General features: G+C 70.2%; 40 protein-coding genes and 2 pseudogenes (1 of these 42 running past the window's edge). 22 read left to right on the top strand and 20 right to left on the bottom strand.

The annotated features are described in order from the left end of the window. The first annotated feature begins 209 nt into the window (after positions 1-209). A complete protein-coding gene (locus ACWD4G_RS40500; RefSeq protein WP_451302804.1) occupies positions 210-1,400 on the top strand; it encodes a D-alanyl-D-alanine carboxypeptidase family protein in 1,191 nt (396 codons plus the stop codon). Positions 1,401-1,627: 227 nt separating this feature from the next. Here ACWD4G_RS40500 and ACWD4G_RS40505 read toward each other — a convergent pair. The 13 genes and pseudogenes from ACWD4G_RS40505 to ACWD4G_RS40565 form a co-directional block, all read right to left on the bottom strand. Beyond that, positions 1,628-2,542, bottom strand: a pseudogene (locus ACWD4G_RS40505) (glycosyltransferase family 87 protein); the annotation flags it as partial. After that, a complete protein-coding gene (gene mptB, locus ACWD4G_RS40510) occupies positions 2,539-3,936 on the bottom strand; it encodes a polyprenol phosphomannose-dependent alpha 1,6 mannosyltransferase MptB (protein WP_451302888.1) in 1,398 nt (465 codons plus the stop codon). The pseudogene ACWD4G_RS40505 and the gene mptB, both read right to left, overlap by 4 nt. A gap of 204 nt (positions 3,937-4,140) precedes the next feature. Next, positions 4,141-5,079, bottom strand: coding sequence for a glutaminase (locus ACWD4G_RS40515; protein ID WP_451302806.1), 939 nt, complete (start codon positions 5,077-5,079; stop codon positions 4,141-4,143). A 39-nt stretch (positions 5,080-5,118) separates the two neighbouring features. Then, a complete protein-coding gene (aspA, locus tag ACWD4G_RS40520; RefSeq protein WP_451302808.1) occupies positions 5,119-6,534 on the bottom strand; it encodes an aspartate ammonia-lyase in 1,416 nt (471 codons plus the stop codon). Positions 6,535-6,857: 323 nt separating this feature from the next. Further along, entirely contained in the window at positions 6,858-7,898 is a 1,041-nt protein-coding gene (locus ACWD4G_RS40525) for an asparaginase (RefSeq protein WP_451302810.1), read from the bottom strand. A gap of 11 nt (positions 7,899-7,909) precedes the next feature. Beyond that, positions 7,910-9,352, bottom strand: a complete 1,443-nt coding sequence (locus tag ACWD4G_RS40530) for an amino acid permease (protein ID WP_451302812.1) — start codon at positions 9,350-9,352, stop codon at positions 7,910-7,912. Beyond that, positions 9,349-10,080: a FadR/GntR family transcriptional regulator gene (locus ACWD4G_RS40535; RefSeq protein WP_451302814.1), complete on the bottom strand. Its 732-nt coding sequence runs from the start codon at positions 10,078-10,080 to the stop codon at positions 9,349-9,351. Before ACWD4G_RS40535 ends, ACWD4G_RS40530 begins: the two co-directional genes overlap by 4 nt. A gap of 153 nt (positions 10,081-10,233) precedes the next feature. Next, entirely contained in the window at positions 10,234-11,067 is an 834-nt protein-coding gene (locus ACWD4G_RS40540) for an undecaprenyl-diphosphate phosphatase (protein ID WP_451302815.1), read from the bottom strand. A gap of 109 nt (positions 11,068-11,176) precedes the next feature. Next, positions 11,177-11,551, bottom strand: coding sequence for a fluoride efflux transporter CrcB (gene crcB, locus ACWD4G_RS40545; protein WP_451302817.1), 375 nt, complete (start codon positions 11,549-11,551; stop codon positions 11,177-11,179). Further along, a complete protein-coding gene (crcB, locus tag ACWD4G_RS40550; RefSeq protein ID WP_451302819.1) occupies positions 11,548-12,072 on the bottom strand; it encodes a fluoride efflux transporter CrcB in 525 nt (174 codons plus the stop codon). The genes crcB (ACWD4G_RS40545) and crcB (ACWD4G_RS40550) overlap by 4 nt, the downstream gene beginning before the upstream one ends. A gap of 45 nt (positions 12,073-12,117) precedes the next feature. Next, the gene (locus tag ACWD4G_RS40555; protein ID WP_451302890.1) at positions 12,118-13,104 is read right to left on the bottom strand and encodes an SMP-30/gluconolactonase/LRE family protein; all 987 of its coding nucleotides are present in this window, start codon (positions 13,102-13,104) and stop codon (positions 12,118-12,120) included. A gap of 222 nt (positions 13,105-13,326) precedes the next feature. Next, positions 13,327-14,895, bottom strand: coding sequence for a glycoside hydrolase family 53 protein (locus ACWD4G_RS40560; protein WP_451302821.1), 1,569 nt, complete (start codon positions 14,893-14,895; stop codon positions 13,327-13,329). 221 nt (positions 14,896-15,116) lie between these two features. Beyond that, on the bottom strand, positions 15,117-17,138 hold the full coding sequence (locus ACWD4G_RS40565; protein WP_451302823.1) for a beta-galactosidase: 2,022 nt from the start codon (positions 17,136-17,138) through the stop codon (positions 15,117-15,119). Positions 17,139-17,353: 215 nt separating this feature from the next. Between ACWD4G_RS40565 and ACWD4G_RS40570 the strand changes: the two genes are divergently transcribed. The 7 genes from ACWD4G_RS40570 to ACWD4G_RS40600 all read left to right on the top strand — a co-directional run bounded on the left by ACWD4G_RS40570 (position 17,354) and on the right by ACWD4G_RS40600 (position 23,796). Continuing rightward, positions 17,354-18,676, top strand: a complete 1,323-nt coding sequence (locus tag ACWD4G_RS40570) for an extracellular solute-binding protein (RefSeq protein WP_451302825.1) — start codon at positions 17,354-17,356, stop codon at positions 18,674-18,676. Next, positions 18,673-19,596 (top strand): carbohydrate ABC transporter permease, encoded by a 924-nt coding sequence (locus ACWD4G_RS40575; protein WP_451302826.1) that lies wholly within the window; start codon positions 18,673-18,675, stop codon positions 19,594-19,596. The genes ACWD4G_RS40570 and ACWD4G_RS40575 overlap by 4 nt, the downstream gene beginning before the upstream one ends. Further along, positions 19,593-20,498: a carbohydrate ABC transporter permease gene (locus tag ACWD4G_RS40580; RefSeq protein WP_451302828.1), complete on the top strand. Its 906-nt coding sequence runs from the start codon at positions 19,593-19,595 to the stop codon at positions 20,496-20,498. Before ACWD4G_RS40575 ends, ACWD4G_RS40580 begins: the two co-directional genes overlap by 4 nt. Continuing rightward, entirely contained in the window at positions 20,495-21,526 is a 1,032-nt protein-coding gene (locus tag ACWD4G_RS40585) for a LacI family DNA-binding transcriptional regulator (protein ID WP_451302830.1), read from the top strand. The genes ACWD4G_RS40580 and ACWD4G_RS40585 overlap by 4 nt, the downstream gene beginning before the upstream one ends. Before the next feature lie 153 nt (positions 21,527-21,679). Continuing rightward, a complete protein-coding gene (locus tag ACWD4G_RS40590) occupies positions 21,680-22,108 on the top strand; it encodes a DUF6153 family protein (RefSeq protein ID WP_451302832.1) in 429 nt (142 codons plus the stop codon). Between the two features lie 98 nt (positions 22,109-22,206). Then, entirely contained in the window at positions 22,207-22,785 is a 579-nt protein-coding gene (locus tag ACWD4G_RS40595) for a DUF305 domain-containing protein (RefSeq protein ID WP_451302834.1), read from the top strand. A 201-nt stretch (positions 22,786-22,986) separates the two neighbouring features. Then, positions 22,987-23,796 (top strand): VOC family protein, encoded by an 810-nt coding sequence (locus ACWD4G_RS40600; RefSeq protein WP_451302836.1) that lies wholly within the window; start codon positions 22,987-22,989, stop codon positions 23,794-23,796. On the opposite strand, the gene ACWD4G_RS40605 is transcribed toward ACWD4G_RS40600, so the two are convergent. The 3 genes and pseudogenes from ACWD4G_RS40605 to ACWD4G_RS40615 all read right to left on the bottom strand — a co-directional run. Beyond that, positions 23,779-24,309 (bottom strand): hypothetical protein, encoded by a 531-nt coding sequence (locus ACWD4G_RS40605; protein WP_451302838.1) that lies wholly within the window; start codon positions 24,307-24,309, stop codon positions 23,779-23,781. The genes ACWD4G_RS40600 and ACWD4G_RS40605 overlap by 18 nt on opposite strands. Before the next feature lie 131 nt (positions 24,310-24,440). Next, positions 24,441-26,567 carry a glycogen debranching protein GlgX gene (glgX, locus tag ACWD4G_RS40610; RefSeq protein ID WP_451302840.1) on the bottom strand — a complete coding sequence of 709 codons (2,127 nt, stop codon included), beginning with the start codon at positions 26,565-26,567 and terminating at the stop codon, positions 24,441-24,443. A gap of 140 nt (positions 26,568-26,707) precedes the next feature. After that, positions 26,708-27,190, bottom strand: a pseudogene (locus tag ACWD4G_RS40615) (pep a2); the annotation flags it as partial. Between the two features lie 290 nt (positions 27,191-27,480). On the opposite strand from ACWD4G_RS40615, the gene ACWD4G_RS40620 reads away from it, so the two are divergent. The 6 genes from ACWD4G_RS40620 to ACWD4G_RS40645 all read left to right on the top strand — a co-directional run bounded on the left by ACWD4G_RS40620 (position 27,481) and on the right by ACWD4G_RS40645 (position 35,825). Continuing rightward, the gene (locus ACWD4G_RS40620) at positions 27,481-27,855 is read left to right on the top strand and encodes a DUF5133 domain-containing protein (RefSeq protein ID WP_451302842.1); all 375 of its coding nucleotides are present in this window, start codon (positions 27,481-27,483) and stop codon (positions 27,853-27,855) included. A 78-nt stretch (positions 27,856-27,933) separates the two neighbouring features. After that, entirely contained in the window at positions 27,934-29,943 is a 2,010-nt protein-coding gene (locus ACWD4G_RS40625; RefSeq protein ID WP_451302844.1) for a maltotransferase domain-containing protein, read from the top strand. After that, complete coding sequence (gene treS, locus ACWD4G_RS40630) at positions 29,940-31,676, top strand: maltose alpha-D-glucosyltransferase (RefSeq protein ID WP_451302846.1); 1,737 nt, start codon at positions 29,940-29,942, stop codon at positions 31,674-31,676. Before ACWD4G_RS40625 ends, treS begins: the two co-directional genes overlap by 4 nt. Positions 31,677-31,705: 29 nt before the next feature. Then, complete coding sequence (locus tag ACWD4G_RS40635) at positions 31,706-33,091, top strand: maltokinase N-terminal cap-like domain-containing protein (protein WP_451302848.1); 1,386 nt, start codon at positions 31,706-31,708, stop codon at positions 33,089-33,091. Positions 33,092-33,095: 4 nt separating this feature from the next. After that, a complete protein-coding gene (gene glgB / locus ACWD4G_RS40640) occupies positions 33,096-35,336 on the top strand; it encodes a 1,4-alpha-glucan branching enzyme (RefSeq protein ID WP_451302850.1) in 2,241 nt (746 codons plus the stop codon). 87 nt (positions 35,337-35,423) lie between these two features. Further along, positions 35,424-35,825, top strand: a complete 402-nt coding sequence (locus tag ACWD4G_RS40645; protein WP_451302852.1) for a MarR family winged helix-turn-helix transcriptional regulator — start codon at positions 35,424-35,426, stop codon at positions 35,823-35,825. 83 nt (positions 35,826-35,908) lie between these two features. Here ACWD4G_RS40645 and ACWD4G_RS40650 read toward each other — a convergent pair whose 3' ends face one another. After that, a complete protein-coding gene (locus ACWD4G_RS40650) occupies positions 35,909-36,328 on the bottom strand; it encodes an SseB family protein (protein ID WP_451302854.1) in 420 nt (139 codons plus the stop codon). Between the two features lie 295 nt (positions 36,329-36,623). On the opposite strand from ACWD4G_RS40650, the gene ACWD4G_RS40655 reads away from it, so the two are divergent. From ACWD4G_RS40655 to ACWD4G_RS40665, 3 genes are read left to right on the top strand one after another with little or no spacing between them, the layout of a single operon-like run. After that, positions 36,624-38,054, top strand: coding sequence for a family 2B encapsulin nanocompartment shell protein (locus ACWD4G_RS40655; protein ID WP_451302856.1), 1,431 nt, complete (start codon positions 36,624-36,626; stop codon positions 38,052-38,054). A gap of 2 nt (positions 38,055-38,056) precedes the next feature. Next, positions 38,057-39,469: a family 2 encapsulin nanocompartment cargo protein terpene cyclase gene (locus ACWD4G_RS40660; protein ID WP_451302858.1), complete on the top strand. Its 1,413-nt coding sequence runs from the start codon at positions 38,057-38,059 to the stop codon at positions 39,467-39,469. Between the two features lie 43 nt (positions 39,470-39,512). Continuing rightward, positions 39,513-40,382, top strand: coding sequence for a geranyl diphosphate 2-C-methyltransferase (locus tag ACWD4G_RS40665; protein ID WP_451302860.1), 870 nt, complete (start codon positions 39,513-39,515; stop codon positions 40,380-40,382). A gap of 63 nt (positions 40,383-40,445) precedes the next feature. On the opposite strand, the gene ACWD4G_RS40670 is transcribed toward ACWD4G_RS40665, so the two are convergent. Then, on the bottom strand, positions 40,446-43,433 hold the full coding sequence (locus tag ACWD4G_RS40670) for a carbohydrate binding domain-containing protein (RefSeq protein ID WP_451302862.1): 2,988 nt from the start codon (positions 43,431-43,433) through the stop codon (positions 40,446-40,448). A gap of 195 nt (positions 43,434-43,628) precedes the next feature. Here ACWD4G_RS40670 and ACWD4G_RS40675 point away from each other — a divergent pair, with 195 nt between their 5' ends. Continuing rightward, positions 43,629-44,894 (top strand): alpha-L-fucosidase, encoded by a 1,266-nt coding sequence (locus tag ACWD4G_RS40675; RefSeq protein WP_451302864.1) that lies wholly within the window; start codon positions 43,629-43,631, stop codon positions 44,892-44,894. Positions 44,895-44,925: 31 nt separating this feature from the next. Here ACWD4G_RS40675 and ACWD4G_RS40680 read toward each other — a convergent pair whose 3' ends face one another. Further along, positions 44,926-47,829, bottom strand: a complete 2,904-nt coding sequence (locus ACWD4G_RS40680) for an nSTAND1 domain-containing NTPase (protein WP_451302866.1) — start codon at positions 47,827-47,829, stop codon at positions 44,926-44,928. Positions 47,830-48,036: 207 nt separating this feature from the next. Here ACWD4G_RS40680 and ACWD4G_RS40685 point away from each other — a divergent pair, with 207 nt between their 5' ends. From ACWD4G_RS40685 to ACWD4G_RS40695, 3 genes are all read left to right on the top strand, one after another. Further along, complete coding sequence (locus ACWD4G_RS40685) at positions 48,037-49,344, top strand: tryptophan dimethylallyltransferase family protein (RefSeq protein WP_451302868.1); 1,308 nt, start codon at positions 48,037-48,039, stop codon at positions 49,342-49,344. A 14-nt stretch (positions 49,345-49,358) separates the two neighbouring features. After that, positions 49,359-50,726: a tryptophanase gene (locus ACWD4G_RS40690; protein ID WP_451302870.1), complete on the top strand. Its 1,368-nt coding sequence runs from the start codon at positions 49,359-49,361 to the stop codon at positions 50,724-50,726. A 224-nt stretch (positions 50,727-50,950) separates the two neighbouring features. After that, positions 50,951-53,839 carry a helix-turn-helix transcriptional regulator gene (locus ACWD4G_RS40695; protein WP_451302872.1) on the top strand — a complete coding sequence of 963 codons (2,889 nt, stop codon included), beginning with the start codon at positions 50,951-50,953 and terminating at the stop codon, positions 53,837-53,839. 120 nt (positions 53,840-53,959) lie between these two features. Here ACWD4G_RS40695 and ACWD4G_RS40700 read toward each other — a convergent pair whose 3' ends face one another. Then, positions 53,960-56,602, bottom strand: a complete 2,643-nt coding sequence (locus ACWD4G_RS40700; protein WP_451302874.1) for a glycoside hydrolase family 2 TIM barrel-domain containing protein — start codon at positions 56,600-56,602, stop codon at positions 53,960-53,962. Between the two features lie 230 nt (positions 56,603-56,832). Here ACWD4G_RS40700 and ACWD4G_RS40705 point away from each other — a divergent pair, with 230 nt between their 5' ends. Next, positions 56,833-57,671, top strand: the beginning of a protein-coding gene (locus ACWD4G_RS40705; protein WP_451302876.1) for an endonuclease. The gene runs 1,363 nt beyond the window's last position; the window shows 839 of its 2,202 coding nt (coding positions 1-839); it begins with the start codon at positions 56,833-56,835; its stop codon lies beyond the right edge, outside the window.

Consider the following 57,671-nt stretch of genomic DNA (forward strand, 5'->3'; position numbering starts at 1 on the left):
AAATAGGGGGGGCTGCGCCCCGCTTTTTCATCGGCCCGCAGGGCCGACTGCAGGGCCGCAGGCCCCTGCTTTTCAGGGGCGCGGGGAACTGCGCGACCAGCCCCCACCCACCCGCAGACGAACTCATCCGTGCGGCATCCGGGTGCTCAACCCCTTCACCCGGCCCTGGCACCCCCGCGCGGAGCGCAACCCTTCCTACGTTGCTGGGTATGACCATCGGATTCTCGTCTCGCACCTCCCGTGTCGCCCGTGCCCTCGTCGGCTGTTCCGCCGTCTGTGTGCTCGGTGGGCTCGCCTTCGCTTCGAGCCCCGACGGCGTACGACCCTCGTTCGCGTCGGGGCCGCAGGACGCCAAGGCGTCCGAGGAACCGTCGCTGTACCGGAAAGGCACCCAGGTGCGGCCCCGGGACGGGGCGCCCAAGGTTCCGCAGGACGTCTCCGCGGTGTCGTGGCTGGTGGCCGACGCAGGGAGCGGTGATGTGCTCGCCGCCCATGACGCGCACCGGAAGCTGCCGCCCGCCAGCACGCTGAAGACGCTGTTCGCGCTGACCGTCATGCCGGGGCTGCCGGCGGGGCTCAGACACACCGTCAAGAAGGGCGAACTGGACGCCGTCGGGGCCGGGAGCAGTCTCGTCGGCGTGAAGGAGGGCCGCAGTTATCGGGTGGCCGATCTGTGGCGCGGGGTGTTCCTCAGCTCCGGCAACGACGCCGTGCGGGTGCTGGCCGGGCTCAACGGCGGCTGGCGCACCACCGCCCGGCAGATGCAGGCCAAGGCCCGGAAGTTGGGCGCCACGGACACCAAGGTGGTCTCGCCCGACGGGTACGACGCGCCGGGGCAGGTGTCGTCGGCGTACGACCTGGCGGTGTTCGGGCGGGCCGGGCTGCGCAACGCGGAGTTCGCCGCGTACTGCTCGACGGCCACGGCGAAGTTCCCGGCGGGCGGCTGGTCGTACGGCATTCAGAACACCAACCGGCTGCTCACCGGCGTGGGCGTGGACCGCTATCGGGGGCTGATCGGGGTCAAGAACGGCTACACCAGCAACGCGGGCAACACGCTCATCGCCGCCGCCGAACGGGGTGGCCGCACGCTCGTCGTCACGGTGATGCGGCCGGCCGCTGGGGGGCTCGCGGTGTACGAGGAGGCGCGGTCGCTGCTCGACTGGGGCTTCCGTGCCGCCGGGCGCGTGGAGCCCGTGGGCTCGCTGTTGCCCGCGCGCCCGGCGGCGGCGCCTCAGGCCCGCTCCGAGTCGTCGCCCCCCGTCCGGGAGAAGCGGGCGAGGGCGGAGGCCGGCGGGCCCGGTTGGGTGGAGGCCGGGGTGATCACCGGTGCCGCCGGGTTGGGGGCGGCGGCCGTGGCGCTGTCCCTGCGGCTCAGGAACGGCAGGCCCACCGCCGACTGACCGATCGGCAGCCCCAGCAGCAGCCCGAGCGTGATCCAGACATAGGCGTTGCTGCCGATGAAGCCGTCGATGCCGGACGCCCCGTCGAACCACAGCCATACGACACTGCTGCACAGCAGCGCGTACAGCGCCGCCGTGAGCGGCCACAGCCTTCGGTGTCCGAGCAGGATCGCGAAGGACGGCAGCAGCCAGACCAGATGGTGCACCCAGGTGATCGGGCTGATCAGACAGGAGGTCAGCCCGGTCACCGCGAACGCGGCGATCCAGTCGGAGGCGTTCACCGCCGTCCGCACCCGCCACGCCCATACGCACAGCACGACCAGAACCAGCGACGCCCAGATGGGACGGCTGGGTTCGTGGGGTGCCATGAAGCGGGCGACGACGCCCTGCAGCGACTGGTTGGAGACATAGTCGAGTCGGCCGATGCGGCCGGTGTCCCACAGGGCCTCGGTCCAGTAGAAGCGTGAGGCGCCCGGGGCGATCCAGGCCGCCGCCGCGGTGGCGGCCGCGGCGACGGCCGTCGCGAGCCCGGCGGCACGCCACCGCCGGGCGATCAGAAGGAGCCCGATGAAGATCGCGGGCGTCAGCTTGACCGCCGCCGCCAGCCCGATCCCGACCCCGGCCCACCGCCCCCGGCCGGTCGCCAGCAGCCAGGCGTCGGCGAGGACCAGGGCCAGCAGCACCAGGTTGACCTGGCCGAAGCTGAAGGTGTCCCGGAGCGGTTCGAACAGCGCGAGGACGCAGAGCAACAGCGAGGTGGCGAACCAGCCGTGGCGGCGGAGGTGCGGCCCGGCGAGCACGTACAGGACGGCCGCGAGCGCCGCCAGGTTGAGGACCAGGCACAGGGCGATCGCCGTGTGCAGTCCCACGAGGGCCATCGGCAGCATCGCGACGGCCGCGAACGGTGGATAGGTGAAGCCGTACACCGTGCCCGGCACCCGGTAGTCGTAGAGCCTGCCGTCGCCGTGGACCCAGGTGTCGATGGCACCGTGGTAGACGCGCAGGTCGAACCAGTCGCGCAGCAGCGGCACGGTCGCCGTGAAGACGGTGACGGCCACGGCGAGGACGACGACCAGGAGAATCCGGGCGCGGTCGGTCCGCGGCAGGGTCCTTGGGCGGGGAGATGGTGTGGTGCCGGTCATGCGGTGCGCTCCAGGATCGGAGCGTCGGCGGCCTGGGACGCCTGGTGGGCCTGCCAGAGGACGACCAGTGCGAGCACTCCCCCGCACACGGCCAGCGTGATCTGCTCGGTGTCCGCCGGGTCGCCGCTGGGCAGGACGGCGAGCGCGAGTATCCCGCTGGCCGCGGCCGCCTTGTGCTGTACGGAGACGGTGGACCGGGCGGCGGCGATGAGGAACAGCCCCCACAACACATACCAGGGGCGTATCGCGGGGCCGAGCACGGCCACGGCGGCGAGGCTCAGGCCCAGCGCGTAGACGGGGCCGGGCCGCAGCCTCAGCCAGATGAACAGCACGACGGCCAGGGTCGCCACGAGCCCGGCGGTGCGCCAGGCCGGGAGCGCGAGCGGGGCGAGGTCGCTGCCGAGGTCGTGCAGCAGATCGCCGGTCATCCGGCCGAGGACGCTGGTCGGGGACCAGTTCTGCGGGGACACCGGGGTCCGCAGGGCCGCTATCCAGCCGTATCCCGTTCCGGCCAGGGCCGTTGCCGTGGCCGTGGTCGCCCCGGCGACCGCCGTCGTCACCGTTGCCGTCCGCACCCATCGGCTTCGGCCGCGCATCACGACGACCGCCAGCAGGCCGAGGGCGGCAGGTGCCTTGACCAGCGCGGCGAGGGTGACGAGGACGACCCCGAGGGCGTACCAGCGGCCCCGGGCGAGTACGAGGCCGACTCCGAGCAGGCCGAGCATCATCGCGTCGTTGTGGGCACCGGCCACCAGGTGCAGCAGGACCAGCGGATTGAGCGCGCCGAGCCACAGCGCGACCGCCGGGTCGGCGCCGCTGTACCGGGCGAGCCGCGGCAACGCCACCGCCATCAGCGCCACACCGAGCAGCGCCACCATCCGCATACCGATCAGCCCGGCCGGTATCCGTCCCTCCGTCAGCGCGGAGAGCCCGGATGCCATCGCGAGGAACACCGGCCCGTACGGGGTCGCCGTGTTCCGCCACATCGGCGAGACCTCGTCCGCGAGCGGTCCGCCGAGCCGGGCGGGGCCGTGTGTGTAGACGTCGATGTGCGCGTCGACCATCGCGCCCTGGGCGAGGTAGCTGTACACGTCCCGGCTGAACAGCGGCGGCGCGAGCAGCAAGGGCGCCGCCCACACCACCAGGACCATCAACAGCGCCCTCGGTGTCGGAGGTTCCGGTCCTCGTACGACCTTGCCGAGCAGCGCCCACGCGGCGATCAGCAGGACGACGCCGAAGTAGACGCCGACCAGGCCGAGCGCGCCGCGTCCCGAGGTCGGGGAGAGCAGGTCCCTGACCGGGAGGGCACCGGCGGTTTCACCCCCTAGGGCGAGGAAGGCGGTGCCTGCCAGGCCGAGGGCCTGGCAGCGGCGTAGGTCGACGGGGAAAGCGATGGCCAACACTTGGGCAGCGTGGCAATGCGGGGTGGCGGCGAGCCGTCTGGATGGAGGCCGGGGTGTTACTTGGCGGTGATCCTATGGGGCTGTTGGGTGTGGGCTGGGTTGCGTCTGCCGAAGTCTGTGCGTTGCAGGGTGCGGGTTCGATGTGGTTGATCGCGCAGTTTCCCGCGCCCCTGGGTTGGCTGCCCTACTCCCTGTTCAGAAGACCGACAGACCCGTCAGTGTCGTAAAGCGGTCCAATGCCGCCACTCCCGCCACCGAATTGCCCCGCTCGTCCAGACCCGGACTCCACACGCACAGCGTGCATCTCCCCGGTACCACCGCGATGATTCCGCCGCCCACACCGCTCTTGCCCGGGAGGCCCACCCGGTAGGCGAAGTCGCCTGCCGCGTCGTACGTTCCGCAGGTCAGCATGACCGCGTTGACCTGTTTGGCCTGGCTGCGGGTGAGGAGGCGGGTGCCGTCGGCGCGGATGCCGTGGCGGGCGAGGACGGTGGTGGCCAGGGCGAGGTCGGCGCAGGAGGCCTCGATGGAGCACTGGCGGAAGTACTGGTCCAGCAGCAGCGGGACGGGGTTCTCGATGTTGCGGTAGGAGGTCATGAAGTGTGCGAGGGCCGCGTTGCGGTCGCCGTGGGCGGCTTCGGAGGCGGCGACCTCCTCGTCGAAGTCCAGGGCCGGGTTGCCGCTCTCGGTGCGCAGGAAGTCCCGTAGGGAGCCGGCCGCGTCTCCCGTACGGGTCTGGAGGCGGTCGGTGACGACCAGGGCGCCCGCGTTGATGAAGGGGTTGCGGGGGATGCCGTTCTCGTACTCCAGCTGGACCAGGGAGTTGAAGGGGTTGCCGGAGGGTTCGCGGCCGACGTGTTCCCAGAGTTCGTCGCCCTCGCGGGCCAGGTCGAGGGCGAGGGTGAAGACCTTGGTGAGGGACTGGGTGGAGAACGGTTGGCGCCAGTCCCCCACGCCGTAGACCGTGCCGTCGAGTTCGGCGACGGCCATGCCGAAGCGGCGGGGGTCGCGGGCGGCGAGGGCCGGGATGTAGTCGGCGGGGCGGCCCCGGCCGGGGGTGCGTTCGATCTCCTCGGCGATACGTTCCAGGACCGGCTGGAAGGGGAGCGACGACGTCGTTGTCATGATCGCCATTGTGCCTCCGACCGGCCGGTCCCGATACGTATCCGCAGGTCAGGCCGCCGGGGCTCCGTTACCGGCGAGCACCTCGGGCTTCAGCAGCTGCCGGAGGCGCTCGGCGGGCAACAGGCCCTTCTCCTGGACGAGTTCGGCGACGCCCCGGCCGGTGGCGAGGGCCTCCTTGGCGATGTCGGTGGCCGCCGTGTACCCGATGTGCGGGTTCAGGGCGGTGACCAGGCCGATGGAGTTCTCGACCGCCGCGCGGAGTTCGTCCTCGTTGGCGGTGATGCCGTCCACGCAGCGCTCGGCGAGGGTCAGGCAGGCGGCGCGGAGGTGGGTGAGCGATTCGGACAGGGAGTGCAGGATGATCGGCTCGAAGGCGTTGAGCTGGAGCTGTCCGGCCTCGGCGGCCATGGTGATGGTGACGTCGTTGCCGATGACCTCGAAGGCGACCTGGTTGACGACCTCGGGGATCACCGGGTTGACCTTGCCGGGCATGATCGACGAACCGGCCTGTACGGGCGGGAGGTTGATCTCGTTGAGACCCGCGCGCGGCCCCGACGACAGCAGCCGCAGATCGTTGCAGCTCTTCGACAGCTTCACCGCGATCCGCTTGAGCACACCCGACATCTGCACGAACGCGCCGCAGTCCTGGGTCGCCTCGACCAGGTTGGCGGCGGTGACCAGCGGGAGTTCGGTGATCTCGACGAGGTGGCGGCGGGCCGACTCGGTGTATCCGGCGGGGGCGTTGAGGCCGGTGCCGATGGCGGTGGCGCCGAGGTTGATCTCGTGGATCAGCTCGACGGCCTCGGCGAGACGGCTGCGGTCCTCGTCCAGCATCACCGCGAACGTCGAGAACTCCTGGCCCAGGGTCATGGGGACGGCGTCCTGGAGCTGGGTGCGGCCCATCTTCAGGACGTCACGGAACTCGACGGCCTTGCGGGCGAAGGAGTCCTGGAGGACCGCCATGGCCTTGAGCAGCTCGCGCACCGCGTAGACGGTCGCGATCTTGACGGCGGTGGGGTAGACGTCGTTCGTGGACTGGCCGAGGTTGACGTCCTCGTTCGGGTGCAGGAACTGGTACTGGCCCTTTTCGTGACCCAGCAGTTCCAGCGCACGGTTGGCGACGACCTCGTTGGCGTTCATGTTGGTGGAGGTGCCTGCGCCGCCCTGGATGACGTCCACGACGAACTGGTCGTGCAGCCTGCCCTCGCGGATCTCGCGGCAGGCCTCGATGATCGCGGCGGCCTTCTCGGGGGCGAGCAGGCCGAGTTCCTGGTTGGCGCGGGCGGCGGCCTCCTTGACGGCGGCCAGGGCCTCGACGAGGTGCGGGTAGGCGGAGATCGGGGTTCCCGTGATGGGGAAGTTCTCCGTGGCACGCAGGGTGTGGACGCCCCAGTAGGCGTCGGCGGGTACGTCGCGGTCTCCGAGCAGATCGTGTTCGCTACGGGTCGCTGCGGCGGCGGTCATGGCTGGGTGGGCCTTCTTTCGTGAGGTGCGGTGGGGTGAGCAGGGCGTGTGGCGTCGCGCACGGATCTTGTTTCGCCCCCGCCGCCCCTACCCGTCCCATCCCCGGGGCGCTGCCCCGGACCCCCGCTGGGGGCCGCGCCCCCAGACCCCCGCATCGGCCTGCGGCCTCGTCCTCAAACGCCGGACGGGCTGAAGGTGCGAGGCCCGCTTTCCAGTCGACCGAGTCGGGTGGTGGGTGGGCATGGGCCGGGGTCCAGGGGGCGGAGCCCCCTGGGATGGGACGGGTAGGGGCGGCGGGGGCGATGAAAGCCACATGAGGCGGGCTACTGACGCGGCAGCGGGTCCAGAGCGCGGACCGGGCGGACGTGGCCGACCGTGCGGCCGCCGCCCAGCAGGGCCTCGCCCGCGAACTCGGCGAGAGCCACAGCATCGACGCCCACCCGCGCCAGCGCCGCCGCGGTCACCGGGATACGCGCCCGGTTGGCGCCGTCGGCGATCTTCACGGCGACCGCCCGGCCGTCGGGGAGGGCGGCGACCTGGACGCCCTCGAAGCCGTCCTTGGTGAGCAGTCCGGGCACGGCCCGCATCAGCGCGGCCACATCGCGCCCGGCGCCGGACGCCATCTCGGGGTGGGCGCGCATCGCGTCGGCGACCGTGCGCTCGGGGGTGCCCTCGGTGGCGGTGGTGATGCGGGCGAGGGCGCGGGCGAGGCCGTGCAGGGAGACGGAGAAGAGCGGGGCGCCGCAACCGTCGACGGTGACCTGGGCGATGGCCTGCCCGGTGAGGTCCTCGACGATCTCGGCGATGGCCTGCTGCAAGGGGTGGGCCGGGTCGAGATAGTCGTCGAGGGACCAGCCGTTGAGCTTGCAGGTGTAGAGCATGGCGGCATGCTTGCCGGAGCAGTTCTGCGCGAGGCGGGAGGGCCCGCGCCCGTCACGTATCCACTGATCCCGCACGGCCGGGTCGTACGGCATGTCGGTGACGTTGCGCAGGTCGTCCTCGGTGGCGCCGGCGAGGTCGAGGATCTGCCGGGTTCCGGCGAGGTGGCGTTCCTCGCCGGAGTGGCTGGCCGCGGTCAGCGACAGCAGTTCGCCGTCGAGCGGCAGTCCGGCGCGCAGCATGGCCACGGCCTGGACCGGCTTGAGCGCCGACCGGGGGTAGAACGCCGCCTCGATGTCGCCGAGTTGGAGTTCCACCTCCCCGTCGGCGCCCAGCACCACGGCGGAGCCGTAGTGGATGCCCTCGATGACACCTCCGCGTACGAGGTGGGCAAGGGGGGCGTGGAGCGGCTCCCGGATCGCGGGGGCCGCGGCCACCGGAACCGCGGGGGTGCCCGGGGCGCCGGTGGTCGTGGGGTCGTACATCACCGCTTGCTTCACTTCTTCACAACTCCGGCCGGCTGCTGGGCGACCCGGCGTCGTACGCCGAACCAGCCCGCCACCAGCGCCAACACGATCAGGGGGAGGCACAGCACGGTCGTGCGTCCGGCGCCGCCGTCGGCGTACATCAGGACCAGCACCGAGGCCAGGAAGAACAGGGTCACCAGCTCGGTCCAGGGAGAGCCCGGCAGACGGTAACTCGGCCGGGTCAGCTCGCCCTTCTCGGTCTTCTGCCAGAAGAGCAGGTGACAGATCATGATCATGCCCCAGGTGGCGAGGATGCCGATGGCGGCGAAGTTGAGCACGATCTCGAACGCCTCGGCGGGAACCACGAAGTTCAGGCCGACGCCCAGGACACAGATACCGCTGGTGAGCAGAATGCCGCCGTACGGGACCTGGCTGCGGCTCATCACTCCGGTGAACTTCGGGGCGGACCCGGCCATCGCCATGGAGCGCAGGATGCGGCCGGTGGAGTACAGGCCCGAGTTGAGCGAGGACATCGCGGCGGTGAGCACGACCAGGTTCATGATGCCGCCGGCCGCGGGGATGCCGATGTTGGAGAGCACCGTCACGAAGGGACTCTCGCCGGCCTTGTACGAGGACCAGGGCAGCAGCATCGAGAGGAGGACGACCGAGCCGACGTAGAACAGGCCGACGCGCCACATGATCGAGTTTATGGCCTTGGGCATGATCTTCTCGGGGTTCTCGGTCTCACCGGCGGCGACGCCGACCAGTTCGACGGAGGCGTAGGCGAAGACGACGCCCTGGATGATCAGCAGCATCGGCAGGATGCCGTTGGGGAAGAGGCCGCCGTTGTCGGTGATCAGGGACGGGCCGGGGGTGTGGCCGTCGACGGGCTGCTGGGTGACCAGCAGGAAGATGCCGATGCACATGAAGACGACGAGCGCGCCGACCTTGATGATCGCGAACCAGAACTCCAGTTCGCCGAACATCTTCACCGAGATCAGGTTCACGGCGAGGACGACCGCGAGGGCGACGAGCGCGATCACCCACTGGGGGATGTCGGAGAACATGCCCCAGTAGTGGGTGTAGACGGCGACGGCCGTGATGTCGGCGATACCGGTGGTGGCCCAGTTCAGGAAGTACATCCAGCCGGCCGTGTACGCGCCCTTCTCGCCCAGGAACTCTCGGGCGTACGAGACGAAGGCACCGGAGGAGGGCCGGTAGAGGACCAGTTCGCCGAGGGCGCGGACGACGAGGAAGGCGAAGATTCCGCAGACCGCGTACGCGATGAACAGGGAGGGGCCGGCGTCGACGAGTCGGCCGCCGGCACCGAGGAAAAGGCCGGTGCCGATCGCGCCGCCGATGGCGATCATGTTGACGTGCCGGGACTTCAAGGACTTGCTGTAGCCGGCGTCTCCGGCGTCGACGTGTCCGGAGGTGGGGCGCGTCTCTTCTTTGAGGTGCTGCTCGCTCACGCCTCGGGTCCGCCTTCCGTGGGGCTGTCCGTGCGGGGGGAACGCACGATGTCGGTGAGGGTGGTCTCGACGCGGTCGAGGTGGTGGGACATGGCCTCCACCGCGTCGTGTTCGGAACCGTCGATCAGTGCCTCGACGATGGCCCGGTGCTCGCGGTTGGACTGCTCGCGGCGTCCGCCCAGTTCGTTGAGGAAGGCCGACTGACGCGCCAGTGCGTCGCGGATCTCCTCGATGACCCGGCGGAACACCGGGTTCTGGGCGGCCTCGGCCACGGCCAGATGGAAGAGCGTGTCCATCGCGACCCAGGCGGTGGTGTCGGTCTCCCGCTCCATCCGGTCAAGGAGGTGGGCCAGATGGTCCAGGTTCTCCGGGGTACGGCGCACCGCCGCGTACCCGGCGACCGGGATCTCCACATGGCGGCGCACTTCGAGCAGGTCGCTGGCGGTGAAGTCGCCGAAGGTGGGGTCCTCGACGGTGTTCGCGATCACGAAGGTGCCCTTGCCGGTGCGGGACTGGGTCAGGCCCATCACCTGGAGCGCGCGCAGTGCCTCGCGCAGTACCGGACGGCTCACTTCGAGCTGCCGGCACAGCTCCGCCTCGGAGGGGAGCTTGTCGCCGATGGCGTACTTGCCGCGCTCGATGGCGCCGCGGAGGTGGAGGAGCACCGCTTCCATGGCACTGACGCGCCGGGGTGCCGAACCACCTGTCTGGCTGTCTGACAGGTTCACGGGGGTGATCCTGCGGGTGACGGGACGGGGCTGTCAAGAGGGCCGGGACGGGATCTTCGAGCGGGCGACGGATTGGATCTTCGGGCCGGGAGGCGTGGATCAGTGCCAGGGGCGTCCCGGCCGGGTGGTCCTGTCAGTCGTGGTCAGCGGTGGTCAGCTGAGTCCGCCCGCGCCGAGCAGCCCGAACAGCAGCACGCCCACGACGATCCGGTACGCCACGAAGACATGGAACGAGTGCTTCGCCACGAACCTCAGCAACCAGGCGATGGAGGCGTATGCGACCGCGAACGACACGGTCGTACCGACGATCAGCGGGGCCGCCCCGGCCCCCGTGCCGAGTGCGTCCTTCAGTTCGAAGAGCCCGGCGCCGGTGAGGGCCGGGATGCCGAGGAAGAACGAGAGTCGGGTGGCGGTGACCCGGTCGAGGTCGAGCAGCAGCGCGGTGGACATGGTGGCGCCCGAGCGGGAGAAACCGGGGAAGAGCAAAGCGAGTATCTGCGAACCGCCGACGAGCATCGCGTCCCGGAACGAGCTGTCGCCCTCGCCCCGCTCGCGCCTCCCCCGCCGCTCCGCCACCCACATCACGGCACTGCCGACGAGCAGCGATCCGGCCACCACCCACAGCGAGGCGAGCGGCCCCTCGATCAGCGGCTGGGCGACCAGACCCACGATCACGATCGGCACGGTCGCGGCGATCACCCACCACCCGAACCGGTAGTCCCGGTCGCCCCGCTCCCGCGCGTCGAACAGCCCCCGGAACCAGGCGCCGCCGATCCGGGCGATGTCCCCGCGGAAATACAGCAGCACGGCGGCGATCGCCCCGACCTGGATGACCGCGGTGAACCCGACGACGGCCCTGTCCTCGACCTGTATCCCCATCAGCCCTTCGGTGATCTTCAGATGCCCGGTGGAGGACACCGGCAGATACTCGGTCACTCCTTCCACCGCTCCGAGGACGACGGCCTGACCGACGGTGATGGCGCTCATGGGGTCGAGTTCTGTCCAGTTCTGCTCGGCGACACGGGAAGAGGAGGCAGTCGTACCGCATCCGGGTAAGGGCCGAGTCCGGGCAGGCGGCTTCCAGGGGCCGCCGGTCTCACAGCCACAGGGCCTCGGCCGCCGCCGCGCCCATATAGGCCGCCCCGAGCCCGGCCATCACGCTGGCGATCACATAGACGGCGGCGTGGAAACGGGCGCCCTCCTGGGCGATCCGCAGGGCTTCGTAGGAGAACGTCGAGTACGTGGTGAGCGCCCCGCACAGTCCGGTGCCGAGGAGAAGCTGCAGGTGGGAGGAGGCGGCACCGGCGGTCACGGCACCGGTGAGGAGGCCGAGGACGAAGCAGCCCGCGGTGTTCACCGTGAAGGTGCCCCAGGGGAAGGGCGTGTCGTGCTGGGCCTGCACGGCACGGTCGGTGAGATAGCGCAGCGGGGCGCCGACCATTCCGCCGACGATGACGAGCACCCAGTTCACGACGACTTCTTACCTTTCTCAGGGGCGACGGCACGGGTCCCGGGAGCCACGGCCCGGGCGAGCGTCACGGCGAGCCAGACCGCCGTGAGGGCGGCGAGGAGGGTGGCGGCGAGATAGGCGAGGGCGATGCTCGGGTGCCCCGCCGCGATCTGACGCTCTATGTCGACGGCGTACGTCGAGAAGGTGGTGAAGCCGCCGAGGACTCCGGTGCCGAAGAAGGGCCGCATCAGGGGATGGACGTCCCAGATCTCCGTGATCGCCACTATCAGCAGCCCGATCACGAAGCAGCCGATGACGTTGACCCAGAACGTGGTCCAGGGGAAGACACCCGGCTGACCGGGCCAGATCCGGGACGCGCCGTAACGGGCCACCGCACCGATCGCCCCGCCGAGGGACACGACCGCGACGACGGACACCTGACCGTGCCACAGCGGCGGCCGGCCGGTACAGGGGGGCGGATCGGTGACGGGGGCGTCGGGTGACTGAAGGGCGTCGACGCCGTCGGTCGGTGGGACTGTCATCTCGCGTGCGCACTCCTTGCTCGGCCCGTCCCCGGCAGGGCCGGCTCAGTGGCCCTCGCCCGGCAGCTCGCACACCGCGACCCCGTTCTCCCACAGGCTTCCCAGGATCAGCCGGCCGTCGGCCACACAGGCACTGGTCACCATACGGAACCGGGATCGGCGATCCACGACCGAGTCCACGATCCGACCCTGATCATCGACCGCGACGACCCCCGCGAACCCGAGCGGCCGATACGGTGCCCGCACCGCCACCCGGCTCACGGCCCGCCGCACGGCGGGACCGGCCCGGTGCAGCGCCTCCAGCGGACCGATGCGCGGCCCGGCCAGCGCCACCCACATCAGCCCGTCCGCGTCACGCCACATGTTGTCCGGCGTGCCCGGCAGGTCCTCGACGAACGGCTCGCTCGTGCCCGCCGTCGCCCCGGTGAGCCAGTGGCGGGTGAGCCTGCGGTCCCCCGTCTCCGCGATCACCAGGAAGGACTCGTCGGCGGAGGACGCGAGCCCATTGGCGAACTGCAGCCCCTCCAGCACCACTTCGGGCCGCTCCTCCCCCGGCGCCAGCCGCAGCAGCCGCCCGGTCCCGGTGTGCTCGACGATGTCGCCGATCCAGTGTTCGAGGGGATAACGGCGGGTGGAGACGGTGAAGTAGACCGTCCCGTCGGACAGCGCCACCACGTTGCTGCAGAACCGCAGCCGCTCCCCGTCCACTTCATCGGCGAGCATCCGCACACCGCCGTCGCCGGTCGCCACCCGCAGCAGCCCCCGCCGGGCGTCGCACACCAACAGGTCGCCGTCCGGAAGGAGTTCGAGGCCGAGGGGCCGGCCACCGGTGTCGGCGACCGTCTCGACCCGGGCCCGATCGGGCTCGGCGAGGCCGTCCAGCCGCAGAATCCGTCCGTGCTCCACGCCGGTGAGGACCCGCCCGCGCTCGTCGACGATGACGTCCTCGGGGCCACGTCCGCCGATACCGATGAAGGCGTGCGGTACGAGTCCGGTGCCCCGTCCGTTCGTCCCCGCCACCGCGCGTGTCATCCCCGCCGCCTCCCGCTCGTCCGACCCGATGCGTTCGGTGGCCATCCTCGCAGGTGGGAGCGACCGTCTTCGCGAGTGGGAGGATCTCGGTCCGGTGGCTCGTGAAAGCGGGCGGCCCCGCGCCCGAAAGGGGCGCGGGGCCGTGTCGATGTGCGGCTTCCGCCGCGTGGGCGCGACCGGCCCCCATCGGCCGGCAGCTCCCCCATGACCTACGACTGACCGCTACCGGTGGCTGAACCAGGCCATCGCCGGCAGCGCCTTGTCGTCGTACCCGAACAGCGCCTGGTTCTCCCAGCCGTTACCGCTGGAGGCGTCCGTCGGGTCCCACCCGTTCCCCGTGACAGCGGTCCAGGTGGACTCCCAGTAGAAGACACCGAGGCCGCGGCCGTTCGGGACGGCTTCGACGATGCTGGCGATGTCCTTCATCCAGCGGGTCTGACCGGCGGTCGTGGCCGGGTAGCCGGAGACGAGTTCGCTGGACAGGTCGATGATGTTCTCGTGCGAGTCCTCGCTGTCGAGGCGGAACGGGTAGGCCGTCTCGGCGACGAAGACCGGCTTGGAGTAGCGGGAGGCCGCGTCGTCCAGGGTGGTCTGGAAGTCGGCGAGGGTGCCGTGCCAGTAGCCGTAGTACGACAGGCCGATGACGTCGAACTTCACACCGTTGGAGACCGCGCTGTCGAACCACCAGCGGGTGCCGGACAGATCGCCGCCCTTGGCGAGGTGCAGTGCGACCTGGGTGGAGGAGTTGACCGCCTTGACCGCGTCGTAGCCGGAGTTGAGCAGTCCGGCGAGCTGGCCCCAGTTGGAGGTGGAGCCCGTCGGCCACAGCATGCCGCCGTTGATCTCGTTGCCGACCTGGACCATGTCGGCGGTGGTGCCCTGGGCCTTCAGGGCGTTGAGCACGTCGTAGGTGTGGTTGTAGACGTCGGTCTTCAGCTGGCTGTAGCTGTGGCCGGTCCACGGCGACGGCACGGTCTGGGCGCCCGGGTCGGCCCAGGTGTCCGTGTAGTGGAAGTCGACCAGCAGCTTCATGCCCTGCGCCTTGATGCGCTGGGCGGCCGCCAGCACGCGCGCCTTGTTGTTGTAGCCGTCGGCGGGGTTCACCCAGACCTTGACGCGGGCGTAGTTCTGGCCGGCGTTCTTCAGGATGGCGAGGGCGTCGCCGGTCGAGCCGGAGCTCCAGCGGTAGACGCCGCCCTTGGCCTCGCTCTTGATGAGCGACGACACGTCGGAGCCCTTGATGGCGAGGCCGGTCGTGCCGGACGCGAAGGTCAGGTCGTCGACGTTGATCCAGTTCCCGGCATTGGCATCGGAGTTGATGCTGATGGTGCACTGGTTGTTCGTCACGGCGATGGAGGTGACGATACGAATCCAGCCGCTGGAGGAGACCGGGATGTCGGTGCGCTGCTCGGCGCTGCCGCAGTTCTTCAGCGCGATGTACGCGGAGTTCTGGCCGCCGCCGGAGCGCACCCAGGCGGTGAGCTTGTAGTTGCCGTTGGTCAGGCCGGAGAGGTACTGGTAGGTCTCCACCTTGTAGGCGGAGGACGACCAGTGGGTGAGACGGTAACTGCCGCCGTGGCCACCGGACTCGGTGAAGGAGGCGGAGTTCTGTCCGGCCGCCGAGTAGGTCGACCAGCCCGCCGGGGTGGCGGTGCCGGTGCCGTCGGACTCGAAGCCTCCGTTGGTGAGAGTGGAGGCGGCGTGGGCCGAGGTGGCCGGCAGGGAGGTGAGCGCCAGGCCCGCGAACAGCGGTATCAGCAGGGCCTTGAGGGCGCGTCTCGCGTGGAACATCGTCGTCCCTTCGACAAGGACGGGGACCGTAAAGGGGGTGTTGCGGCGGCGCCGTAACCCGAAGGCCGTGGGCACGGCGCCGCCCTGACCGACCGGAGGTCCCCAGGAATGTCCGGCCGGTGTCGGGGGGACCCGGGGCTGATGATCGCCTCCGGGCCGGGAGCGGCGGCCGTCACCTCTACGGCTCGGTGACGCTGCCGCCGCCCACTTCTGTGTGTCGGTCAGCCGTCGAGTCGTACGACCCTGACGGCCCCGGCGGGCACGGCGAGGTGGCCCGCCGCCCGCTCACCGGTCAGCAACTCGGTGCCGTCCGCGTCCAGCGGCACCTTCGTGTCGAGCGCGGTGTGGTTGATCGCGAAGAGGAAGTCGCCCGACTCCCCCGCCCGGCGCACCACTTCCACGTCACGCGGCAGATCGGCGCGCGGCGTGACCCCGGCGTCGTCGGCGGCCCAGCCGAGCAGCGCGTCCAGGCCCTGGGCGTCGAGGCGGGTCGAGACGTACCAGGCGGAGCCGTCGCCGAGCCGGTGCCGGGTGACGGCGGGCCGGTCGACGGCGAGCCCGTCAGCGTACGTCCACACGGTCTCGGCGCCGCGCGGCACGACGAACTCGGTCCACACGTCACCGGTGAGTTCGGAGCCGTCGGGCCCGGTGATCCGGACGCTCTCCCCGGCGAGCAGCGGCGAGAACTCCTCCACCGTCAGCCCGAGGACGTCCCGCAGGGCGCCCGGGTACGGGCCCTCGTGGACGGCGTCGTGCTCGTCGACGATCCCGGAGAAGTACGAGACGACGAGGGTGCCGCCGTTCTCGACGTACGCCTTGAGGTTGCGCCCGGCGGCCTCGGTCATCAGATACAGGGCCGGCACGACGACGAGGGGATAGGCCGACAAGTCGGCTTCCGGGTGGGCGAAGTCGACCGTGAGGTGGCGGTCGTAGAGGGCCTCGTAGAAGGCGTCGGCGCGTTCGCGGGCCTCGTGGTCCTCGCTGGGGCGCCAGGCAAGGCTCTGCGCCCACCAGGAGTGCCAGTCCCACAGGACGGCCACGTCGCCGACGGTCCGGGTGCCCTGGATCTGGGCCAGCGAGTCGAGGGTGGCGCCCAGTTCGACGACCTCGCGCCACACCCGGGAGTCGGTGCCGGCCTGCGGCAGCATCGCCGAGTGGAACTTCTCGGCGCCGCGCCGGGACTGGCGCCACTGGAAGAACATGGCGCCGTCGGAGCCCCGGGCCACATGGGCGAGGGAGTTGCGGGCCATCTGGCCGGGGGCCTTGGCGGGGTTGCGGGCCTGCCAGTTGACGCCGGAGGTGGAGTGCTCCAGGAGCAGCCAGGGGGCGCCGCCGCCCACCGAGCGGGTGATGTCGGCGGCCATCGCGAGGTTGACGTGGGTGCGGCGGCCGTCGGTCATCAGGTAGTGGTCGTTGGTGACGATGTCGACCTCGCGGCCCCAGGCCCAGTAGTCGAGGGAGTCGCACTGGCTGAGCGCGGTCATGAAGTTCGTGGTGACCGGGATGCCGGGCGTGAGGCGGTGCAGGATGTCCCGCTCCCTCACGAAGTTCTCGCGGATGGTGGCGTCGGCGAACCGCTTGTAGTCGAGGGCCTGGCCGGGGTTGCCGACCGTGGGGGTGACGCGCGGCGGGTTGATCTGGGCGAAGTCGGTGTAGTGCTGCCCCCAGAAGGCCGTCCCCCAGGCCTCGTTGACACCCGCGACCTCGCCGTACGTCCGCTCCAGCCAGCGGCGGAAGTGCGCGGCGCAGGAGTCGCAGTAGCAGGCGGAGACGGGAACGCCGTACTCATTGTGCACATGCCACATGGCGAGTGCGGGGTGGCCGGCGTAGCGCTCGGCGAGCTTGGTGGTGATGTTCGCGGCGGCGGCACGGTAGTCGGCGTTGCTGTGGCAGATGGCGCCGCGTGAGCCGAACTCGTAGCGGGTGCCGTCGGCGGCCACGGGCAGCGCCTCGGGGTGCTCGCGGTAGAACCAGACGGGGGGTACGACGGTGGGGGTGCCCAGGTCGACGCGGATGCCGTTCTCGTGGAGCAGGTCGAGGAGGCGGTCGAGCCAGTCGAAGTCGTACACGCCCTTCGAGGTCTCCAGCAGGGCCCAGGAGAAGATCCCGACGCTCACCATCGTGACGCCGGCCTCACGCATCAGCCGGACATCCTCGTGCCAGACGATTTCCGGCCACTGCTCGGGGTTGTAGTCACCACCGAAGGCAAGCCTGGTGAGGCCCGTGGGGGTGGTCTCCGGCATGGGTCTCTCCCGTTACATCGATCATTTGGGAACGTGCACACACAGCGGCGCGGTGCGAGGCCAACATAACCGCACAGCAACAACCATTGACAAGTGTCCGGGATGTTTCTCTACTGTGAACGCTCACAGATGCACCTTCTGTGAGCGTTCACAGATGCATGCAGCATGGCAGGTCCTCGCAGCCGATGAGGACCCAGGTCAGGGGAGAAAGATCCATGCCCAACATCACGAGGCACCGTCGCTTTGTGGCCACCGCCGTCGCCGTGACTCTCGGCGCCACCACTCTTGCCGCCTGTGGCGGGTCCGACGACGACAGCGAGGCCCAGTCGGGGCCGGCGAAGCTGACGTTCTGGTCGTGGGCCCCCGGCATGGACAAGGTCGTGGACCTGTGGAACGAGGGTCCCGGCAAGGAGCAGCAGATCACGGTCACGTTCAAGAAGCAGGCCTCCGGCGACACGCTCGTGACCAAGATCCTCACCGCGCACAAGGCGGGCAAGGCCCCGGACCTGGTGCAGGCCGAGTACCAGGCGCTGCCGACACTGGTCAGCAATGACGCGGTCGCCGACATCTCGGGCGAGGCCGGCGACGCGAAGAGCAAGTTCGCCGACGGCGTCTGGCAGCAGACGACGCTCGGTACGGACGCCGTCTACGCGATCCCGCAGGACATCGGGCCGATGATGTTCTACTACCGCGAGGACCTCTTCAAGAAGTACGACCTGACGGTCCCCACGACCTGGGACGAGTTCGCCGAGACCGCGCGCAAGCTGAAGAAGGCGGACGCGGACGTCGACCTGACGACGTTCTCCGCCAACGACTCCGGCCTGTTCGCCGGTCTCGCCCAGCAGGCCGGCGCCCAGTGGTGGACCACCGAGGGCCAGAAGTGGAAGGTCGGCATCAACGACACGGCCTCCCAGAAGGTCGCCGACTTCTGGGGCGGCCTGGTCAAGGAGGGCGCCATCGACAACCAGCCGATGTACACCCCGGCCTGGAACAAGGCGCTCAACACCGGCAAGCAGATCGCCTGGGTCAGCGCGGTCTGGGCGCCCGGCACCCTGACCACGGCGGCCCCCGACACCGCGGGCAAGTGGAAGATGGCGCCGCTGCCGCAGTGGTCGAAGAGCGAGAACGTCACCGGCAGCTGGGGCGGCTCCTCGACCGCCGTCACCACGGACTCCAAGAACAAGGGGGCCGCCGCGAAGTTCGCCACCTGGCTCAACACCGACCCCGAGGCGGTCGCGGCCCTGGCGAAGGAGAGCGGCATCTACCCGGCCGCCACCACCGCGCAGACCAGTGACGCGTTCGCCGAGCCGCCGGCCTTCTTCTCGAACCAGTCGGACTTCTACACCAAGGCCGCCGAGATAGCGAAGACCACCGCGCCCTCCGCGTGGGGCCCGAACGTGAACGTCGCCTACACCACGTTCAAGGACGCGTTCGGCGCCGCCGCCAAGAACAAGTCGGACTTCGGTGCCGCCCTGGACGAGATGCAGGACGACACGGTCGCCGACCTCAAGAAGCAGGGCTTCGAGGTCGCTGAGTGAGCACCGCACGCCGGAGGTCGTACGGGGTCAAGGGGGCCCCGTACGTCTTCCTCCTCCCCGCCACCCTCCTCTTCGCCCTGTTCTTCGCGCTGCCCATCGGCTACGCGATCTGGCTCAGCCTCCACAAGGTCGAGGTCAAGGGCCTCGGCCTCGGATCGGGTGCCCGGTCCGAAGTCTGGGCCGGCTTCGAGAACTACGCCGCGACCTTCACCGACTCCGAGCTGCTGGACGGCGCGCTGCGCGTGCTCGGCTACGGCGCGATCGTGGTGCCGGTGATGCTCGGTCTGGCGCTGGTCTTCGCGCTGATGCTGGACAGCGAGAAGGTCCGGCTGGCCCCCTTCACCCGGCTGGCGATCTTCCTGCCGTACGCGGTTCCCGGTGTCGTGGCGGCCCTGCTGTGGGGCTTCCTGTACCTGCCGGACGTGAGCCCCTTCTACTTCGTGCTCGACAAGCTGGGCCTGCCGCAGCCGGATCTGCTGGACGGCGGCGGCCTGTACGCGGCGCTGTCGAACATCGCCATCTGGGGCGGCACCGGCTTCAACATGATCGTCATCTACACCTCGCTGCGGTCGATCCCGGCGGAGGTCTACGAGGCGGCCAAGCTGGACGGCGCGACCCCGCTCCAGATCGCGTTGAAGATCAAGATCCCGATGGTGGCGCCCTCGCTGGTGCTGACCTTCTTCTTCTCGATCATCGCCACGCTCCAGGTGTTCAGCGAGCCCACCACCCTCAAGCCGCTCACCAACTCGGTCTCCACGACGTGGAGTCCGCTGATGAAGGTGTACCAGGACGCCTTCGGTGAGGGTGACATCTACTCGGCGGCCGCGGGCGCCGTGGTGATCGCCGTCGCCACACTGGTCCTCTCCTTCGGCTTCCTGAGGGCCGCGAACACCCGTAGCAAGCAGGAGGCAGCACGATGAGTTCTCTTGCCATCCGCAAGACCGCCCCGGCCGCCGGCACCACGCCCGGCACCGCCCAGGGCCCGCCGCTGCGCCGTCGGATCGCCCTCGTCCCGACGCTCACCCTGCTGCTGGGCGCGATCTACTGTCTGCTGCCGGTGGCCTGGGTGGTGATCGCGTCCACCAAGTCGGGCAGCGAGCTGTTCTCCACGTTCACCTTCCTGCCGGGCACCGGTCTCACGGACAACGTCACCGAGCTGAACGCCTACCGCGACGGCATCTACTGGAAGTGGATGGGCAACTCCGCCCTGTACGCGGGCCTGGGCGCCCTGCTGTCCACGGCGGTCTCCGCGGTCAGCGGCTACGCGCTGGCGATCTACCGCTTCCGGGGCCGCGAGACCGTCTTCAACGTCCTCATGGCGGGTGTGCTGATGCCGCCGGTGATCCTCGCGATCCCGCAGTATCTGCTGCTGGCCAAGGTCGACCTGGCGGACACCTACTGGTCCGTGCTGCTCCCGCTCGTCCTCTCCCCCTACGGCGTGTATCTCTCCCGGATCTACGCGGCCGCCGCCGTGCCCGGTGATGTGGTCGAGGCCGGACGGATGGACGGCGCGGGCGAGTTGAGGATCTTCACCCGGATCGCGCTGCCGATGATGGTGCCGGGTCTGGTGACCGTCTTCCTGTTCCAGTTCGTCGCCGTGTGGAACAACTTCCTGTTGCCGTACATCATGTTGGCCGACGACGAGAAGTTCCCGATCACCCTCGGCCTGTTCACCCTGCTCGAACAGGGCAACAGCCAGCCGGCGCTCTACACCCTGGTGATCACCGGAGCGATGCTGGCGGTGATCCCGCTGATCGCTCTCTTCCTCGCCATCCAGCGCTTCTGGAGCCTCGACCTGCTCTCCGGAGCCGTAAAGTCATGACCATGAGCAACACGGGGGGCCGGCGCAAGCCGCCCACGATCCACGACGTGGCCCGCGAGGCCGGGGTCTCCCGAGGCACCGTCTCGCGCGTGCTCAACGGCGGGCACTACGTCAGCCCCACGGCTGCGGAAGCCGTCAACGCCGCGATCCGCAAGACCGGTTACGTCGTGAACCGGCACGCGCGATCACTGATCACCGGGCGGTCGGACTCCATCGGCTTCCTGCTGACGGAGCCTCAGGAGAAGCTGTTCGAGGACCCCAACTTCAATGTCCTGCTGCGGTGCTGCACCCAGGCACTGGCCGCGCACGACATCCCGCTGCTGCTGATGCTCGCGGGTACGGAGGACGAACGGCGCCGGATAACGCGGTACATCACCGCCGGGCACGTGGACGGCGTCCTGCTGGTGTCCGGCCACTCGGCCGACCCGGTGGCCGAGGAACTGCGCGAGGCGGGGGTCCCCCTCGTGCAGTGCGGCAAGCCCATGGGGCTCGGTTCCAAGGTGAGCTATGTGGCCGCCGACGACCGCGACGGCGCCCGTGACATGGTGCGCCATCTGCTGGCGCTGGGCCGCCGCCGTATCGGTGTCGTCACCGGTCCGCTGGACTCCCCCGGCGGTGTCGACCGCCTCGCCGGGTACAAGGAGGTGCTCACCGACGCCGGTATCGGGGTCGACGAGCGACTCATCGTCTCCGGCGACTACAGCCGGGCCAGCGGGGAGGCGGGCACCGAGCGGCTGCTGGCGCAGGCCCCGGACATGGACGCGGTGTTCGTGGCGTCCGACCTGATGGCCCAGGGCGCCCTCGCCGCACTGCGCCGGGCGGGGCGCCGGGTCCCCGAGGACATCTCCCTCGGCGGCTTCGACGACTCCACCGCCGCCGTCGAGTCCACCCCGGCCCTCACCACCATCCGCCAGCCCTACGACCGCATCAGCAACGAGATGGTCCGCGTCCTGCTGGCCCAGATCGGCGGCGAGGACCCGGCGGCGGTGATCCTGCCGACCGAGCTGGTACGGCGGGAGTCGACGTGAACGGCGGCGGGCCCGGCGATTGAACACCCCACGGGACCAGCCGCTGAACACCCCACGGCACCGGCCGCGTACTATCCCGCGTAGTATCGCCGCAAAGAAGCTTCACAGCTTCCTTCCGTGCCTGTTCCGTGTCTGTGGAGGATCAGCCCGGCCGTGAGTGTGAGCCGTACCGTACGAGCAGGAGGTGCCCTCGGGCATCTGCTGCTCGTCGTCGTGCTCGCGCTCGGTGTCTTTGTGATGCACACGGTCGGGCACCCGGAGGAGCACTCCGGGGCCGCGAGCAGCACACACGCGGCGATGACCACGTCGCAGGACATCCCGGTCGAGGTGTCTGCGACCCTCGGCCACCGGGCCGACGTCATGGTCTCCTCCGACCGGCCCGCCCTGCCCATGGACATGACGTCGCTGTGCGTGGCCGTGCTGCTCGCCGTGTGGGTGCTCTCCGCGCTGGTCCGGGCCGCTCTCGCGCGTCGCACCGACCCGACCGCGGCCCTTCTCTCGCGGAAGCCGGTGGGCCTGCGCCCCGATCCGCCCCCGCTGAGACCACCCGATCTCGCTCGCCTCTCGGTTCTGCGGCTGTAGGCCGTACGCCCTCCCGTGGCCGCGCATCCCTGCGCACGCCACGGCGACGACGTACGCCCGAAAACATCCGAGAACCAGCAGTACGAGGTGAACGCACCATGTCTTCCTACGCACGTTTCCCGCGCCGTATGCCGGCCGTGACCGCCCTGGCCGTCGCGGCCCTCCTGCTCACCGCGTGCGGTGGCGGTGGCGACGACGCCGGCGCGCAGAGCGCCGACTTCAACGACGCGGACGTCGCGTTCGCGCAGATGATGATCCCGCACCACGAGCAGGCCCTGGAGATGGCGCGGCTCGCCGACGGGCGGGCCTCCGACTCCGAGGTCAAGGATCTCGCCGCCAAGGTCGAACAGGCCCAGGACCCGGAGATCGAGACGATGACGGGCTGGTTGAGGTCCTGGGACCGGCCGACGTCCGCCGACTCCATGCCGGGCATGGACCACGGGGACGACGGGATGATGTCCGACGCGGACATGACCGAGCTGAAGGCCATGAAGGGCACCGAGTTCGACAAGATGTTCGCCCAGATGATGATCGAGCACCACGAGGGCGCCATCGCCACGGCGAAGGACGAGCAGAAGGACGGCGAGAACGCCGACGCCAAGAAGATGGCCGACGACATCGTCGCCGCCCAGTCCGCCGAGGTGAAGCAGCTGGAGGCCGTCCTCGAACGGCTCTGACGCGCGGGCGGGCCGCCCGGTGTAATCCCACCGGGCGGCCCGCCATCACTCGAACGGTCGTCCCGGTCGTGTACGCGAGGCAGGGCGGCACCGGGGTGGGTGGGTCGCGTGGGGGTACTCGGCGGGCACCGGTCGCGGATTCGGTTGGACACTGGACTGCGGCCGGTGTGTGCCGACGGACGAGACCAGGACGCGACTGTCATGAACGACCACAGGGAATCCGAGAGCGCGACGAGCGCCGAGAATGTCGTCTCCACCCATTCCGTGTTCGGCGCCCCCTGCTGGGTGAGCCTGACCAGCCGGGACGTACCGGCCACGGAGAACTTCTACTCGGCGGTGCTCGGCTGGCGCTGGCGGTCGGCCAGGCTCGGCGACCACTTCCGGATCGCGCTGGCCGACGGGGTGCCGGTCGCGGGGGTCGCCGGGGTGGCGGCGATGTGGCAGATGGCGGTCGCCTGGACGCCGTACTTCGCCGTGACCGACGCGGACGCGGCGGCGGCCCGGGCCAGGGAGCGCGGCGGCACGGTCGCCGTCGGCCCGCTCTCCTTCCCTCCCGGCCGGGCGGCGCTGCTGGCGGACCGCCACGGGGCCTCCTTCGGGATCTGGGAGGGCGAGCTGTTCACCGACTGGGAGACCTGGCGCAAGGCGGCCCCCGCCTTCATCCGGCTGCACACCCGGGACGCCTTCGACGCCGCGATCTTCTACGGCGAGGTCCTGGAGTGGGCCTCGGACAAGCCCGGCTGCTGCCAGGTGCGCTACGAGGAGCACGAGGTCGTGCTGCGCAGCCAGGGCGAGGTGGTGGCCCGGATCAGCTCCGGGGCGCTGGAGGCGGCCCCGGACCCCACGATCCGCCCCCACTGGCAGATCCACTTCTCGGTCTCGGACGTCGCGGCCTGCGCCGAGACAGCCCAGCACCATGGCGGCACCCTGCTCTCCCAGACCCCGGAGGAGGCGGTTTTGCGCGACCCGGACGGCGCCCAGTTCACAATCACCTCACGCGGCGAGCACTGAGCCGTCCGACGGTCGCGGGGAGGAGTACAGGGCCTGCTTCTCCCCCAGCGGCCGGCCGGCGACCTGGCCGCGCCACAGCACCAGCCCATGGCGTCGCTCCCAGCGAGCGGCGCACAGCGCTTTGACGATCCGGTCCGGCACGAGCGCCAGCGGCCAGAAGGCGAACAGCGGTTCCCACAGCAGGGCGACGGTCAGCGACGGGAGCGCGACGGAACAGAACCACAGGACGCTGAAGGCGCGGCGGAGGGACTCCCGCGGCGTGGGCAGTGCCGGGTCCTGCTCCGTCAGCGGGAGGGCGGTCTCGAAGTCGCGTCTCTCGCTGCCCTCGTGGTCGATGGAACAGGACAGCACCCCGCACACCGTCAGGAACGCGACCAGGACCGCGCCCGTCTTCCAGACGCCGGCGGCGAGCTGCGGGGCATCGCGTATCACGTGGACGACACTCACGGTGACCGCCAGGGCGAACGCCGCTTCGGCGGCCGTGACCAGCTGGTGGTGGACGTATCTGACCATGGGAACCCCCTCGCGCCGGCGTCCCCGGGAGGGGCGTGGCCCACTCCGCGCACGGGGAGGACGGCGGTACAGGGTTGGTCCCCGTTCGGCTCCCCTTCGAACCGCACAACCGCCCACGCCCGCCCCGCCGTTCACCCGCCCCTGGGCGGCCGTGACAGCAGCACCAGCGCGCGGGCCTCCACGGTCACTTCCGCACCCGCCTTGTACTCCGACTCGTCGGGGTCGGCGTCCGGGTCGTCGGCGGTGTCGATCCGTACCGTCCAGCGCTCGCCGTACGCCCTGCCGGGGAGGCGGAAGGGCGTCGGTTGCCAGTGGCTGTTCAGCAGGAGGAGGAAGGAGTCGTCGACGACGGGGCGGCCGTGGGGGTCGGGTTCGGCGATGGCGTCGCCGTTGAGGAAGACGGCGACGGAGTGGGCGTCGGCGCGCTCCCAGTCGGCGTCGGTCATCCTGTGGGCGTCCGGCCGCAGCCAGACCAGGTCGGGCAGCGGCCGGCCGGCGTGGGTCGCCGTCTCGCCGTGGAAGAAGCGTCGGCGCCTGAGGACCGGGTGGACGGCGCGCAGGGCGATGAGGCGGCGGGTGAAGTCCAGCAGGGCCCGCCGTTCCTCGTCGAGCCGCCAGTCGATCCAGGAGACCTCGTTGTCCTGGCAGTAGGCGTTGTTGTTGCCGCGCTGGGTGCGGCCGGACTCGTCGCCGTGGCTCAGCATGGGGATGCCCTGGGAGAGCAGCAGGGTGGCGAGGAGGTTGCGTTGCTGGCGGGCGCGGAGCGTACGGACGCGGGGATCGTGTGTCGGGCCCTCGGCACCGCAGTTCCAGGAGCGGTTGACGCTCTCGCCGTCCCGGTTGTCCTCTCCGTTGGCCTCGTTGTGCTTGTCGTCGTAGGAGACGAGGTCGCGCAGGGTGAAACCGTCGTGCGCGGTCACGAAGTTGACGCTGGCGCGCGGTCGGCGTCTGCTGTGCTCGTACAGGTCGGCGGAGCCGGTGAGGCGGGAGGCGAACTCGCCGAGGCTGCCCGGCTCCGCGCGCCAGAAGTCCCGTACGGCGTCGCGGTACTTGCCGTTCCACTCCGACCACAGCGGCGGGAAGTTGCCCACCTGGTAGCCGCCCTCGCCGACGTCCCACGGTTCGGCGATCAGCTTGACGCGGCTGATCACCGGGTCCTGCTGGATGAGGTCGAAGAATGCCGAGAGCCGGTCCACCTCGTGGAACTGCCGGGCCAGCGTGGCGGCGAGGTCGAAGCGGAAGCCGTCCACCCGCATCTCGGTGACCCAGTACCTGAGCGAGTCCATGATCAGCTGGAGCACGTAGGGGTGCCGCATCAGCAGGCTGTTGCCGGTGCCGGTGGTGTCGTAGTAGTGGGCCCAGTCACCGTCCACCAGACGGTAGTACGAGGCGTTGTCGATGCCACGGAAGGAGAGGGTGGGGCCCTTCTCGTTGCCCTCGGCGGTGTGGTTGTAGACCACGTCGAGGATCACTTCGAGCCCGGCCGCGTGCAGCGCCTTGACCATGGACTTGAACTCGATGACCTGCTGGCCCCGGGTGCCGTGGGCGGCGTAGGAGTTGTGCGGCGCGAAGAAGCCGAGGGTGTTGTAGCCCCAGTAGTTGGAGAGGCCCCGGTCGATCAGGACGCCGTCCTGCACGTACTGGTGGACCGGCATCAACTCGATCGCGGTCACGCCGAGCGAGGTGAGGTGGTCGATGATCGCCGGGTGCGCCAGTCCGGCGTAGGTGCCGCGGAGTTCGGGGGGCACGTCGGGGTGGGTGCGGGTGAGGCCTCGGACGTGGGCCTCGTAGACGACGGTGTCGGCGTACGGGCGTGAGGGCGGGCGGTCGTCTCCCCAGTCGAAGGAGGGGTCGGTGACCACACCGAGCATGGTGTGCCCGGCGCTGTCGGCGCCGGGTTCGTAGAGCGAGCGATGGTTGTCGACCTGCCCGTCCACGGCCCGGGTGTACGGGTCGAGGAGGAGTTTCGCCGGGTCGCAGCGGTGGCCGGCGGCCGGGTCCCAGGGGCCGTGCACCCGGTAGCCGTAGCGCTGGCCGGGGCCGATGCCGGGGAGGTGGCCGTGCCAGACGAAGCCGTCGACCTCGGTCAGCGGGACGGAGCGATGGCGGCCGGCGTCGTCGACGAGGACGAGGTCGACGCGCTCGGCGACCTCGCTGAACAGCGCGAAGTTGGTGCCCGTGCCGTCGAAGGACGCCCCCAGCGGGTAAGGGTGCCCGCTCCAGACGGGCACCCTCTTCCTGTTCCGCGCCACGGTCACCGCGTGTCTTCGTACGCGGCCGACGCCTCGGCAGATGCCACGGACACCGTCTCGGCCACCGTGTCGGGCGGGGGCAGGGCCACCGTCACCGTCCCGGCCGGCGGCACGATCGACACCTTGACCGGGATCAGGGGCGGCGCGTCGGCCGAGGGGGCGGCGAGGGCGGCGACCGGTACCTCGCGCGGCACCCGGAGCACCGCGCGCAGGCTCGGCTCCGGTGCCGTCGGCACCCGGGGGACCCGCTCGTCGATCGGTGCCCGCTGGGTAAACCAGATGACCGTGCTTCCGGTGTCGGTGGCGCAGGCGCCCCAGCCGTCGCTGAGCGCGGCGATCCGGGTGAGGCACGGCCGCAGTTCGCGGTCCGGGCGCAGCTCGCGGTCGTTCTCGCCGACGGCGGCGATGAGGTGCTGGCCGTTCCACCACATCTCGATCGAGGTGCGCTTGTCCGACGCGTGCTCGTCGATCGCGCGGAGCAGCAACTCGGCGCTGTGGCAGACGGGCTCGACGAGGGTCTCCAGATCCCAGAACCTCAGGTGTGCGGCCAGGATGCGACTGACCTGTCCGACCCGCTCCGGGCTGACCTCGACGTCGAGGTGGTAGTAGCTGGGCACTGCGGTCTTCATCGTCGTTGGCTCCTCACCGGCGTAGCTCCCGCCTCTCACTCGTCCTCGTGGACGGAACTCAGATACAAAGCGTGAGCACCGATCACTTCTGAGTCAGCTCCAAGCGTGGGAGCGCTACGCCATTCGTGCAACACGAGCGACTCCAGAGGTGGTTGAAGATCCAACAAGACGCTGGGTCGTCCCCCGTGCACCATGAGTGAGGGCATCGGCTCCTCGGGCGTCGGTGCCGCTCAGTGCACGACCTCCCCCGGGAAGCGTGCTCCGCCGAGAGTGCCGGGAGGTGACAGCACATGTTGCTGCCCACCAAGAACGAGGTGGCGAGACATCTGCGGCGCTACCGCATGTGGGAACGCGTGATGCTCGCTTCCCCCACCGACCCCGCGGCACGGGACCGGTTCGAGGACTCGGGCTACACGCTCTGTGTGCTCATGGGCAAACGTTGTGCGCGCGAGGCCGTGGCCGCCGCCGAGCGCTACCTCCAGACGAGTCTCTTCGCCCATCAGCAGGAAGAGACCGCCCTGTACCGCCAGGAGAAGCCCAGCAAGCCCGTCAAGCCCGCGAAGACCGTCAAGCCGGCCAGGTCCGGCAAGGTCGGCAAGGCCGGTCGGAGTCGTGCCGCCCGGCGTGGCCGGCCGTCCGGGCGGCGTCCGGCGGCGGAGCAGTAGGGCGCGTTCGGCGCATCGTTCAGCAACCCGTTCGGCGCAAGGCCGATCCGATTCCCCCACACGGCGGAGGTGAGTCCCATGAGCCGGACCCCGGCCATCGGTCGTATCCCCATCAGGGATGTCCATCCGCTCGTGGAGTGCGGAAGGCGTCCCGTGAAGGCGGTCGTGGGCGAGTCCTTCGAGGTCACCGCCACGCTGTTCCGTGAGGGCCCCGGCATCGTCGCCGCGAACGCCGTCCTGAAGGACCCGGAGGGCCGCCCGGCCCCGTGGACCCCGATGCGGGAACTCGCCCCCGGCACCGACCGCTGGGGCGCCTGGGTCACCCCGACCGCCGAGGGCCGCTGGACCTATCGGGTGGAGGCCTGGAGCGACCCCATCGCCACCTGGCGACGCACGGCCCGTATCAAGATCCCGGCCGGCATCGACTGCGGACTCGTCCTGGAGGAGGGCGCCGAACTGTACGAGCGGGCCTCGGCCGGAGTCCCGGAGGGCCCCGGGCGTGCCGCTCTGCTGACCGCCGTGAAGCGGCTGCGCGACGACAGCGTCCCGGTCACCGAGCGCCTGGTCGCGGCTCTGGCCCCGGAGGTGGACGAGGTCCTGGCCCGCCACCCCCTACGGGAGCTGGTCACCTCCTCCGACCCGCTGCCCCTGCTGGTCGAGCGCGAACGGGCCCTGTTCGGCTCCTGGTACGAGTTCTTCCCCCGTTCCGAGGGCACCCCCGAGCAGCCCCACGGCACCTTCCGAACCGCCGCCCGCCGCCTGCCCGCCATCGCCGCCATGGGCTTCGACGTCATCTACCTCCCCCCCGTCCACCCCATCGGCACCACCCACCGCAAAGGCCGCAACAACACCCTCTCCCCCACCCCCGACGACGTCGGCGTCCCCTGGGCCATCGGCTCCCCCGAAGGCGGCCACGACACCGTCCACCCGGGCCTGGGCACCCTCGACGACTTCGACCACTTCGTCGACCGGGCACGCGAGCTGGGCCTTGAGGTGGCCCTCGACTTCGCCCTCCAGTGCAGCCCGGACCACCCCTGGGTGGAGAAGCACCCCGAGTGGTTCCACCACCGCCCCGACGGCACCATCGCCTACGCCGAGAACCCGCCGAAGAAGTACCAGGACATCTACCCCATCGCCTTCGACGCCGACATGCCCGGCCTCATCGCCGAGACCCTGCGCGTCCTGCGGCACTGGATGGACCACGGGGTCCGCGTCTTCCGCGTCGACAACCCCCACACCAAACCCGTCGTGTTCTGGGAGAAGGTCATCGCGGACATCAACCGCACCGACCCCGACGTCATCTTCCTCGCCGAGGCCTTCACCCGCCCCGCGATGATGCACACCCTCGGCGCGACCGGCTTCCAGCAGTCCTACACCTACTTCACCTGGCGCAACACGAAACAGGAACTCACCGAGTACGCCACCGAACTCGCCGGCGAGGCAGCGGCGTACATGCGGCCGAACCTCTTCGCCAACACCCCCGACATCCTCCACGAGTTCCTCCAGCACGGCGGACGCCCCGCCTTCGAACTCCGCGCCGTCCTCGCCGCCACCCTCTCCCCCACCTGGGGCATCTACTCCGGCTACGAACTCTGCGAGAACACCCCCCTCAAACCCGGCAGCGAGGAATACCTCGACTCCGAGAAATACCAACTCAAGCCCCGCGACTGGGAAACCGCCGAACACGACGGCCGCACCATCACCCCCCTCATCACCAGGCTCAACGCGATCCGGCGAAGCCACCCCGCCCTGCGCCGACTGCGGAATCTGCGTTTCCATCACACCGACAACGACGCGGTGATGGCGTACAGCAAGCGCGCGGGCTCGGACGCGATGCTGATGGTCGTGAACCTCGACCCCCATCACGCCCAGGAGGCCACGGTCCGGCTCGACATGGCGGAACTCGGCCTCGGTGTGGACGAGAACGTGCCAGTGCACGACTTGTTGACGGGTGAGACCTATCGCTGGGGAAGGACGAACTACGTGCGTCTGGACCCCGGGCGGGCACCGGCACATCTCTTCCATGTCGAGTTCGCCACCGAGGACGCGGCCTCCTCGGCGCGGAGCGGAGGGTCAGGAACGCGATGATCATGAACAAGCCCATTCCGGACACGTTCCAGGACACTCCGCAGAAGGACCGGGACCCGGACTGGTTCAAGCGCGCCGTCTTCTACGAAGTCCTGGTCCGCTCCTTCCAGGACAGCGACGGCGACGGCATCGGCGACCTCAAGGGCCTCACCGCCAAACTCGACTATCTGCAATGGCTGGGCATCGACTGCATCTGGCTGCCGCCCTTCTTCAAATCCCCGCTGCGGGACGGCGGTTACGACGTCTCCGACTACACCGCCGTACTCCCCGAATTCGGTGACCTCGCCGACTTCGTGGAATTCGTCGACGCCGCCCACCAGCGCGGAATGCGCGTCATCATCGACTTCGTCATGAACCACACCAGCGACCAGCACCCCTGGTTCCAGGAGTCGAGGAGCAACCCCGAGGGGCCTTACGGCGACTACTACGTCTGGGCCGACGACGACAAGCAGTTCCAGGACGCCCGGATCATCTTCATCGACACCGAGGTCTCCAACTGGACGTACGACCCGGTCCGCAAGCAGTACTACTGGCACCGCTTCTTCTCCCATCAGCCGGACCTCAACTACGAGAATCCGGCCGTCCAGGAGGAGATGCTGGCCGCCCTCCGTTTCTGGCTGGACCTGGGCATCGACGGGTTCCGCCTCGACGCCGTGCCCTATCTGTACCAACAGGAGGGCACCGACTGCGAAAACCTGCCCGCCACCCATGACTTCCTGAAGCGGGTGCGGAAGGAGATCGACGCACTGTATCCGGACACGGTGATCCTCGCGGAGGCCAATCAGTGGCCGGAGGACGTGGTCGACTACTTCGGTGATTTCTCCAAGGGCGGCGACGAATGCCATATGGCGTTCCACTTCCCCGTCATGCCGAGGATCTTCATGGCGGTACGCCGTGAATCCCGCCACCCGGTCTCGGAAATCCTCGCCAAGACCCCCTCGATCCCGTCCAGCTGCCAGTGGGGCATCTTCCTCCGCAACCACGACGAACTCACCCTCGAAATGGTCACGGACGAAGAACGCGACTACATGTACGCGGAATACGCGAAAGACCCGCGTATGCGCGCCAACATCGGCATCCGCCGACGCCTCGCACCCCTCCTGGACAACGACCGCAATCAGATCGAACTGTTCACCGCACTCCTGCTGTCGCTCCCGGGCTCGCCGATCCTCTACTACGGCGACGAGATCGGCATGGGCGACAACATCTGGCTCGGCGACCGGGACGCCGTACGCACCCCCATGCAGTGGACCCCGGACCGCAACGCCGGATTCTCCACCTGCGATCCCGGGCGGCTCTATCTGCCGACCATCATGGACCCGGTCTACGGCTACCAGGTCACGAATGTCGAGGCGTCCATGTCCTCGCCGTCGTCGCTGCTGCACTGGACCCGGCGCATGATCGAGATCCGTAAGCAGAACCCCGCCTTCGGCCTCGGCAGTTACACCGAACTGCAGTCGTCCAATCCGGCCGTGCTGGCCTATCTCCGTGAGGCGCCCTCGACGGAGGAGAGCGGGGACGACCTGGTGCTGTGCGTCCACAACTTCTCCCGGTTCCCCCAGCCCACCGAACTCGACCTGCGTGCCTACGAAGGGCGTCATCCCGTCGAACTCATCGGCGGAGTCCGCTTCCCCGCCATCGGTGAACTGCCCTATCTCCTCACCCTCGCGGGCCACGGCTTCTACTGGTTCCGGCTCTCCCGAGTCCTCTCCCGCGCTGCCCGACGGCGTTGAAGCGCGGGCCGGCGAAAGGACGCGTCACCATGTCGAAGACCGCATTGCTCCGGCCGAGCGGCGACACGCTCGCCGCCGATCCGATGACCTCGCTCGCGGGGTTGCTGCGCGAGTGGCTGCCGAGGCAGCGCTGGTTCGCAGGCAAGGACCGGCCCGTCACGGACGTGGCCCTGCTCTCCATGACGGAGCTGTACCCGGGCTGTCTGCACCTGCTCGTGCACACCGGGCACCCGAACCACACCCAGCACTACGGGGTGCCCGCCCCCGGCGGCGCCGCGCCCCTGTCCGGTGACTGCTACCAATTGCTGCTCGGCGTGAGCGAACACCCGGCGCCGCGTCTCGGCCGGGCCCTCATCGGTCTGGCGCACGAGGGTCCGCTGGCCGGGCTCACGGTGTACGACGCGCTGTACGACCCCCGGTCGGCCCACCTGCTGCTGGAACGACTGCGGCACCCGGGCACGGCCGGCCCCCTGCGCTTCGACGCCGACCCGTCCGTACGCGTCCCCGCCGGGCTCGCGCCACGTCTGCTGGACGCCGAACAGTCCAACTCCTCGCTCGTGTACGGCGACGCGTTCATCCTGAAGGTGTTCCGGCGCATCCAGCCCGGTGTCAATCCGGATCTGGAGGTGCCGGGCGCGCTGGCCGGGCAGGGCTGCGGTCGGGTGCCCGCTCCCGTGGCCTGGTTCCGTACGACGTTCCCGTTCGCGGCGACGCTGGGTGTGCTGCAGCCGTTTCTGCCGGACGCCTCCGACGGCTGGACGCTGGCGCTCGGCGCGCTCGCCTCCGGGCACGGCTTCACCGCCGAGGCCCGTGAGCTGGGGCGGGCCACGGCGGAGGTGCATCTCGCGCTGGCCTCGGCGTTTCCCACCGGGGCGCAGGACGAGAACGCCCGCACCGCCGCCGCGATGACCGAGCGCCTGGACGCCGCCGCCCGTGCCGTGCCGGGCTTGCGGCCGTACGTCCCCGGGCTGCGCACCGCCTTCCGCGCGCTGCTCTCCTGCGAGGTGGGGCCGCCCGCGCAGCGCGTCCACGGTGATCTGCATCTGGGTCAGGTGCTGCGGGCCGGGCGGGACTGGTTCGTCATCGACTTCGAGGGCGAGCCGTCGCGTCCGCTCGCCGAGCGGTGCGGCGCCCAGTCCCCGGTGCGGGACATCGCGATGATGCTGCGGTCCTTCGACTACGCGGCCCACTCCGGCCGCCCCTGGCGCCCGGAGTGGGCCCGCCGCTGCCGCGAGGCCTACTGCGCCGGGTACGCCGCCCGCGCCGACTGGGACCCGCGCGAGAAGCACGGACTGCTGCGGGCGTACGAGACGGACCGGGCCGTGTACGAGGTGCTGTACGAGGCCCGGCACCGCCCCGACTGGCTGCCCGTACCGATGGCGGCGATCGAGCGTCTCGCCGTGAGAGGAGCCTGAAGCCGTGGCCCTGCGCGACACCACTCCCCCCGAGGCCGGCGGCCCGCCCGTCCTGCCCCGGGACTCCAGCGCGACCGCCCCGCCCCTGCCCCCGGACGACCGCGCCCGTCTGCTGTCCGGCGCCCACCACGACCCGCACTCGCTGCTGGGCGCCCATCCGGTGCCGGGCGGGGTGGTGATCCGCGCCCTGCGGCCGTACGCCCACGCCGTACGGGTGGTGGTCGACGGCAGGCAGACGTATCTCTCCTCGGACGGCGACGGTCTCTTCTCGGGTGTGCTGCCCGGGCTGGACGAGGTCCCCGAGTACACGCTGCTCGTCTCGTACGAGGACGCCGATCACGAGGTCCACGACCCGTACCGTTTCCTGCCCTCGCTCGGCGAGTTCGATCTCCACCTCGTCTCCGAGGGGCGCCACGAGCAGTTGTGGAAGGCGCTCGGTGCCGAGCCGATGACGCATCAGGGGGTCGCCGGTACCCGTTTCACGGTGTGGGCGCCGAATGCGCGGGGCGTGCGGGTCGTCGGGGACTTCGGGTGCTGGGACGGTACGGCGTTCCCGATGCGGTCGTTGGGCTCGTCCGGGGTGTGGGAGCTGTTCCTGCCGGGGGTGGGCGAGGGGGTCGCGTACAAGTTCGAGATCACCTCCCGTCACGGTCACCGCTTCCTGAAGGCCGATCCGATGGCCCGCCGCGCGGAGGTGCCGCCGGCGACGGCGTCCGTGGTGTCGGCGTCGCACTACGAGTGGGGCGACGGGGAGTGGATGGCCAGGCGGGGCGCGGTCACCGTCCACCAGGCGCCGTTCTCCGTCTACGAGGTCCATCTGCCGTCATGGCGATCGGGGTTGACGTATCGTCAGCTGGCCGAGGTGCTGCCCGCGTATGTCGCGGACCTCGGCTTCACCCACGTCGAGTTCATGCCGCTGGCACAGCATCCGTTCAGCGGTTCCTGGGGCTACCAGATCACCGGCTTCTACGCGCCGACGGCCCGCCTCGGCTCCCCCGACGACCTCAGGTATCTGATCGACGCCCTCCACCGGGCCGGTATCGGGGTGATCCTGGACTGGGTTCCCGCGCATTTCCCCAAGGACGACTGGGCGTTGGCCCGGTTCGACGGGGACGCCCTGTACGAGCCGGGGGACACGCGGCGGGCCGAGCATCCGGACTGGGGGACGCTGGAGTTCGACTTCGGGCGTACGGAGGTGCGCAACTTCCTGGTGGCGAACGCCGTGTACTGGTGCGAGGAGTTCCATGTCGACGGGCTGCGGGTGGACGCGGTCGCCTCGATGCTCTACCTCGACTACTCGCGTGACTCCGGGCAATGGGCTCCCAATGTGTTCGGCGGGCGTGAGGACCTGGACGCCGTCGCCTTCCTCCAGGAGATGAACGCGACCGTGTATCGGCGGGCACCGGGTGTGGTGACCATCGCGGAGGAGTCCACGGCCTGGGACGGGGTGACCCGGCCGACCGACTCCGGGGGCCTGGGGTTCGGGCTGAAGTGGAACATGGGGTGGATGCACGACTCGCTGGGCTATATCGAGCACGAGCCGGTGCACCGCAAGTACCACCACAACGAGATGACGTTCTCGATGGTGTACGCGTACAGCGAGAACTACGTCCTGCCGATCTCCCACGACGAGGTGGTACACGGGAAGCAGGCCCTGGTGTCGAAGATGCCGGGCGACTGGTGGCAGCGGCGTGCGAACCACCGTGCCTACCTGGGCTTCATGTGGGCCCACCCCGGCAAGCAACTCCTCTTCATGGGCCAGGAGTTCGCCCAGGGCGGCGAGTGGTCGGAGCCGCACGGCCCGGACTGGTGGCTGCTCGACGAGGGGTACGGCGCGGCTGCGGACCACCGGGGCGTACGGGAGCTGGTGCGCGACCTCAACCGGGTCTACCTCGACGCTCCTTCCTTGTGGCAGCGGGACAGTGATCCGGCGGGCTTCCAGTGGGTGAAGGGCGACGCCGCCGAGGACAATGTCTTCGCCTTCCTGCGCCTCGACGCCGAGGGGACTGCGCTGCTGGCCGTGTCCAACTTCAGCCCCGTGGTCCGTGAGGGGTATCGGCTGGGGGTTCCGGAGGACGTTCCGGTCTGGCGGGAAGCGCTCAACACGGACGCCGGGCGGTACGGGGGCGGCGATGTCACCACCCCCGGGCCGGTGCGGGCCGAGCCCGAGCCCTGCGACGGCCGCCCGGCGAGCATCCGCCTCACCCTGCCGCCGCTCGCCACGGTCTGGCTGCGCCCTGCCTGAGCACGGGAGTCGCGGTGAACGCGATGTGAATGCACCCGCACCATTTGAGCGAACAACGACCGTCCCGGCCTCTGTTACGGTGCCGGTATGGCAGCGAACACGGCCGGTGCGCGGCTGGAGGAGCAGTGGCGGGACATCCTGTCGGTGCACGCCCGCACGATGTGCGAGATCGACCGGGCGCTGCATCCGCACGGCCTGGGCGCCAGCGATTTCGAGGTGCTCGACGTTCTCGCCTCGGGCCTGGCCGCCGCCGCGGACACCGGTGAGCTGTGCCGGGTGCAGAACATCGCCGAGAAGGTGCATCTCAGCCAGAGCGCGCTGTCCCGGTTGATCGGCCGGCTGGAGAAGGACGGCCTGGTGGAGCGGTCGGTATGCGCGGAGGACCGGCGCGGGGTGTGGGTCGCGCTCACCGAGAAGGGCCGCACCCTGCATGCCGAGGTCCTGCCGCTCCAGCGGGACGTCCTGTCGCGGATGCTGCGCCAGGACTGAGCCTCACCACAGGACCGCGCCCACCACAGGACGAGCCTCGCCCCAGGGTTGAGCCGTGACAGAGCCGAGGCCGGCCCGAGCCTTCAGATCCCGTACCGGCCCAGCAGGGGGGCGACGTCGTGGGCGGCGAGGGTGAGGCCGTGGGGTGAGCCGGCGTCGATGGCCAGGGAGAGGTCGTCGTCGGGCCACTGGGAGGCCAGGGCGCCGAGGGGGACCAGGCGGTAGCGGGCGACGAAGGGGAGCAGTGCGGCCATCGCCGGTTCCGAGGTGAAGACGGGCACGGTCTGCACGCCACCTGGCTGTTCCATGACGGGCAGGGCCACGGTCGTCGGGTCGCTCGCGGCGTCGTCGTCCGCGTCGTCCGGCACCGGCACCAGCACATCGCTGCCGGCCAGGGTGGCCAGCGCGGCCCGGTCCCCGGTGTCGAGGAGCAGCGCGGTCAGCGCCCGCTCGGCCGGTGAGACGGACCGGGGCGCGAGGCGGTCGTTCGAGGGTATGTCCATGGGTGATCCCGGGTAGTGGCGGACGGGTCGCCCGGCACCGGCTCCGTCCGTCCCGGGCGCGACCACTCTCGCGTACCCGATCGCCACACGAACATGCCTGCGTACGCGGTCCCGGAGGACACGGGAAGCACCGGGGGCGCGCGAGGGGGGCACTTTTGTGTGTGGCGCGCTCTCACACGCCCCCTCAATCAATTACCGACCGTCACGGATCTTCGATAGGTCTATACGGAGCGTGACGAAACGAGAGCTGTCGCGCCTTCTTTGAATCCCCTCAGACCCTGAGAAGAGGTCACCCATGCCCCTTGAGACAGCGACGACCACCGCGGGCGGTGCCGCCGCGGACGAGCGGGAGCGGCTCAGCAGCCTCAGTACCGAGGCGGCCCGCAATCTCGCGACCACCACCAAGTCCGAACCCCAGATGCAGGGCATCAGCTCCCGCTGGCTGACCCGCATGCTGCCCTGGGTGAACGTACCGGGCGCCACCTACCGCGTGAACCGGCGGCTGTCGTACACCCTCGGTGACGGCCGGGTCTCGTTCATCAAGACCGGCGCGAAGGTGCAGGTCGTCCCGGCCGAGCTGGGCGAGCTGCCGCTGCTGCGCGGCTTCGCGGACGACGATGTGCTGGGCGCGCTCGCCGAGAAGTTCACGCAGAAGGAGTTCGAGCCCGGTCAGGTCATCGTGCACGAGGGCCGCAAGGCCGACCACGTGTATCTGATCGCGCACGGCAAGGTGGAGAAGCTCGGCGAGGGCCCGTACGGCGACGAGACGGTCACCGGGCTGCTGGCCGACGGCGACACCTTCGGCGGTCAGGTCCTGTCCGGCTCCGGAAGCAAGTGGGAGTTCACCGCCCGCGCGGCGACCGCCACCACGGTCCTCGCGCTGCCGCTCACGGCGTACAAGACGGTCGCCGACCGGCATCAGGCGCTGCGCGCCCATGTGCGGGCCATCAGCTCCAACGGCCATCAGCGGATGAACCGCTCCGGCGAGGCCGACATCACGCTCACCTCGGGGCACGTCGGCGAGGAGATGCTGCAGGGCACCTTCGCGGACTACGAACTCAAGCCGCGCGAGTACGAGTTGAGCGTGGCGCAGACCGTGCTGCGGGTACACAGCCGGGTCGCCGATCTCTACAACGAGCCGATGAACCAGACCCAGCAGCAGCTGCGGCTGACCATCGAGGCGCTGCGAGAGCGCCAGGAGTACGAGCTGGTCAACAACAAGGACTTCGGGCTGCTCAACAACTGCGAGTTCGACCAGCGGATCTCCACCTACTCCGGCCCGCCGACCCCGGACGACCTGGACGAGCTGCTGAGCATGCGGCGCGGGACCCGGGTGATGTTCGCCCACCCGCGCGCGATCGCCGCGTTCGGCCGGGAGTGCAACAAGCGGGGCATCTACTTCGGCGGGGTCGAGCTGAACGGCCACCATCTGCCCGCGTGGCGGGGTGTTCCGCTGCTGCCGTGCGGCAAGATCCCGGTGACCGCCGCCAACACCTCGTCGATCATCGCGATGCGTACCGGCGAGGACGACCAGGGTGTCATCGGCCTGCACCAGACGGGCATCCCGGACGAGGTGGAGCCGGGCCTGAACTGCCGGTTCATGGGCATCGACGAGAAGGCGATCATCTCCTACCTGGTCAGCACGTACTACTCGGCGGCCGTTCTGGTCCCGGACGCGCTGGGCGTCCTGGAGAACGTCGAGGTCCACCGCACGAACGGGTCCTGACGATGTCGTTGATCTCCCGGGCCGTGGCACCCGAGGCGGGTCATGACGTGGCGGGGCTGGTCAAGGCGCTCCTCTCGGCGAAGCCGGCGGCATCGGCACGACTGCGGCCCGTCGGGTCCAGATCCGTGTCCCGGCCCCCGTCGAGGCGCACCCTGTCCCTCCCGGCCCCGCACGGCCTGGGTACATCAGCCGCACGGCTCGCGGAAGCCATGTCCGGCGGCACCGCCGGGCTCACCCAGGGAACGTCCGGCCACACCACCGGGCTCCCCCACACGACTCCGGCCCGGGTCACCCCCGTACGGCTGCCGGGGGCCGCGTCCGGCCCCGTTCCCGTACGGCCGTCGGGGCCCACCCTGCCCACCGGTCCGACCGGGCTCGGCACGGCGGGTGCCCGTATCCGTACGGCAGACGGGTCCGCCCGGGGTTCCTCCGCCGACACGGAATCCCGCGCGGACGACAAGCTCGTACGGCGGCTGCACTGTCCGCCCGCGATGCGGGACGACCGGGCGCTCGGGGAGACCGTCACCGAGCGGCTGGTGGAGTGGGCGGACGAGATCGGGATCTATCCCGGGCAGTTGGACAAGATCCGCAAGGCCGACTTCGGGCGGCTGATCATGCTGGCGCATCCCGAGTCGGACGATCCCGACCGGTTGCTGGCGGCGGCGAAGTGCGCGCTGTCGGAGTGGGCCGTCGACGACCACTATGTCGACGGCGAGGTGGAGGAGGCCCGGCACGATCTGCTGGGGCAGCGCCTCGCGATCGCCCACTCGGTGATCGACCAGGCCAACCTTCCGCTGGCGTACGCACCCCAGTTGGAGGAGGCCGTCCAGGCGGACCCCGTGTGCCGCGCCCTGCGCTCCGGCCTCGACAATCTCGCCCGGTACGCGACGACGACCCAGGTGCGCCGGCTCCGCCATGAGCTGGGCATCATGTTCGTCGCCTACAACCAGGAAGGCGTCTGGCACACCAAGGGCCAGACCCCGCCGGTCTGGGAGTTCCTGATGCACCGGCACGAGAACAGCTTCATCCCGTGCATGGTGCTCGTCGACGCGATCGCCGGATACGAGGTGCCGCAGGCCGAGTTCGCCGATCCTCGGGTGCGGCGCGCGTTCACCCTGGCCGGGACGGCGACCGTGATCGTCAACGATCTGTACTCCATGGGCAAGGAGGACCCGACCGACTTCAGCCTTCCCCGGCTGATCGCGATCGAGGACCAGTGCTCACTGGAGGAGGCGGTGGACCGCACCGTCGACCTCCACAACGAGCTGATGCTCACCTTCGAGGCCGAGGCCGCCGCCCTCGCCGCGACCGGCTCCCCCGAGCTGCGCCGGTTCTTCGCGAGCACCTGGGCCTGGGTCGGCGGCAGCCGCGAATGGCACGCGAGCAGCGCCCGCTACACCACGAACGCCGCCTGACTGCCCCTCAATCCCCCCACCTCCACGAGGAGTTCGCTCAACCATGCCTGTCACCGACATGGAGATGTCCGCCATGGACAACGTTCTGCGCACCGAGTACCAGAAGTCCGTCGCCGACTACTGGAACGCCGAGAAGAACGCCGTCAACCTCCGCCTCGGCGAGGTCGACGACCTGTACCACCATCACTACGGGCTCGGCGACTACGACGCGTCCGTCCTCCAGGGCCCGGCCGAGACCCGCGAACAGCGCATGATCGAGGAGATGCACCGTCTGGAGACCGCACAGGCGGACGTCCTCCTCGACCACCTCGGCGCCATCAAGCCCGACGACCACCTCCTCGACGCCGGTTCCGGCCGGGGCGGCAGCAGCATCATGGCCAACGCCCGCTTCGGCTGCCATGTCGACGGGGTGAGCATCTCCGAGCAGCAGGTCGCCTTCGCCAACGAGCAGGCGGCGCGGCGCAAAGTCGCCGACCAGGTCCGCTTCCACTTCCGCAATATGCTCGACACCGGTTTCGCCACCGGCTCGCGGCGCGCGATCTGGACCAACGAGACCACGATGTACGTCGATCTCTTCGAGCTGTACGAGGAGTTCTCCCGGCTGCTGGAGTACGGCGGCCGGTATGTCTGCGTCACCGGCTGCTCCAACGACGTCATGGGCATGCGCTCCAAGGCCGTCAGCAAGATCGACGAGCACTACACCTGCAACATCCACCCCCGCAGCGAGTACTTCCGGGCGATGGCCGCGCACAGCCTGGTCCCCATCAACGTCGTCGACCTGACGCCGGCGACGATCCCCTATTGGGAGCTGCGTGCCCAGTCGGAGGTCGCCACCGGTATCGAGGAGGCGTTCCTGACGGCGTACAAGGAGGGCAGCTTCCACTATCTGCTGATCGCGGCGGACCGGATCTGACGGCTGCGGAGTGACGGTGGGGCTCGGGCGCGCCCGAGCCCCACGTGTACTACGTACGGGCGCCTACTTCAGGTAGGGGCCGTCGGCGCCGATCTTGCCGGGGCCGTCCAGTACGTACACCCGCAGGTTGCCCTTGCCGGGGGCGCCGATGCTGAGCGTGCCGTTGGTGACGGTCTTCACGTCGCCCGTGACGGCGTCCCGGTAGGTGCCGTTCGGGATGCCGGTGTAGGTGGCGTCGCCGGTGACCGTGATCAGGGCGAAGCTGTCCGTGGAGCCGCTGGTGTAGCGGCGTTTGAAGGCCATCTGGCCGCTGATGCCCTCGGTGGAGTACTGGCCCATCTGGAGGGCGGGGATCGCCCGGCGGATCTGGTTGAGCCGCTGGAGGTGCTTGACCAGGGGCTGGTCGAGGGTGGTCGCCACCTGGCCGCTCGCCGAGCCGACCGTGGAGAAGTCCGAGGCGGTGACGGAACCGGCGAGATGGTCGCCGTAGTACGCGCGTCCCGTGGTCGCGAGCGGGCAGGTCGGGCCGCAGTCGATCTTCTGGCCCTTCTGGAACTCGATCTCCGAGCCGTAGTACAGCGTCGGGATGCCCCGGAAGGTCCACATCAGGGACATGTTCTCGGCCCAGGCGTCGGTGCCGCCGCTGTAGCGGTTGCTGGACTTGTTGGGGCCGTAGTCGTGGCTGTCGACGTAGACGACGTTGTAGGTGGCGTCGTTGACGCTGTCGTCGGAGTCCTTGCCGTTGCCGAAGGCGTTCTGCGCGTCGCTGAAGTTCATGTGCATGCGCATGTCGATGATGTTCATGCCGGAGAACCGGCTGTGGTCCAGCGTGTGGTAGCTGTTCCCGCTCAGGAAGGCGTTCGTGGATGTCGGCTGGTTGCCGGTGCCCTGGCCGTTCTCGTAGTCGAACTGCTCGATGGCGGCCACCTCGTCGTCGGCGCTGTACTCCTTGCGTTCCTTCCAGGTGTAGAACTGCGCCGAGTGGTTGACCGAGCCCCGGTTCCACTTGTCGTTGACGAAGGCCGCGACCTCGCCGAAGACGAAGAAGTTCTGGGCCGCCTCCGTACCGAACTTCTGGGTGACGCGTTCCTGGATGGCGGGCAGGAAGCGGCGGTTCCAGGTGACGCGGGGGATGTGGACGGCCGTGTCGACGCGGAAGCCGTCGACGCCCATGTCGATGTACTTGTTGTAGGCGCCGATGAGGTAGTTCTGCACGGCCGTGTTCTCGGTGTCGAAGTCGGCGAGGTCCTCGTGCAGCCAGCAGGAGCGGGCGTCCTCGCCCTCCCAGTTGCCGATCCAGCACTGGTGGTAGTACGCCTTGGGGAACATGCCCGATGTGGGGCTGGGCCACTGGCAGTTGTAGAGCGTGTAGCCCTCGGCGCTCTTGCCGCCGGTGGGGACGCCCCAGTTGACGCAGGTGTTGCCGGTGGGCTCGGCGGTGGACCACAGGTCGCCGTTGTAGTACGACTTCCCGGACTTGGGTTCGACGGTCAGGCCGTCGTACTCGAAGCCCTCGTTCTTCTCGTCGTAGTACCAGCTCCACTGGGAGTCGCGGACGCCGTAGACGGTCGGGGTGAACAGGCCCTTGGCGCCCCAGCGGGAGCTGTGGTTGTAGACGACGTCCTGGTAGATCTTCATGCCCTTGGCGTGGGCCGCGTCGATCAGGTCCTGGTAGGAGGCGCCGGCGGATTCCAGGCGGGGGTCGACCTTGTAGAAGTCGTAGCCGTGATAGCCGTGGTAGTCGTAGTCGGAGCGGTTCAGCACGACCGGGGTGATCCAGACCGCCGAGAAACCGAGGGCCTTGATGTAGTCGAACTTGTCTACCAGACCCTTGAAGTCGCCCCGGAACATGGGGTCGTCGTTCGCGGCGTTGCCGGACTTGGTGTGCTGGCTGCCGCCCCGGTTGTTGGAGCCGTCGCCGTCGAAGAAGCGGGCGGTGAGGACGAAGTAGATGGGGTCCTTGCGAGGGTCGGTGCCCAGCGGGGTGCCGGAGGACGGGGCGGGGGCCTGCTCGCCGGTCGTGGCGGTGGCCTCGGCGGAGGCGGGCGAGACATTGCCGGCCGCGTCGACGGCCTTCACCGTGTACGTGTAGGCGGTGTTCTCCTCAAGTCCCCCGTCGGAGAGGACCGTTGAGCCGATGTCCGTGACGGTCGTGCCCTTGGTGCCGCCGGTGCGGGTGACCTGGTACTTGGCGACGCCCTTGTCGTCGGTGGCGGCTTCCCAGCTCACCACGATCGAGGTGTTGGTGGCGGTGGCGGTGACCTCGGTGGGGGCGGTCGGGGCCTCGGTGTCGGGGGCCTCGGCGGCGCAGGGGTCCGTGGCGTCCTGGGTGACCGTGCGGTCCTGCACCGTGGTCGTGCCGGTGGGGATCGTGTAGTCGGCGGAGTTGTTGTTGTCCCAGACGCCGTTGCCGTTGTTGAAGGCCGCCTTGAGGGAGGTGGCCGTGCCGATGTCGAGGGTCTTCTTCCACCAGCCGGTGCAGGCGGCCTCCATGCCGATACCGGGGACGGTCGTCCAGGAGCCACCGGCGGGCTGGTAGTGGATGTTGGCGGTGGTCCAGCCGGTGGTGGCGGTCGAGTAGTAGACGGTGGCCTTGTTGCCGTCGGCCGGGGTGGTGTCCGCGCAGGGGTCGCTGTGGGCGATCACGCCGTCCTTGACGGTGATGTCGCCGGTGCCGAGGGCGTAGTTGGCGCCGCCGTTGTTGTCCCAGGTGCCGCTGCCGTTGTTGAAGGTGGCCGCGAGGCCCGTGGCCGAGCCCAGGTCGACGGTCTTCTTCACCCAGTCCGTGCAGGCGGCCTCCATCTGGACGCCGGGCACGGTGGTCCAGGAGCCGCCGTCGGGGGCGTAGTGGAGGTAGGTGGAGGCCCAGTTCTTGGTCTTCGTGTAGTAGAAGACGGTCGCGGTGTTGGCGGTGTCGGCGACCGTTTCCATGACGTCGGACCCGGACCGCGGTAGGCCCGCGAGGGCCCCGAGCAGCCCGGTCGCCGCCACGAACGCCACCCATGGGCGTCTCGGCCGATAAGGGGGTGAATGTCTCACAGGGTCTCCCATGCGGGGTGGGGAGTGGGGAGTTGCTCTGCAAGAGGAACCGGAAAGTTCCTGAAAGCCTTTGCAGAGCTGGAAGCTACAGGGACATGACAGTCACGTAAAGGGATCGCGCACGGGGTGCGGGCCGCGGTGAGAATGGACCAGTAGTGGTGACCGGCGCCCACGCGTGCGTCGCGGTGGTCCGCCTAGCGTGGCCGTATGCCGATGCAACCCTGGTTTCCCGCCGCCAAGCTGGGCATCTTCCTCCACTACGGGGTCTACGCCGTGGGTGGGGCCGCCGAATCCTGGTCCTTCTACACCGGTGAGATGACGCACGAGCAGTACATGAAACAGTTCGACGGCTTCACCGCTTCGCACTACGACCCGGACGCCTGGGCCGAGTTGTTCGCCCGCGTCGGCGCCCGGTACGCGGTGCTCACCACCAAGCACCACGACGGTGTCGCCCTGTGGGACACCGACCACCGCAATCTCGACGTGGTCCGGGACACCCCGGCCGGCCGTGACCTGGTCACCGGGTTCGTCGACGCGCTGCGCGCCCGGGACCTCAAGGTCGGCCTGTACTACTCCCACTCCGACTGGAACCACCCCGACTACGCGAGCGAACGGCACCCGGGCCCGCACATCGTCCCGCCCAACGACTACTCCCACGCCCGGCCCGGTGAACAGGACCCGGAGGCCTGGGCGCGCTACCTCGCCTACCGCGACGGGCAGGTACGGGAGCTGGTCGAGCGGTTCCGGCCCGACATCCTCTGGTTCGACGGGGAGTGGGAGCGCACCGAGGAGCAGTGGCGGATGGACGACCTCGCCGAGCTGATCCTCTCCCGCGCCCCGGACACCATCCTCAACGGCCGCATGATGAGTCACGGCGACTACGCGACGCCGGAACAGGGCGCCCCGATGCGGGCCCCGGACGGGCCCTGGGAGTTGTGCCTGACCATCAACGACTCATGGAGCCACCGCCCGCACGACCGCGACTTCAAGTCGGTACGGGAGTTGGTGCGCTACTTCGCCGAGACCATCGGCATGGGCGGCAATCTGCTGCTGGCCGCCGGGCCGCGCGAGGACGGCACGATCCCCGAGGAGCAGATCGAGCGCGTGGAGGGGCTCGGCGCGTGGATCGGGCGGCACTCCGACGCCGTGTACGACTCTCTCGCCGGGCTGCCCGCCGGGCACCACTACGGGCCGAGCACCCTCTCGGCCGATCGGCGCACCCTGTATCTGATGTGCTTCGACGCCCCGCGCGAGACCGTGTCCGTGCGGGGGCTGCGCAACAAGGTCAAGCGGGTCACGGTCCTCGGCACGGGCACCGAGCTGGGGCATCACGTCACGGGTGGGCTGGACGCCGTACCGGGGGTGACGTGGATCGACGCCCCCGTGGAGGCGGACCTCGATCCGTACGCGACCGTGCTCGCCGTGGAGTTGGAGGGGGAGTTGGATCTGTATCGGGGGGTGGGGCGGAACTGACCGGGGGCTCGCGGCCGTCCTGGCCCCCGTCTCAGTCGTGGTCGGCGCAGGGCGGGCGGTAGTCCAGGCCGGGGAAGTGGCGGGTCCACTGGGCGCGGCTGATGGGGGCTCGGACGTGGGCGCAGGCGTGGGTGAGTGCCCGGGACGGGTCGGTGTTCCAGATCTCGACCGTGTGGTCATTGCTCAGTGTCGCGATCGCGCCGGGCGCCGAGAGGGGGCGTACCTCCGCGAGCCCTCCTGAGAGGCCTGTCAGAGTGGCCTTCTCCACAGGGTGCGAACGGTCAGTCGTCCTCCACACACGTACCGTGCCGTCCAGGCCAGCCGAGACCGCCTCATGGCCGTCGCGGGTGAACTCCACGGACATGAGCACATCGGTGTGGCCCTCAAGCCGGCCCAGCCGTCGGTGGTGGAGCGGATCGGTCACATCCCACAGGAATGCCGAGTGGTCGTCGCTGCCGGACAGGAGAGTACGGCCGTCCCGGCTGTAGGCGAGGGAGTCGACGAAGTTGTCGTGGCCCTTGAGCACGGCGACGGCGGACGCGCGGAGCGGGTCGGTCACGTTCCACAGGCGAACGGTTCGGTCGTTGGAACCGGAGGCCAGCGTGGTGCCGTCGGGGCTGAAGGCGACCGGTTTGACGTCGTGCGCGTGCCCGGTCAGTTCTTTCAGGAAGCGGGGGCGGGCCGGGTCGCTCACATTCCACAGCCGGATGGTGTCGTCGTAGCTACCGGTCGCGACGGTACGGCCGTCCGGGCTCACGGAGAGTGTGTAGACGAGGCCGGTGTGGTGCGTCGAACTCCTCGACAGCAGGCGCGGGTTGCGGGGGTCGGTCACCTTCCAGAGCCGGAGTTCACGGTCCCGGCCCACGGCGATCAGGGTGTCCGCCCGTGGGCTGAAGGCCAGCGCGATGACGCTGTCGGGGTGGTCGTCGACGGCGCCCAGCGGGGCGGGGCGCCGGGGGTCGGTCAGGTCCCACAGCCGAAGGCCGCCGTCGTCGCGCGCGGTGGCCAGGGTACGGCCGTCGGAGGTCACGGCCAGGGCGTGGACCTCGCGGGTGAGGGTGTGCGGCAGGGCGCTGAGCACGGCGTCGCGGGTGGTCTCGTTTGATTCCAACCGGTGTGCGGCCAGGGCGAGTTGAATGGCGAGCGAGCGGTCGCGCGTCCGTAGCGCCGTCGAGTTCTCGACCGCCTTCAGCGCGAGGACGTGGTTGCGCTGCGCGGTGACGATCCGCTCCGAGCGCACGGCGAAGCCGACGGCGGTCACGGCGCAGATCAGCAGGACGACGAGGGTCGCGACGAGTCGCCGTAGCCGTCTGACGCGGCGGCGGGCCCGGGACGCCTCCGCCCGTTCGGCCGCCTCGCCCGCGTCGAGGAAGGCCCGCTCCCGTGCGGTCAGCGCCTCGCCCGGCAGATCGCGTACGGCGGCCAGACGTGCTCCCCGGTAGAGGGTGTCGGGGTCGTGGTCCAGGGATTCCCAGACGGTGGTGGCCTCGGTGAGGGCGCGGTGCAGGCGCAGTTGGTCGCGGTCCTCGTTCAGCCAGCGGCCGAGGCGTGGCCAGCAGCGGATCAGGGCCTCGTGGGTGATCTCGACATGGTCGCGGTCGACGGTCAGCAGGCGGGCCCGGGTGGCCTGTTCGAGGACGTGCACGGTGTCGGGGGTGTCGTCGAGTTCATGGCGCGGCACCCGGCGTTTGGTGTCCTCGGTGCCCTCGCCCAGGGCGACGAGTCGGGGGAAGAGCCTTCGCGCGATCCGTCGTTGGGCATCGCTCAGGTCGGTGTGGAAGGTCTCGGCGGTCTGGGCGAGGGCTCCCTCGAAACCGCCCGCCTCCTTGAATCCGGCGAGCGTGAGGGCGTGGCCCCGTCGCCGGTGCCAGGTCTCCAGGAGTGCGTGCGAGAGCAGGGGCAGCGCTCCGGGCCGGCCGTGGGCGTCGGCGGTGAGGGCCGCGAGGAGGGCGCCCTCGACGGTCAGACCGGCCTTGGTCGCGGGCCGGACGATGGCCGACCGGAGTTCGTCGGTGGTCATCGGGGCGACGGGGACATGGGCGTCGGACAGGGCGTCGACGAGGTCGGGGAGCCGGGTGCAGTGCGTGTAGAAGTCCGACCGTACGGCGAGCGCGACCCGGCAGCGGCTGTCGGGGGTCCGCGCGGCGTGCAGCAGCGCGGCCACGAAGGCGTCGCGTTCCTCCGTGTCACGGCAGAGGGTGAACACCTCCTCGAACTGGTCGACGACGATGAGGAGTTCGACGGACGGGTCCGGTGTCGCGTTCGGTGCCGTCTGTTGTGGGCTGACGAGGATCTGTCGTACGACACGGTGCAGTGTGCGTGAATCCGCCTGGAGTTCCGCGTGCAGCGGTCCGGGGGTGAGGTGGGCGCGCGCCGCCAATTGGATCGCGCATTCCTCCAAAGGACGCGCTCCGGGAGTGAGAACCAGGGCGGGCGCCGTGGAAAACCTGGGGAGGACTCCGGCACGGAGTACCGATGATTTCCCGGAACCCGAGGCCCCGAAGAGAACAAGGAGCCTCTTTTCCTTCAGGTGTTCGACGAGCCCGTCGGTGAGTTTCTCCCGGCCGAAGAAATAGTCGGCGTCGGACTGCTGGAAAGAGGTCAGCCCGACATAGGGGGCGGGGGCGGTGTCGGTTTTCCGTTCGGGGGTCGTTTCGGTGTGCTCGGCGGCGCACTCGGCCGCGGCCTTGTGCCACATCGCCTCCCATGCGTGCTCGTCACCGCCGCAGGCACGCACGTAGGCGAGGGTGACGGCCAGGGTGGGGAGTTGACGGCCCGCCGCGGCTCCGGAGAGCGACGCGATCGAGTAGTGCGCCCGACGGGCGAGGTCCCGGTAGGTGGGGCTGCCGGCCTGCTCCCGCAACCTCCTCAATCGCGCGGCGAATTCCACCACCGGTCCGCCCTCCGCGTTCAGCGGACGCTCTCCACGCGCCACCGGCACACACCTCCCCCGAGTCATCGGAATTGTTCACCATGCGTTTGTTCAGTGCCAGTCCACCGATCGTGAACAACGAGGTCACGGCTACAAACGCTGCAACGGCCCCACAGCTGGGGCCCGCTGCCCGAACGGCATTCAGCGCCGTATCGATTTCGGGCACCGAGATCGCCATGAATACGCGCACACGACCGAGGTGGAGGACATATGAACGCGTACGCGGGGCAGCGCACGGAACTGCCGGGTGAGGTGGCGGGCGCGGAGCGCGCCACGGACCGGCTGGGCGGGTTCACGGCCGGGCAGTGGGGGCGGTTGTGCGAGCTGGTCGGGGTGAAGGGGGCCGAACGGGAGGCGCATGAGCGGTTGCTGTGGGATCTGCTGGGGCCGGCCGCCGCGCGGTCGTTGGCCAAGCCGCCGCCCTCACCCTCGTGCCTCTCCGACGATCACACACCGGTGGAGTTTTCGCTGACCTTCCCCGCCGGCGCCCCGGCCGCGCTGCGTGTGGTGGTCGACCCCGGGTGCGGTGCCGGGGCGCCGGGCGCCTACACCCGCACGGCGCTGGCGGCCGTGGGCCGGCTCGCGGCACAACACGGGTTCGACCTGGGCGACTTGAAGCGGGTGAGCGACCTGTTGCTGCCTCCGCTGCCGCAGGGGCCGCCGACGCTGTGGTGCGCCCTGGTGCTGCGGCCGGGCGGCGCACCGAGGGTCAAGCTGTATCTGAACCCGGGGGCGCGGGGCGCCGAACGGAGCGCGGAGACCCTGGGCGAGGCCATGACGCGGCTCGGCCACGGAAAGGCGTTCGAGGCCTTGCGGAGCCATGCGGAGTCCCTTCTGCCGGGGCCGGCCGCGTTCCCCTTCCTCGCGCTGGACGTGGGGCCGTGGGCCGAGCCCCGGGTGAAGGTGTACGTCGCGCACCAGGGCGCGACGGCCACCGAGGCGGCGGACGCGGCGCGTCTCGTGCCGGGGGCGCGTCCGGAGCGGGTGGCGGAGCTGTGCCGCCGGATCAACGGCGAGGCGCCCTTCGACCGGCTCCCACTCATCTCCTGCTACTCGTTCACCACCGGGGACGGCGGCCTGCCCACCGGACACACCCTTCATGTGCCCGTGCGCGCCTACGTCCGTGACGACCTGGTGGCACGCCGTCATGCCGTGCGGTTCCTGCGGCAGTACGGCGTGCACAGCGCCCTTCTCGACCGCGCCCTCGCCGCGCTCACCGCCCGTCGACTAAGCGCGGGAGTGGGCCTCATCTCGTATCTGGGGCTCGTCCAGGAGGGGCGGCGGGAGCCACGGATCACCGTCTACCTCTCCTCGGAGGCCTACCGCGTACTGCCACCGAGGGACGACGCCGACTCCGGCATCCGCTCCGACGGCGGTCCCGGCGTCCCGTACGAGGGCCGCGCCGGCGCCGACCTCACCGCCACCGCCGGCACCACCGGCCCCACCGCAGCCGTCGCCCCCACCATCGCCACCGCCCCCGCCATCACCGTCGGCCCCTCCGCCGACGCACACCTCTGAAGGGAACCAGAACCGTGGAACCGTACCGGATCAAGGTGGTCGAGCCGATCCCCGTCACCACCCGTGAGCAGCGGCGGGCGGCGCTCGCCCGGGTCCACTACAACCTCTTCGATCTGCGGGCCGACGAGGTCACCGTCGATCTGCTCACCGACTCGGGGACCGGGGCCCTGTCCGCCGCGCAGTGGGCGGCCGGGGTGAACGGCGACGAGTCGTACGCCGGGTCGCGCTCCTTCCACCGTTTCCACGACAGCGTCCGGGAGTTGACCGGCTACGCCCACATCCTGCCGGTGCACCAGGGACGGGCGGCCGAGCGGCTGCTCACCACGACTCTGCTCGGCCCCGGCAAGGTCTTCCTGAGCAACACCCACTTCGACACCCTGCGGGCCAATGTGGCGCTCAGCGGGGGCGAGGCCTGGGACCTGCCCTGCCCCGAGGCCGCCGACCTGGACAGCGCGGAGCCGTTCAAGGGGAACATCGACACCGCCCGGCTGAAGGCGATCCTCGACGGTCCCGACGCCTCCCGCGTGGCCGCCGTGATCATGACGCTCACCAACAACGGCGGCGGGGGCCAGCCGGTCTCCATGGCCAATCTGACCCTCACCTCGTCGCTGTGCCGGGAACACGGTGTGCCGCTGTTCCTGGACGCGGCACGGTTCGCGGAGAACGCCTGGCTGGTCACCCGGCGGGAGGCCGCCTACCGCGACCACAGTCCCCGGCAGGTCGCCGAGGAGGCGTTCCGGCTCGCCGACGGCTGTGCGATGAGCGCGAAGAAGGACGGCATCGCCCACATCGGCGGCTTCCTCGCCCTGAACGATACCGCCCTCGCCCGCCACTGCGAACTGCTGCTCATCGCCACCGAGGGCTTCCCCACCTACGGCGGACTGGCCGGCCGCGACCTCGACATGGTCGCGCAGGGCCTGAGCGAGGTCACCGACCCGGCCTATCTGCGCTCACGCGCCGAGGAAACGGCGTATCTGGCCGATCAGGTGCGGTCGGCGGGCGTCGACATCGTGGAACCGCCCGGGCTGCACGCCCTCTACCTCAACGCGGGCCGACTGCTGCCGCACATCCCGCCGCACCGCTTCCCCGGCCAGGCCCTGGCCTGCCAGTTGTATCTGGAGGGCGGCATCCGCGGCGTCGAGCTGGGCTCCCTCTATCTGGGCAGCGAGGACGAGCACGGCGAGCCGGTCACCAGCGCGCCGTACGAGCTGCTGCGCCTCGCGGTGCCGCGCAGGACGTACACCCGGGGCCACTGGGACCACGTCGGGCGTGCGCTCGCCCGCGTCGTGCATGAGGCCCACCGGGTTCCGGGGATGCGCATCGTCGAACAGCCCGCGCTCCTCCGGCAGTTCCGCTCCCGGCTCGCCCCGGTCACCCCGTAGGCGACGGTCGGCGGAACCGAAGCCTTCGGTTGGCTGCGCCGCGCGTCGAACACCGAGGTCAGAGGTTACCGACCAGTCTCCGGACAGACCGAGCGGAAGGACCGGGAGGGGACCGGTCGGACGGGATTCGGATGGGATGATGCACCCCTCGGCCGGTCGAGTGGTACGTATAATCCGCAATATTCGGCCGGAGGTTCGACACATCGGGGCATTCGGGGGTTTCTGTGCCGTGGAACGTGGCTCCGCTGGTGGGCCGGGAGGCCGAGCTGGCGCGGCTCGACGAGGCACTCGATCGGCTGGCCGGCGCGGGCCGTGGCCCGACCGTCGTGGATGTCACCGGGGCGGCGGGGATCGGCAAGAGCCGGTTGGTGTCCGAGTTCTGCGGGCGGGCCGCGCAGCGCGGGACGACCGTGCTGCGCGGCCGGGCCACCGAGTACGAGCGGCATCTGCCGTACCAGCCCCTCGCCGACGCCCTCGCGGATCTCGATCCCGACGCGGGGCCCGAGGCGGAGTCCCCCTTCGCGGGCGGGCACTCCAGGGACCGCTTCGCCCTCCAACGCGCCGTGGCCGACCATCTGGCGCGGATCGCCGAGGCGGGCGGCGGTCTCGTCGTCGCCCTGGACGACATCCACTGGGCGGACCCGGCGTCCCTGGAACTCCTCGACCACCTCGTACGGCACCCGCCGCGCCGCGCGCCCGTCGTCATCGTCGTGGCCCGGCGCGAGCGGCAGACCTCGGCCCCGCTCGCCGCGTCCCTGTTCCGGGGTGTCGAGGCGGGGACGGTGCTGCGGCTGGAGCTGGGGCCGCTGGACGAGCGTGCCTGCCTCGCGGCCCTGGCACCCGAGGTGCCGTCCGGTCTCGCCGCCCAGTTGTACGCGGCGAGCGAGGGCAATCCGCTGTACTTTCTCGCGCTGCTCCACGCGGGGCGTCCGGCGGGGCTCAGTTCCCTGCTGCTCGACGAGCTGACTCCGCTGACCGACGCCCAGCGAAGAACGGCCCAGGCCGTCGCCCTCCTCGGCGATCACGCGACGCCCGCGCTCGTGGCCGCCGTCACCGGTCGACCGGAGGGCGAACTCGACGCCGATCTACGGGAGTTGACGGCCCGCGATCTCGCCGTGCCGGGCTCCGGCGGCCGCTGGACCCTACGCCACCCGGTGCTCCGGGCCCTGGTCCACGACACCACCGATCCGGCGCTGCGCACCGGGATGCACCGGCTCGCCGCCGCCGAACTCGCCCGCATCGGGGCGCCGCTCACCGAGCGGGCCCACCATGTGGAGCGGTCGCTCACCGGCTGGGACCCGCCCGCCGTGGCCGTCCTCACCGAGGCCGCCGAGCAGGCCGCCGCCACCGCGCCCGCGAGCAGCGCCCACTGGCTCGGCGTCGCGCTCACCCATCTGCCCGACCGTCCGGTGTACGGCGCGCTGCGCCGGGATCTGATGCTGCGCAGGGCCGAGGCGCTCGGCGTCTGCGGTGGGCTGCGCGAGAGCCGGGACCTGCTGCACGAGGTGATCAGCCTGTCGCCGCCGGGCACCGACGACGGGGTACGGGCCACGGCGGTCACGCTGTGCGCGGTGATGGAGCGTCATCTCGGCCGCTATGCCGAGGCGGTGGCCCTGCTCCGCCGCGAACTGTCCCGGGGCACCGGCCTCTCCCCCGCCGAGACCATCCAACTCGGCCTGGAACTGGGCTCGTCGGCACCCCACGCCAGCGCCTATCCCGATGTACGGGACGACCTGGTCCGCACCCTGGAGCTGGCCCGGTCGCTGGGTGACGAGGTCGCGGAGGCGGGCGCGCTCGCCGTGACCGCGCTCGGGGAGTCCTACGAGGGCGACATGAGGGCCGCCGCCGAGGCCGCCGACCGTGCCGGGGCGCTCATCGACTCCCTCACCGATCAGGATCTGGCCGGTCTGTGCGAGCCGTTGGCCCGGCTCAGCTGGGCGGAGGCGTTCCTGGAACGGTACGCCGACTCCGAGCGGCACGCCCGGCGCGGCCTGGCCATCGCCCGCCGGGGCGGTCTGCTCTATGTGGTGCCGCATCTGCTGCTCTGCATGTCCCACGTCCACATCCTGACGCTGCGGCTCGGATCGGCCGTCGATCTCGCCGAGGAGGCGGAGACGATCGCCCGGGGCATCGGCAGCGACGAGTTGCTCGCCTTCGTACTGGCGTCCAAGACGCAGGCGCTGATCCCCGCGCTGCCACCGGGCGACGGGACGGCGTTGGCGGTGGCCGAGGAGGCCGTCGCCCGGGCCGGGTCGGGCACCCGCTGGTGGGCGTCCATCGCCTGGTGCATGCTCGGGTACGCGGCGATCTACGCCGGTGATCCGGCCCGGGCCCGGGCCGCCGTGCTGCGGGCGGGCGGGGAGGACCTCAGCGGTCTGCAGCCGAGCATGCGGCCGCTGTTCCTGGAGATCCTCGTCGCCGCCGCCGTCGCCACCGGGGAGCACGAGGATGCCCGGCTCTGGGCGGAACGCGCCCGCAAGGAGGCGGAGCGGCTGGGTCTGTCGGCCCAGCGGGCCTCCGCGCTGCGCAGTTCGGCGCACATCCCGCTCGCCGACAGCGATGTTGCCGGTGCCTCCGAACTCTTCGAACAGGCCGCCGAGGAGGCCCTTGTCGGCGGGACACCTCTGTGGGAGACGCTGACGCTGCTGCTCGGAGCCCCACTGACCGCGTCCGCCGGCCGTCCGGCGCGGGCCCGCGCCATGTGGGAGCGCGCCCGGTGGCTGAGCGCCGATGCCGATGCCCTGCTGCTGGTCGGTCTCGCGGACGCGGTCCGCCCGGCCGTCTTCCCCGAGCCGGAGCCCGGGGCGTCCCCGGGCGCGGGCCCCGGTCCAGGCACCGGTCCCGGCTGCGGTCCGGATGCCGTCCCGGGGGCGCCGCCCTCGTCCGAGCCCGCGCCCCCGGTGGAGCTGTCGGCGCTCTCGCCGCGCGAGCGGGAGATCGCCGCGCTCGTGGCGGAGGGCATGACCAGCCCCGCCATCGCCGAACGGCTCTTCCTCAGCCCGCGCACGGTCGAGACGCATCTCTCCCGCATCTACCGCAAGACGGGCGTCACCTCACGGGCCGCCCTGGCCGCGCTCCAGGTACGCGACGAGCTCCGCGACGGGGGGACGTGATTACGTAGTTTCCCTGATACCGGCCCCCTCCCCCCTCCGGAACGATCGGTTCTGAGCACGGAAGCGCGTGAGCTCCCCGGGCCCGGCCGCGGAGGGGGCGGCAGGGCCCGGGGCCTGCGGTCAGGGGCTCGGCCGGCGCACTGGGAGAGTGAGCGTCGCCGGTCGTAGGCTGGTGGACCTCGCCGTGAGGGTGAGGCGCCCCTGGCGTTTGGCCGGGCGGAGGATGGCGAGGGCCTTGCCGTGCCAGGTGTGGCGGCTCGGTCGTTTGAAGCTGTCGACGTTGTGCGGGTTGCCGTTGGCTACACCGGCCAGTTCGCCCGCGCCGTCGATCTCGAAGCTCACCTCGCATGTGGCATCCGGGCAGACCCGGCCCTGGCTGTCGACGACCTCGACGAGCACATGGGCGAGGTCGTCGCGGCTCGTGGTGAGGGCCCTCACGTCCGGCACGAGCCGCAGGGCGGCCGGGGCGCCGACCGTTCTGAGGGTCGTACGGCCGATCTCCCTGCCGTCGCGCTCGGCGACCGCCGTCAGCTCGCCCTTCTCGTACGGCACGGTGAAAGTGGCCATGGACCGCTCGGGGGTGCGGGGGCCGCCGGGGACCTCGGTGCCGTTGAGGAGGAGGCGTGCGCTGTCGCCGGCCGTGTAGACATGGACGGTCATCGGGTGGCCCGGTTCGACGTCGTCCCAGGTCCAGCTGGCGAGTTCATCGAAGTAGCCCCACCAGAGGGCGACTTGTTCGGTGCCTTCGGGGGTGGGGCGTTCGACCATCAGTTCCACGGGGCTGCGGCCGGTGACCGCGTCGCGCCAGTGGCTCTGCGGTTTGCGCTGGCCGATGAGGTCGAAGTCGCCGCAGTTCGCCTGGAAGTAGGGGTAGGCGTAGCCGAAGCCGCCCCAGCCGTGGTGCAGTTCACGGGAGATGGACCAGCCGGGCATCACGCTCTGGTCGCCGATGGTCGCGCCCGTGCCGACAGGTGGGATGGGTGTCTTGCCGATGCCGGCCTCGCCGAGGTAGTCCCAGGCGGCCCAGATCCAGGTGCCGATGGCCCAGTCGTGCGCGTCGGCGAACCTGATGTCCTGGTGGGTGGTCGCGGGGAACGTCTCGTTGTGGGTCATCGCCTTGTCGGGGTGGGCGGCGTGCATCTGGGCGTAGCCCTTGCCGTTGGCGTTGTAGTGGACGTCGCCGATGTCGAGGTAGTTCCAGGAGGGGTCGTCGGCGGAGTGGGTGGAGCCGCCGCCGAGGGTGACGGGGCGGGTGGTGTCGAAGGTGCGGAGCAGTGCGGCGAGTTGGGCGCCTCGGTGGCCGCCCGTGCGGTCGGTGATCTCGTTGCCGAGGGACCACATGATCACGCTGGGGTGGTTGCGGTCGCGCAGGACGGTGCCGGTGAGGTCGCGTTCCCACCATTCGGCGAAGTGCGTGGAGTAGTCGTCGGGGTTCTTGCCGGTGTCCCAGACGTCGAAGAGTTCGTCCATCACCAGCATCCCCAGCCGGTCGCAGATGTCGAGCAGGGCCGGGGTCGGCGGATTGTGGGCGGTGCGCAGGGAGTTGAAGCCGGCTTCCTTGAGGATCTCGACCCGGCGCTCCTCGGAGCGGTCGAGGGCGACGGCGCCCATGGGGCCGTGGTCGTGATGGACGTTGCCGCCCATGACCTTGACCGGCTCGCCGTTGAGGAGAAGGCCCCGCTCTCCGTTCCACTCCAGTGAGCGGATGCCGAAGGTGGTGGTCAGGGTGTCGACGACCCGTCCGTCGACCAGGACTTCCGTGCGGGCGGTGTAGAGGTGGGGCGCGTCCATGGACCACAACGCGGCCCGCTTGACGGGGATGTCGAGCGCGGAGACAGCGGTCGCGCCCGCCTCGACCTCGCGGGCGGGCGCGGTGCGTACCGCCACGATCGTGCCGTGCGGGTCGCGGACGGTCACCCGTACCCGCGTCGACATGGACTCGGCGCCGAGGTTGGCGACGGAGGTCTCCACGTGGGCGATCGATCTGCCGGTGCTCACCTCGGGTGTGGTGATGTGCACGCCCCAGAGGGGGATGCGGACGGGCCCGGTCACCGTCAGCCAGGTGTGCCGGTAGATGCCGGAGCCCGCGTACCAGCGGCTGTTGCGGCCCCGGTTGTCGACGCGGACGGCCAGCACGTTCGGGCCCGTCGGGTCGAGGTGCGGGGTGAGGTCGTATGCGAACGAGGTGTAGCCGTTGGGGTGGAAGCCGAGGTGGACGCCGTTCAGCCAGACATCGGCGTTCTGGTACACCCCGTCGAACAGCAGCTCCGCATGTGAACGGCCCTCGCCCGAGCCGTCGTTGCCCTCCGGCAGCCGGAAGTGCTTGCGGTACCAGCCGACTCCGCCGACGGTGTACCCGATGGAGCCGCCGTTCTCGCTGCGCTGCGGGTCGAACGGGCCGATCACCGGGGGCGGGGTGGGCCACGCCGGGTCGGGCTCCTTGGGTACGAGGAGAGAGGGGAAGGCGGTCGCGCCGCCGTCGGTGGAGGTGGCGTACGGGAGGTCCTCGATGCTCCAGTCGTGCGGGAGGTCCAGGGTGCGCCAGTCGCTGTCGTCGTACGCCGGTGCCTGGGCGCCGTCGGCGTCGCCGCGTAAGAACAGCCATCCCTCGTCGAACGACCGCTCCCGTGGCCGGTGGCGCCTGCCCCGGCTGTCGGCGGTGGCTGTGGCGGGGCTGTGCAGGTCCAGTGCCATGGCGCCGGCGGCCGCCGCGCCCAGTTGCAGAGCGCCGCGTCGCGTCACATGCCGGTCCCTCTGTGTCATCCCTGTCAACCTCTCCATGAGCATTCGATATGTCGAACGTTGAGCAGCATGATGAACTGGCATAGACATGACATGACGTGCCAGAGGTGACGTCAAGACGCCCGAGCCGAACAGCGTGACCAGGGTCGACACTTGGGGTTCATGGACCGTTACGCGCCATATAGACCTTTTGCGCATGTTTGCCGCGAGTGTCAGCATCGAATGGGGGACTTGTACAGGGAGGCGGACCCATGACGACGGCGGAGCTCTTCTCCTCCACGGAATCCGACTATCTGTCACAGCTGACGAAGGCCGCCGCCCGGTTCGCGGACCGCACCGGGCGGCGGGAGAGAACCCGGGAACTGATGCGTACCCGTGGGGTGTTGTACGCCGATGAACCCGAGCGGGTCGAGAAGCGGCTGGCCCATCTCGGTGCGGACTGGTCGCAGGCCAGGGCGATCGAACGGGAGCCGTCGGAGCCCGCCACCGCGACCGGCAGCACCCTGCGACTGCCTCCGGAGGACTTCGGCAGCGACATGCTGGGCCTGGAGCGCCTGATCGGGCGCAACAACCTCACACCGGTCGCGTTCCTGGAGAAGGGCGCCCAAGTGGCCCGCGCGGTCGGCCGGATCAGCATCAGCGGACCCGGCGGCGGTCACGGCACCGGCTTCATGGTCTCCCCCTCCCTGCTGCTGACCAACAACCATGTGCTGCGCGGCCAGGAGGAGGCGCGGCGCAGCACCGTCGCGTTCGGGCTGCAGGCCGGTGTCGACGGACGGCCGCTGGCGCCCGCGGTGTTCCAGCTGGAGCCGCACCGGTTCTTCGCCACCGATCGGGAGCTGGACTTCAGTCTGGTCGCGGTGGCCGAACACGGGACGCGGGGCGAGGCGCTCGCCCCCTTCGGAAGGCTGCCGCTCGGCGAGGAGCAGGGCAGGATCGTCATCGGGGAGTTCGTCAACATCGTCCAGCACCCCCGAGGTGAGCCCAAGCAGGTGGCGCTGCGGGAGAACCAGGTCGTCGACATTCTGGACCGGTTCCTGCACTCCACGGCCGACACCCTTCAGGGCTCGTCGGGTTCACCGGTGTTCAA

It is taken from the genome of Streptomyces sp. NPDC002643 (assembly GCF_053592555.1).

Excerpts from the sequence above, each read along its gene's own strand:
- ACWD4G_RS40595 (WP_451302834.1), top strand. The coding sequence starts at position 22,207 with ATGTCTTCCTACGCACGTTTCCCGCGCCGTATGCCGGCCGTGACCGCC.
- aspA (WP_451302808.1), bottom strand. The coding sequence starts at position 6,534 with ATGACCGCCGCCGCAGCGACCCGTAGCGAACACGATCTGCTCGGAGAC.
- ACWD4G_RS40560 (WP_451302821.1), bottom strand. The coding sequence starts at position 14,895 with ATGTTCCACGCGAGACGCGCCCTCAAGGCCCTGCTGATACCGCTGTTC.
- treS (WP_451302846.1), top strand. The coding sequence starts at position 29,940 with ATGATCATGAACAAGCCCATTCCGGACACGTTCCAGGACACTCCGCAG.
- ACWD4G_RS40515 (WP_451302806.1), bottom strand. The coding sequence starts at position 5,079 with ATGGCGATCATGACAACGACGTCGTCGCTCCCCTTCCAGCCGGTCCTG.
- ACWD4G_RS40645 (WP_451302852.1), top strand. The coding sequence starts at position 35,424 with ATGGCAGCGAACACGGCCGGTGCGCGGCTGGAGGAGCAGTGGCGGGAC.
- ACWD4G_RS40625 (WP_451302844.1), top strand. The coding sequence starts at position 27,934 with ATGAGCCGGACCCCGGCCATCGGTCGTATCCCCATCAGGGATGTCCAT.
- ACWD4G_RS40700 (WP_451302874.1), bottom strand. The coding sequence starts at position 56,602 with ATGACACAGAGGGACCGGCATGTGACGCGACGCGGCGCTCTGCAACTG.
- ACWD4G_RS40670 (WP_451302862.1), bottom strand. The coding sequence starts at position 43,433 with ATGGGAGACCCTGTGAGACATTCACCCCCTTATCGGCCGAGACGCCCA.
- ACWD4G_RS40565 (WP_451302823.1), bottom strand. The coding sequence starts at position 17,138 with ATGCCGGAGACCACCCCCACGGGCCTCACCAGGCTTGCCTTCGGTGGT.
- ACWD4G_RS40655 (WP_451302856.1), top strand. The coding sequence starts at position 36,624 with ATGCCCCTTGAGACAGCGACGACCACCGCGGGCGGTGCCGCCGCGGAC.
- ACWD4G_RS40685 (WP_451302868.1), top strand. The coding sequence starts at position 48,037 with ATGAACGCGTACGCGGGGCAGCGCACGGAACTGCCGGGTGAGGTGGCG.
- ACWD4G_RS40620 (WP_451302842.1), top strand. The coding sequence starts at position 27,481 with ATGTTGCTGCCCACCAAGAACGAGGTGGCGAGACATCTGCGGCGCTAC.
- ACWD4G_RS40635 (WP_451302848.1), top strand. The coding sequence starts at position 31,706 with ATGTCGAAGACCGCATTGCTCCGGCCGAGCGGCGACACGCTCGCCGCC.
- ACWD4G_RS40555 (WP_451302890.1), bottom strand. The coding sequence starts at position 13,104 with ATGACACGCGCGGTGGCGGGGACGAACGGACGGGGCACCGGACTCGTA.
- ACWD4G_RS40525 (WP_451302810.1), bottom strand. The coding sequence starts at position 7,898 with ATGTACGACCCCACGACCACCGGCGCCCCGGGCACCCCCGCGGTTCCG.
- crcB (WP_451302819.1), bottom strand. The coding sequence starts at position 12,072 with ATGACAGTCCCACCGACCGACGGCGTCGACGCCCTTCAGTCACCCGAC.
- ACWD4G_RS40570 (WP_451302825.1), top strand. The coding sequence starts at position 17,354 with ATGCCCAACATCACGAGGCACCGTCGCTTTGTGGCCACCGCCGTCGCC.
- ACWD4G_RS40665 (WP_451302860.1), top strand. The coding sequence starts at position 39,513 with ATGCCTGTCACCGACATGGAGATGTCCGCCATGGACAACGTTCTGCGC.
- ACWD4G_RS40650 (WP_451302854.1), bottom strand. The coding sequence starts at position 36,328 with ATGGACATACCCTCGAACGACCGCCTCGCGCCCCGGTCCGTCTCACCG.
- ACWD4G_RS40600 (WP_451302836.1), top strand. The coding sequence starts at position 22,987 with ATGAACGACCACAGGGAATCCGAGAGCGCGACGAGCGCCGAGAATGTC.
- ACWD4G_RS40675 (WP_451302864.1), top strand. The coding sequence starts at position 43,629 with ATGCCGATGCAACCCTGGTTTCCCGCCGCCAAGCTGGGCATCTTCCTC.
- ACWD4G_RS40540 (WP_451302815.1), bottom strand. The coding sequence starts at position 11,067 with ATGAGCGCCATCACCGTCGGTCAGGCCGTCGTCCTCGGAGCGGTGGAA.
- ACWD4G_RS40580 (WP_451302828.1), top strand. The coding sequence starts at position 19,593 with ATGAGTTCTCTTGCCATCCGCAAGACCGCCCCGGCCGCCGGCACCACG.
- ACWD4G_RS40660 (WP_451302858.1), top strand. The coding sequence starts at position 38,057 with ATGTCGTTGATCTCCCGGGCCGTGGCACCCGAGGCGGGTCATGACGTG.
- ACWD4G_RS40585 (WP_451302830.1), top strand. The coding sequence starts at position 20,495 with ATGACCATGAGCAACACGGGGGGCCGGCGCAAGCCGCCCACGATCCAC.
- ACWD4G_RS40500 (WP_451302804.1), top strand. The coding sequence starts at position 210 with ATGACCATCGGATTCTCGTCTCGCACCTCCCGTGTCGCCCGTGCCCTC.
- ACWD4G_RS40605 (WP_451302838.1), bottom strand. The coding sequence starts at position 24,309 with ATGGTCAGATACGTCCACCACCAGCTGGTCACGGCCGCCGAAGCGGCG.